The sequence below is a fragment of the Parapedobacter indicus genome, from assembly GCF_900113765.1.
Taxonomy (GTDB): Bacteria; Bacteroidota; Bacteroidia; order Sphingobacteriales; family Sphingobacteriaceae; genus Parapedobacter; species Parapedobacter indicus.
Window position 1 is genome coordinate 115,344 of record NZ_FOQO01000012.1, and the last position, 57,671, is coordinate 173,014.

At 46.7% G+C, this 57,671-nt stretch carries 49 protein-coding genes (2 of these 49 cut by a window edge); 40 read left to right on the top strand and 9 right to left on the bottom strand.

Annotated elements, in window-relative coordinates; genetic code table 11:
- The 3 genes in view from BMZ56_RS21570 to BMZ56_RS21580 are tightly spaced (at most 33 nt apart) and all read left to right on the top strand, a layout consistent with a single transcriptional unit that may run on beyond the window.
- Positions 1 to 1,044, top strand: partial view of a sodium/sugar symporter gene (locus tag BMZ56_RS21570; RefSeq protein WP_090630706.1) — the 3' portion only. It extends 624 nt beyond the left edge of the window; 1,044 of the gene's 1,668 nt are visible here — the last part of the coding sequence; its start codon lies off the left edge, out of view; its stop codon occupies positions 1,042 to 1,044.
- Between the two features lie 33 nt (positions 1,045 to 1,077).
- The gene (gene trmD, locus BMZ56_RS21575) at positions 1,078 to 1,755 is read left to right on the top strand and encodes a tRNA (guanosine(37)-N1)-methyltransferase TrmD (RefSeq protein WP_090630708.1); all 678 of its coding nucleotides are present in this window, start codon (positions 1,078 to 1,080) and stop codon (positions 1,753 to 1,755) included.
- Between the two features lie 16 nt (positions 1,756 to 1,771).
- Positions 1,772 to 4,234, top strand: coding sequence for a DUF5686 and carboxypeptidase regulatory-like domain-containing protein (locus tag BMZ56_RS21580; RefSeq protein ID WP_090630711.1), 2,463 nt, complete (start codon positions 1,772 to 1,774; stop codon positions 4,232 to 4,234).
- A 2-nt stretch (positions 4,235 to 4,236) separates the two neighbouring features.
- Here BMZ56_RS21580 and BMZ56_RS21585 read toward each other — a convergent pair whose 3' ends face one another.
- From BMZ56_RS21585 to BMZ56_RS21605, 5 genes are all read right to left on the bottom strand, one after another.
- Positions 4,237 to 4,659 carry a PIN domain-containing protein gene (locus BMZ56_RS21585; RefSeq protein WP_090630712.1) on the bottom strand — a complete coding sequence of 141 codons (423 nt, stop codon included), beginning with the start codon at positions 4,657 to 4,659 and terminating at the stop codon, positions 4,237 to 4,239.
- A 15-nt stretch (positions 4,660 to 4,674) separates the two neighbouring features.
- Positions 4,675 to 4,896, bottom strand: a complete 222-nt coding sequence (locus BMZ56_RS21590) for a hypothetical protein (RefSeq protein WP_090630715.1) — start codon at positions 4,894 to 4,896, stop codon at positions 4,675 to 4,677.
- A gap of 55 nt (positions 4,897 to 4,951) precedes the next feature.
- The gene (gene folE, locus BMZ56_RS21595; RefSeq protein WP_090630982.1) at positions 4,952 to 5,584 is read right to left on the bottom strand and encodes a GTP cyclohydrolase I FolE; all 633 of its coding nucleotides are present in this window, start codon (positions 5,582 to 5,584) and stop codon (positions 4,952 to 4,954) included.
- Between the two features lie 24 nt (positions 5,585 to 5,608).
- The gene (locus BMZ56_RS21600) at positions 5,609 to 6,022 is read right to left on the bottom strand and encodes a 6-pyruvoyl trahydropterin synthase family protein (RefSeq protein WP_090630718.1); all 414 of its coding nucleotides are present in this window, start codon (positions 6,020 to 6,022) and stop codon (positions 5,609 to 5,611) included.
- Positions 6,023 to 6,201: 179 nt separating this feature from the next.
- Positions 6,202 to 7,131 (bottom strand): Rpn family recombination-promoting nuclease/putative transposase, encoded by a 930-nt coding sequence (locus BMZ56_RS21605; RefSeq protein WP_090630720.1) that lies wholly within the window; start codon positions 7,129 to 7,131, stop codon positions 6,202 to 6,204.
- Positions 7,132 to 7,361: 230 nt separating this feature from the next.
- Between BMZ56_RS21605 and truA the strand changes: the two genes are divergently transcribed.
- Both truA and BMZ56_RS21615 read left to right on the top strand, forming a co-directional pair.
- On the top strand, positions 7,362 to 8,120 hold the full coding sequence (gene truA, locus BMZ56_RS21610) for a tRNA pseudouridine(38-40) synthase TruA (protein WP_090630724.1): 759 nt from the start codon (positions 7,362 to 7,364) through the stop codon (positions 8,118 to 8,120).
- Between the two features lie 49 nt (positions 8,121 to 8,169).
- A complete protein-coding gene (locus tag BMZ56_RS21615; protein ID WP_090630727.1) occupies positions 8,170 to 9,933 on the top strand; it encodes an ABC transporter ATP-binding protein in 1,764 nt (587 codons plus the stop codon).
- A 9-nt stretch (positions 9,934 to 9,942) separates the two neighbouring features.
- Here the strand turns inward: BMZ56_RS21615 and BMZ56_RS21620 are convergent, their stop codons facing one another.
- Positions 9,943 to 11,586 carry an AsmA family protein gene (locus BMZ56_RS21620; RefSeq protein WP_090630730.1) on the bottom strand — a complete coding sequence of 548 codons (1,644 nt, stop codon included), beginning with the start codon at positions 11,584 to 11,586 and terminating at the stop codon, positions 9,943 to 9,945.
- 341 nt (positions 11,587 to 11,927) lie between these two features.
- On the opposite strand from BMZ56_RS21620, the gene BMZ56_RS21625 reads away from it, so the two are divergent.
- The gene (locus BMZ56_RS21625; RefSeq protein ID WP_090630733.1) at positions 11,928 to 13,058 is read left to right on the top strand and encodes an ATP-binding protein; all 1,131 of its coding nucleotides are present in this window, start codon (positions 11,928 to 11,930) and stop codon (positions 13,056 to 13,058) included.
- A 22-nt stretch (positions 13,059 to 13,080) separates the two neighbouring features.
- Here BMZ56_RS21625 and BMZ56_RS21630 read toward each other — a convergent pair whose 3' ends face one another.
- Entirely contained in the window at positions 13,081 to 13,518 is a 438-nt protein-coding gene (locus BMZ56_RS21630) for an RrF2 family transcriptional regulator (RefSeq protein ID WP_090630735.1), read from the bottom strand.
- Between the two features lie 215 nt (positions 13,519 to 13,733).
- On the opposite strand from BMZ56_RS21630, the gene BMZ56_RS21635 reads away from it, so the two are divergent.
- The 19 genes from BMZ56_RS21635 (at position 13,734) to BMZ56_RS21730 (ending at position 35,806) form a co-directional block, all read left to right on the top strand.
- Positions 13,734 to 14,192: a helix-turn-helix domain-containing protein gene (locus BMZ56_RS21635; RefSeq protein ID WP_218146638.1), complete on the top strand. Its 459-nt coding sequence runs from the start codon at positions 13,734 to 13,736 to the stop codon at positions 14,190 to 14,192.
- Positions 14,193 to 14,317: 125 nt separating this feature from the next.
- Positions 14,318 to 16,795, top strand: a complete 2,478-nt coding sequence (locus BMZ56_RS21640; RefSeq protein ID WP_177195252.1) for an SLBB domain-containing protein — start codon at positions 14,318 to 14,320, stop codon at positions 16,793 to 16,795.
- A 5-nt stretch (positions 16,796 to 16,800) separates the two neighbouring features.
- Positions 16,801 to 17,910, top strand: a complete 1,110-nt coding sequence (locus BMZ56_RS21645) for a Wzz/FepE/Etk N-terminal domain-containing protein (protein ID WP_090630743.1) — start codon at positions 16,801 to 16,803, stop codon at positions 17,908 to 17,910.
- 136 nt (positions 17,911 to 18,046) lie between these two features.
- Positions 18,047 to 19,360 carry a nucleotide sugar dehydrogenase gene (locus BMZ56_RS21650; RefSeq protein ID WP_090630746.1) on the top strand — a complete coding sequence of 438 codons (1,314 nt, stop codon included), beginning with the start codon at positions 18,047 to 18,049 and terminating at the stop codon, positions 19,358 to 19,360.
- Positions 19,361 to 19,372: 12 nt separating this feature from the next.
- Positions 19,373 to 20,575 carry an L-2-hydroxyglutarate dehydrogenase gene (gene lhgD, locus BMZ56_RS21655; protein WP_090630748.1) on the top strand — a complete coding sequence of 401 codons (1,203 nt, stop codon included), beginning with the start codon at positions 19,373 to 19,375 and terminating at the stop codon, positions 20,573 to 20,575.
- Positions 20,576 to 20,580: 5 nt separating this feature from the next.
- Positions 20,581 to 21,720, top strand: coding sequence for a DegT/DnrJ/EryC1/StrS family aminotransferase (locus tag BMZ56_RS21660; protein WP_218146639.1), 1,140 nt, complete (start codon positions 20,581 to 20,583; stop codon positions 21,718 to 21,720).
- A complete protein-coding gene (locus tag BMZ56_RS21665) occupies positions 21,710 to 22,294 on the top strand; it encodes an acyltransferase (protein ID WP_090630750.1) in 585 nt (194 codons plus the stop codon). Before BMZ56_RS21660 ends, BMZ56_RS21665 begins: the two co-directional genes overlap by 11 nt.
- Positions 22,295 to 23,314 carry a Gfo/Idh/MocA family protein gene (locus tag BMZ56_RS21670; RefSeq protein WP_090630753.1) on the top strand — a complete coding sequence of 340 codons (1,020 nt, stop codon included), beginning with the start codon at positions 22,295 to 22,297 and terminating at the stop codon, positions 23,312 to 23,314. It abuts the gene before it with no gap.
- Between the two features lie 6 nt (positions 23,315 to 23,320).
- On the top strand, positions 23,321 to 24,421 hold the full coding sequence (locus BMZ56_RS21675; protein ID WP_090630756.1) for a DegT/DnrJ/EryC1/StrS family aminotransferase: 1,101 nt from the start codon (positions 23,321 to 23,323) through the stop codon (positions 24,419 to 24,421).
- Complete coding sequence (locus BMZ56_RS21680; RefSeq protein WP_090630758.1) at positions 24,418 to 25,371, top strand: NAD-dependent epimerase/dehydratase family protein; 954 nt, start codon at positions 24,418 to 24,420, stop codon at positions 25,369 to 25,371. Before BMZ56_RS21675 ends, BMZ56_RS21680 begins: the two co-directional genes overlap by 4 nt.
- A 37-nt stretch (positions 25,372 to 25,408) precedes the next feature.
- A complete protein-coding gene (locus tag BMZ56_RS21685) occupies positions 25,409 to 26,029 on the top strand; it encodes an LbetaH domain-containing protein (RefSeq protein ID WP_090630761.1) in 621 nt (206 codons plus the stop codon).
- A gap of 32 nt (positions 26,030 to 26,061) precedes the next feature.
- Complete coding sequence (locus BMZ56_RS21690; protein WP_090630764.1) at positions 26,062 to 27,144, top strand: glycosyltransferase; 1,083 nt, start codon at positions 26,062 to 26,064, stop codon at positions 27,142 to 27,144.
- Positions 27,125 to 28,585, top strand: a complete 1,461-nt coding sequence (locus tag BMZ56_RS21695; RefSeq protein WP_090630768.1) for a lipopolysaccharide biosynthesis protein — start codon at positions 27,125 to 27,127, stop codon at positions 28,583 to 28,585. The genes BMZ56_RS21690 and BMZ56_RS21695 overlap by 20 nt, the downstream gene beginning before the upstream one ends.
- 259 nt (positions 28,586 to 28,844) lie before the next feature.
- Complete coding sequence (locus BMZ56_RS21705) at positions 28,845 to 29,981, top strand: glycosyltransferase (RefSeq protein WP_177195253.1); 1,137 nt, start codon at positions 28,845 to 28,847, stop codon at positions 29,979 to 29,981.
- Positions 29,978 to 31,021 (top strand): non-hydrolyzing UDP-N-acetylglucosamine 2-epimerase, encoded by a 1,044-nt coding sequence (wecB, locus tag BMZ56_RS21710; RefSeq protein ID WP_090630776.1) that lies wholly within the window; start codon positions 29,978 to 29,980, stop codon positions 31,019 to 31,021. Before BMZ56_RS21705 ends, wecB begins: the two co-directional genes overlap by 4 nt.
- A 72-nt stretch (positions 31,022 to 31,093) precedes the next feature.
- Positions 31,094 to 32,371: a glycosyltransferase gene (locus tag BMZ56_RS21715; RefSeq protein WP_090630779.1), complete on the top strand. Its 1,278-nt coding sequence runs from the start codon at positions 31,094 to 31,096 to the stop codon at positions 32,369 to 32,371.
- Positions 32,372 to 32,796: 425 nt separating this feature from the next.
- Positions 32,797 to 33,621: an O-antigen ligase family protein gene (locus BMZ56_RS21720; RefSeq protein ID WP_143072988.1), complete on the top strand. Its 825-nt coding sequence runs from the start codon at positions 32,797 to 32,799 to the stop codon at positions 33,619 to 33,621.
- Positions 33,618 to 34,727, top strand: coding sequence for a glycosyltransferase family 4 protein (locus tag BMZ56_RS21725; protein WP_090630784.1), 1,110 nt, complete (start codon positions 33,618 to 33,620; stop codon positions 34,725 to 34,727). Before BMZ56_RS21720 ends, BMZ56_RS21725 begins: the two co-directional genes overlap by 4 nt.
- Positions 34,724 to 35,806 (top strand): DUF1972 domain-containing protein, encoded by a 1,083-nt coding sequence (locus BMZ56_RS21730; protein ID WP_090630787.1) that lies wholly within the window; start codon positions 34,724 to 34,726, stop codon positions 35,804 to 35,806. The genes BMZ56_RS21725 and BMZ56_RS21730 overlap by 4 nt, the downstream gene beginning before the upstream one ends.
- Positions 35,807 to 35,819: 13 nt before the next feature.
- Here BMZ56_RS21730 and BMZ56_RS21735 read toward each other — a convergent pair whose 3' ends face one another.
- Positions 35,820 to 37,445 (bottom strand): hypothetical protein, encoded by a 1,626-nt coding sequence (locus BMZ56_RS21735; RefSeq protein WP_090630789.1) that lies wholly within the window; start codon positions 37,443 to 37,445, stop codon positions 35,820 to 35,822.
- A 141-nt stretch (positions 37,446 to 37,586) separates the two neighbouring features.
- Here BMZ56_RS21735 and BMZ56_RS21740 point away from each other — a divergent pair, with 141 nt between their 5' ends.
- A complete protein-coding gene (locus BMZ56_RS21740) occupies positions 37,587 to 38,489 on the top strand; it encodes an NAD-dependent epimerase/dehydratase family protein (protein ID WP_090630793.1) in 903 nt (300 codons plus the stop codon).
- Here the strand turns inward: BMZ56_RS21740 and BMZ56_RS21745 are convergent.
- Entirely contained in the window at positions 38,466 to 39,437 is a 972-nt protein-coding gene (locus BMZ56_RS21745) for an MraY family glycosyltransferase (RefSeq protein ID WP_090630796.1), read from the bottom strand. The genes BMZ56_RS21740 and BMZ56_RS21745 overlap by 24 nt on opposite strands.
- Positions 39,438 to 39,519: 82 nt before the next feature.
- Here BMZ56_RS21745 and BMZ56_RS21750 point away from each other — a divergent pair, with 82 nt between their 5' ends.
- The 14 genes from BMZ56_RS21750 to BMZ56_RS21815 all read left to right on the top strand — a co-directional run.
- Entirely contained in the window at positions 39,520 to 39,969 is a 450-nt protein-coding gene (locus BMZ56_RS21750; RefSeq protein ID WP_090630799.1) for a WxcM-like domain-containing protein, read from the top strand.
- Positions 39,970 to 40,281: 312 nt separating this feature from the next.
- Complete coding sequence (locus BMZ56_RS21755) at positions 40,282 to 40,839, top strand: RNA polymerase sigma factor (protein ID WP_090630802.1); 558 nt, start codon at positions 40,282 to 40,284, stop codon at positions 40,837 to 40,839.
- 29 nt (positions 40,840 to 40,868) lie between these two features.
- Positions 40,869 to 41,879 carry a FecR family protein gene (locus tag BMZ56_RS21760; protein ID WP_090630804.1) on the top strand — a complete coding sequence of 337 codons (1,011 nt, stop codon included), beginning with the start codon at positions 40,869 to 40,871 and terminating at the stop codon, positions 41,877 to 41,879.
- A gap of 36 nt (positions 41,880 to 41,915) precedes the next feature.
- On the top strand, positions 41,916 to 43,088 hold the full coding sequence (locus BMZ56_RS21765; RefSeq protein WP_090630807.1) for a M24 family metallopeptidase: 1,173 nt from the start codon (positions 41,916 to 41,918) through the stop codon (positions 43,086 to 43,088).
- Positions 43,089 to 43,107: 19 nt separating this feature from the next.
- Complete coding sequence (locus BMZ56_RS21770; RefSeq protein ID WP_090630810.1) at positions 43,108 to 44,142, top strand: phosphotriesterase family protein; 1,035 nt, start codon at positions 43,108 to 43,110, stop codon at positions 44,140 to 44,142.
- Between the two features lie 15 nt (positions 44,143 to 44,157).
- Positions 44,158 to 45,171, top strand: coding sequence for an L-rhamnose/proton symporter RhaT (locus BMZ56_RS21775; protein ID WP_090630813.1), 1,014 nt, complete (start codon positions 44,158 to 44,160; stop codon positions 45,169 to 45,171).
- A 220-nt stretch (positions 45,172 to 45,391) separates the two neighbouring features.
- Positions 45,392 to 48,991 carry a SusC/RagA family TonB-linked outer membrane protein gene (locus BMZ56_RS21780; RefSeq protein ID WP_090630815.1) on the top strand — a complete coding sequence of 1,200 codons (3,600 nt, stop codon included), beginning with the start codon at positions 45,392 to 45,394 and terminating at the stop codon, positions 48,989 to 48,991.
- Between the two features lie 10 nt (positions 48,992 to 49,001).
- Positions 49,002 to 50,711 (top strand): RagB/SusD family nutrient uptake outer membrane protein, encoded by a 1,710-nt coding sequence (locus BMZ56_RS21785; RefSeq protein ID WP_090630817.1) that lies wholly within the window; start codon positions 49,002 to 49,004, stop codon positions 50,709 to 50,711.
- A gap of 43 nt (positions 50,712 to 50,754) precedes the next feature.
- Positions 50,755 to 52,884 carry a hypothetical protein gene (locus tag BMZ56_RS21790; RefSeq protein WP_090630819.1) on the top strand — a complete coding sequence of 710 codons (2,130 nt, stop codon included), beginning with the start codon at positions 50,755 to 50,757 and terminating at the stop codon, positions 52,882 to 52,884.
- A gap of 525 nt (positions 52,885 to 53,409) precedes the next feature.
- Entirely contained in the window at positions 53,410 to 55,734 is a 2,325-nt protein-coding gene (locus BMZ56_RS21795) for a TonB-dependent receptor (RefSeq protein ID WP_090630822.1), read from the top strand.
- Positions 55,735 to 55,745: 11 nt separating this feature from the next.
- A complete protein-coding gene (locus tag BMZ56_RS21800) occupies positions 55,746 to 56,966 on the top strand; it encodes a DUF4374 domain-containing protein (RefSeq protein WP_090630825.1) in 1,221 nt (406 codons plus the stop codon).
- A 76-nt stretch (positions 56,967 to 57,042) separates the two neighbouring features.
- On the top strand, positions 57,043 to 57,375 hold the full coding sequence (locus BMZ56_RS21805) for a hypothetical protein (protein ID WP_090630828.1): 333 nt from the start codon (positions 57,043 to 57,045) through the stop codon (positions 57,373 to 57,375).
- A gap of 2 nt (positions 57,376 to 57,377) precedes the next feature.
- Complete coding sequence (locus BMZ56_RS21810; protein ID WP_090630831.1) at positions 57,378 to 57,659, top strand: hypothetical protein; 282 nt, start codon at positions 57,378 to 57,380, stop codon at positions 57,657 to 57,659.
- A gap of 4 nt (positions 57,660 to 57,663) precedes the next feature.
- Positions 57,664 to 57,671, top strand: the beginning of a protein-coding gene (locus tag BMZ56_RS21815; protein ID WP_090630834.1) for a PepSY-associated TM helix domain-containing protein. The gene runs 1,666 nt beyond the window's last position; 8 of the gene's 1,674 nt are visible here — the first part of the coding sequence; its start codon is at positions 57,664 to 57,666; the stop codon falls past the right edge of the window.

A 57,671-nucleotide genomic window follows, 5' to 3' on the forward strand; every position in this document is an offset into this window, starting at 1 on the left:
CATTTCGGAACAACAGGCGTACTTAATGGATTGGGATTGTTGCACGAAAAGGCGCCCTCGCACTTCGACATGATTTTTGATAAGACGCAGGAACATTACATTAGTTTGCCGGGGCTCTCCATCCTCATTGGCGGCATGTGGATCGTCAACCTCAACTACTGGGGGTGCAATCAGTATATCACCCAACGAGCGCTGGGGGCTGACCTCAAAACCGCCCGGAACGGGATTCTCTTTGCGTCGTTCCTGAAAATGATGATGCCCGTTATCGTGGTACTGCCGGGTATCGCCGCTTATGTATTGTATCAGGAAGGGTTCTTTCAGGCCGAGATGCTGGAGGGCGATGTAGTACGTCCGGATAAAGCGTATCCGGTGCTGCTCAACCTACTTCCCGTGGGGCTGAAAGGATTGGCTTTTGCCGCATTGACGGCGGCGGTAGTGGCGTCGCTGGCTGGAAAGTCCAACAGTATTGCGACGATTTTTACGCTCGATATCTATAAGAAAATATTCAACAAAGAAGCCTCCGAGCGTCAGTTGGTCAATATCGGCAAAATCACCATTGTGGTTACGATGATCCTGGCTGTCTTCATAGCACCGCATCTAGGCATTGAGAAAGGTGGGTTCCAGTATATTCAGGAATATACCGGATTCGTATCTCCCGGTATCTTTGCCATGTTTATTCTCGGGTTCTTCTGGAAGAAATCCACATCCAATGCGGCACTGTTTGCAACGGTTGGTGGTTTTGCCCTGTCGGTCCTGCTGAAGTTTCTGCCCGAGTGGACGGATTTATCCGGATTATATTCCATCGGATTTGCCGTGCCCAATGCGGCAGGCATCTACGAAATTCCCTTCATCGATCGCATGGGTATTGTGTTTCTGTTCTGTATCTTGGGGATGTACATCATCAGTGTCATCGAAAACAAACGCGGTGTAGTGCCCAACGGGCTCGAAGTGGACCGCGGCATGTTTAAGGTGCACCCCGGGTTCCTAGCAGGTACGATCATCATCGTTGGGTTGCTCGTAGCGATCTATGCGATTTTCTGGTAGGAAGTAAATTTCGATGTTTCTATCTTTGCCCTCATGCGGTTTGATATCATCACAGTACTGCCGGGCCTGTTAGAAAGTCCTTTTGCGCATTCCATTTTGCAGCGCGCCCAAAAAAAAGGAGTATGCGAAATTGTGGTACACAACTTGCGCGACTACGCCAATAACAAGCATAAAAGCGTAGACGATTATCCCTATGGCGGCGGAAGTGGCATGGTGATGCAGATCGAGCCGTTTGCGGCGTGCATCGAGCAGCTGCAGGAAGCCCGGAAATACGATGAAGTCATTTTCATGACCCCCGACGGTACTACACTCAACCAAACAATTGCCAATAACCTTTCCACCAAGGGAAACCTCATGGTGCTCTGCGGACATTACAAAGGAATTGACCAGCGCATTCGCGATGTCTTTGTAACGAGAGAGCTTTCAATAGGCGATTACGTATTGTCGGGTGGCGAATTGCCCGCTGCGGTGTTGGTTGATGCAGTGGTCCGGCTGGTTCCCGGCGTGCTGTCTGACGAGACATCTGCGCTGTCCGATTCGTTTCAGGGAGGCTTGCTGGACGCTCCGGTGTATACACGGCCGGCCGACTGGCGGGGAAACAAAGTGCCTGATGTGCTGCTGAGCGGCAACGAGGGTGCCATTCATGCATGGCGCGATGAACAGGCCCTTGCCCGTACCAAAGAACGTCGGCCGGATCTTCTTGACGAGTAAATAAAATAAGGTGGGGATGCTCAGATCCGTTTTTACACTTGTTCTTTTTGTGGTTTCGCTGTCGGCCCATACGCAGTCTTACCAAGTGAGCGGACAGGTAACGGACGAACAGGGGAATCCGGTGCCCTTTGCGAGTATCTATAAGCAGCAAACCGGGGTGGGTACCGCTGCTAACAGCGAGGGCGTGTTCAAGCTCCGGCTGCCAGCGGGCAATCATGCCCTGCTCATCCGGGCGGTTGGATACCGGCAAGCCGCCCGACAGGTGGTGTTGGATCGAGACACCACCATCTCCGTCACCCTGCATGCCGAGGCGTATATGTTGGATGAAGTGGTGATCGGCCAGGGCGAGGATCCCGCTTATGCAATCATCCGTCAGGCCATCCGGTTGCGTAAACAACACCTGTATGAAGCCAGCCCCTACACCGCCCATGTGTACATCAAAGGGGTGCAGCGGTTGTTGCAGGCACCGGAGAAGTTTTTGGGCATCGATCTCAATGAAATCGGTCAGGAAATCGGGCTGGATTCCAACCGTACGGGCATCGTTTACCTCTCCGAATCCGAATCTCGCATCACGGTTAGCCCACCCGATGACTTTCGCGAAGAAATGATCAGTTCGAAGTTCTCGGGCAATAGCCGGGCTTTTAGCTTCAACCGCGCGGCAGACCTCAAACTTAACTTCTATGAAAACCATCAGCCCATCGTGGATGGGCTCAGTGCGCGACCCTTTGTATCACCGATAGCCGACAATGCATTAAGCTACTATCGCTACCGGCTCTTAGGTACAGCGGAGGAAAACGGATTGACCATCCACAAGATCGAGGTTACTCCCCGCCGTAAGGCCGAGCCGCTTTATCGGGGGAATCTGTACATCATCGAAGACCAGTGGCGGATCTATGGACTCAACCTGCAGCTTACCAAAGAGGCAGGTATCAATATTCTTGATACGCTGCATATCCGCCAAGAATACATTCCGCTCGAAGGGGGGCAATGGCAACCGTCGAGCATCCGCTTCGACTTTGCAGGCGGACTGCTCGGCTTCCGGGTGGGTGGTTATTTTGCGGCTGTATACAACGACTATGTGCTGAGCTCCGCGTTGGAAAAAGCGAAATTCAATGAAGTGCTGCGCATTGGAGAAGGTGTCAACAAGCGGGATTCCGTATATTGGGCCGAGCACCGTCCGCTGCCGCTTACCGAAGAAGAACGGATAGATTATATCCGAAAGGATAGCCTGCAGCGGCGACGCGAGTCGAAAGCGTACCTGGATTCGGTGGACCGACGATCCAACCGGTTCAAGCCTCAAGGTTTTCTATTAGGAGGCTATACCTACCGCAACCGTGCGCGGCGCTGGCGGATTTCGACGGACGGGCTGGCCACGTCCGTGCTTTTCAACACCGTGGAAGGCCTTGCACTCAATTACGGTGCTCGGTATGTCAAGCGGGTGGATACCCTTCTTGACCGTGAGGTTACCGTGTATGGAAATGCGCGTTATGGTTTTGCGAACAAGCGATTCAACGGGTACCTGGGCACGGCATTTCCATTGGGAAAAAGTCTTTTCAATGTATCCGGCGGTAGCAACGTACAAGACCTAAACAATCGAGGCGCGCTGCCGCCGCTTTTCAACACGATCAGCACCGCCTTCGTTGGACGCAATTACCTGAAGTTGTACGAGCGTACGTTTGCAACGGTGAATTGGAGGTATACCCTGCCCGCCAATGTGCAGTTGACGGCATCGGCCACCTGGGAAAACCGTCGCTGGCTACCCAATAGCACGCGCTATACGTTTTGGGAGCGAAATGAGCCTCACTTAACTTCGAACAACCCCTTTGCTCCCCACAACGATGTTCCCCTATTCGACGAAAACCAGTCGTTTAAACTAAGTGTCGGTGCGCTATATGATTTCGGTACCAAGTACGAAACCTATCCCCATCGCCGTGTATACCTTCCATCCAACTGGCCCACCTTGTCGGTAAATTATACAAAGGGAATCGCGGAGGTCTTCGGCGGAGATACGGACTATGATCTGGTGGCGGCGCGGCTGCACAAAACAGAAATCGGGTTGGGGATGTATGGCCGCGCCTCATTCGACATTCGCGGGGGTACATTTTTGAATAGCAAGCGATTGTATTATACCGATTACCGGCACTTCAAGGGAACACAGCTGTTCGTGTCTGATCAGCAGCTCAGCACCTTTCTGCTATTGGACTACTACCGATACAGTACCGCAGGAAGTTTTGTGGAGGCACACGGCGAATATAACCTATCTACCCTGCTCACTAGCAAAGTCCCGCTGCTCCGCCGGCTTAAGTTGCAGGAAATTATCGGTGTTCACTACCTGCATACATCTGAGATAGCACACTACGGAGAGGGCCATGTTGGACTTGAATGGCAGCGGCTGCGCGTGATGTATGCGCGCTCATTCGGCGCTGAGGCGGATCTGCGTGCGAAAGATGCCATCCGGATCGGATTGAGGTTATTTTAGCCTCAAAAATTACTCAAAAAGTCCTCGAATAGCATCACTTTCCTAAATCCCTTTTTACGTAATCCGGTCGTTAAAACCCTGTCTCTCGTGAGTAAGACAAGATCAAGTTCCAATGCCAAAGAAACATAACTGACATCTTTAATGTCAATATTGTGTGTAAGCTGGACGGCTTTTCGAAGAGCTTCCTTACTTACAATTAGATTAGGCAAAATAGTCAGATTACTGTACACAAAAATAGCGAAGTTGCGAAACTCGATATCATTCAAGCGGCTTTTCTCAAAGATTAGAGGTTTGTACTTTTCAATTTCCTCTAACGAGAATTCGCTGGTATAAAACTCATATAGGGATAACAGAGGCCTGTATGCTGCTTTCCCGCTTATGAGCATACTGATGATGATATTGGCATCAATGACAAAGCGGGTCATTGGGTTAGGTTTTAATTAAAGCTGATATTTGTGAGATTGTGATTTCCAAGCTTCCTCGCGAGCAATTTTCCATTGTTCGTCATTTTCCAAATCCACTTCCTTTAAATCCCTCAGCAATTCCTGAGATGACATTTTTAAAATCATCTGTACAAGGTGTTTGTTGATGTATTCTTCGATCCTGTGATATCCCAGAGCTCTTACGACCTGATCATCCAATTGTACTTTAAATTCTGTCATAGCAATAAGCGTTAGCACAAATTTACAAAAAGGATTTCAAAAATCTAGAAACCCGCTAATCCAGCGACGCGGTAATGAGTCTCAAAAATTCGTTGCGTGTACGTTCGTGGGCAAACTCTCCGGTAAAGGCCGATGTGGTCGTTACGGAATTCTGCTTTTGCACACCACGCATACACATGCAAAGGTGTTTGCATTCGATCACTACCGCTACCCCGACGGGGTTCAATGTGTTTTGTATACAATCGCGTATTTCATTGGTAAGCCGCTCTTGTACCTGCAATCGACGGGCGAAGATGTCAATCACACGCGGTATTTTGCTGAGCCCCACGATATGCCCGTTGGGAATGTAGGCCACGTGTGCTTTCCCAAAAAAGGGCAGCATGTGGTGCTCGCACATCGAGTATACTTCGATGTCTTTTACGACGACCATCTGGCTGTACTCTTCTTCAAACATCGCGCCGCGCAAAATGGCGGCGGCGTCTAGGTCGTAACCATGCGTCAGGTATTGCAGCGCTTTGGCTACCCGCTCGGGCGTTTTCAGCAATCCCTGACGGGAAGGGTCCTCTCCCAATAACTCAAGGATCTCCGTATAATGGCTGGCAATCCGAGCTATCTTTTCGGGGTTGTAACGGTCTATTTTTACATATCCGTCAATCTCTTCTTCATTGAGTGGAAAGTTAGTTTCCATAATCATATCTATTTATAGCCGGCGTCAGTCGCCGAAATATTCCACAGAGTTGTTTTCAGTTTCAACCAGCCTGACCGAGTGCAAGAACGCCTGGTGAGCTTCTACATGAGGTTTCAGTTGATGGAAGATTTCAATTGCCAATACTTCCGTGGAGGCCATCTTGCCTTGCATGAAATCCACATCCAGATTGACATTCCGGTGATCAAGTTTGTCAATCACATACGTGGTGATGATTTTTTTCAGTTCTTTCAAATCGATGACAAATCCCGTCTCCGGATTGACTTCTCCCTTTACGGTAACAAATAGTTCGTAATTGTGGCCATGCCAGTTGGGATTGGAACATTTACCGAAAACCGCCTCATTCTGTTCCAACGTCCACCCTTCGCGGTATAGTTTATGCGCCGCGTTAAATCGTTCGCGCCGTGTAAGGTATATCATAGTGCGCAAAGATACGTTAATTTGGTGATTTGCGAATCCGCGGAGTTGCAAATTTGCGCTTGCCGCGGGATGCACGACGGAACTGTAACGCTCGCTTCGCTCACGCCACTAGGTTCCTTTCGTGCATTCCTGCGGCATTGGGATTGTCGTTTTTATTGTTGGGTTTCGTTTATTAAATATTAAAGCCCTTCGACTACGTCTAGTGAGAGGTTGAATTTTTCGACGATCTGCTGGTTAGTCAGCACCCCCATCTCTTTGATGGACCGTGCTGTAGCGAGTTTCTCCGCTTCCGCCTGAGCTCGTTCCTTTTCAAGCAGCTTCGCCGTTTTGGCACGCTCTTGCTCCAGCGCTTTTTCCACGGCCCGTTCCTCAGCTAGGGACACCGCGTTGTCCCAGTCCCACTTAGCTTGTATGCTTGCATTGTATGCCATCAGTTCCTCCGTTGTTAAGTTGGCAATCTCCGCAATGTTGAATATCCGCCCGAACACCTTCTTCCTCATGAATGCCGGCAACTGGTCGGCTCCGTGCAGGTGCTTGAACAGCCAGAACCACTGGTCCATGTCCGTGCGGATTTCTTCATCCTTTTTAACAAAGTTAACCAACTCTGGGAATATATACTTCAATTTATGGTAAAAAACCTTTCCGGTATCCCGATCGGTCAGCTCTACACGGCGGATGTAGTGTTCCCGTTCGGCGGGATCCATGTGGAAATCGAGGATGCCGATGAAATAGACTTCCGGCAGCTCTGTGTCGCGGTAATCGTCGCCCTGTGCGTAGTGGTTGCTGATGATCCGTGAAGTACTGAATACCGTTCGGTCACGGAAATTGCGGTGAGCTACCCGCTGCATTTCGATCAGGAAGATTTCGCCGTTATCACCGATGCATTTCAGATCGAAGATGATACGCCGCTGTTCACTGTTGCCGCCCAGTTCTTCCGTGGGCAGGTACACAAGATGTCGGATGCGTTTTTCGCCGTCGAGTAGGTCATTGAGTAGTTCGATGAGGTTCCGTTTGTTGGATTCTCCCGAGAAGATCCGTTTGAAGGACCAATCGGTCAGAATGTCGATGTACCTCCCTCCCGGGAGCAGTTCAGGCAGTGGTCTTTCCATGGTATAGATTAGTTATGTTAAAGTCAAAGATAAGTATAAAGCCCTATAAAGGCTAATTTATTTAGCTAAATGTCTGACGATTCTTGATGAAGCGCCGAAAACCGAGGCCGTATAATAGGGGAAAATTATAGCTGCCGTTGCAAGGCACGAAAGGAACCTAGTGGCGTGAACGAAGTGAGCGTTGCAGTTCCGTCGTGCATAACATCAGCATATTCTTTACCTTTGTCTCCGTGAAAAACACCAACAGGTATTTCATTGAGATCGCGTTTGATGGCCGTGCCTATCACGGCTGGCAGATTCAGCCGAACGCGCAGACGGTACAGCAAGTGCTCGACCAAGCATTGAGTACGCTCCACCGGCAACCCATCCATACGGTAGGCTGCGGCCGTACAGACACCGGTGTACACGCCACCCAGTTGTATGCCCATTTTGATCTGGATCGTACGTTGGTTCCAGCAGATATTCCCAAACTCCTGTATCAAGTCAATGCATTGCTTCCCCTCGATATCGCTGCGAAAAGGCTCTTAGCCGTAGCGCCGGATGCCCATGCACGTTTTGATGCAACCAGGCGCTCCTACGAATACCATGTGCATTTCCAGAAAGACCCGTTTTTGCGGGGCCGGTCGTGGCTGCTACGCGATGTACCCGATGTAGCGGCCATGAATGCCGCGGCAGCGATCCTTTTGCAATACGAAGACTTTGCCTGCTTCAGCAAATCCCACACGCAGGTACACACCCATATTTGTCACATCACGCATGCCGAGTGGCTTTGGGCAAACGACAACCAGTTGGTATTTCATATCTCGGCAAACCGGTTCCTGCGCAACATGGTGCGGGCCATCGTGGGGACCTTGGTAGAAATCGGACGGGGTGAACATGCTCCCGAACACATGCATACGGTTATACAAAGTAAGGACCGTTCGGCGGCAGGCGCTTCCGTGCCACCGGATGGATTATACCTCACGGAAGTAGCCTATCCGTACCTTTGAGTTACAAGCATATACATGTCCACCAAATATCGTACTTTTGCAGCAACCCATGAGCGATCCCAACATCACCGGCAAGACGTATGATACGCACCTGCTCCGCAGGATGATGCGATATGTGAAGCCCTATCGGGGGATTTTTGCCATTTCCGTCGTCCTTACCATCGTCATGGCAGTTGTAGCGCCGGCCCTCCCCATGGTTATTGAATATACACTGGATCGGTTTATTCTTCAGAATGACATCGACGGGCTTCAGCTGATGCTGATGATCATGCTGGGGCTGCTGGTGGTCCAAACGGTGATCCGTTATTTCCATACGTTGATGACCAGCACGCTGGGACAGTCTGTAATACGTGATTTGCGCATCGATGTGTTCAACCACATTACCGGTTTGCGGCTGAAGTATTTTGACCGTACGCCGATCGGCCGACTGATTACCCGGACCATCTCCGACCTGGAAACCATTGCCAATATCTTTTCGGAGGGACTCATTCAGATCATTGGCGACATCCTCCAGCTGGTGGTTATCCTTGGGGTGATGTTTTATACCGACTGGAAGCTCACGCTGGTTGTATTGATCCCGATGCCACTGATGATCGGTGCCACCTACGTGTTTAAGGAGGCCATGAAATCCGCTTTTCAGGATGTGCGTAAATGGGTATCCAACCTCAATACCTTCCTGCAGGAACACATATCGGGCATCAGCATCATCCAGTACTTTGCCCGTGAAGAGCAGGAAATGCATACGTTCAAGGCGGCCAATGCCGAGCATCGCAATGCACACATCCGCGCCAATTGGTATTTTTCGATTTTCTTTCCGGTCATTGAAGTCATTATGGCTATTGCTTTGGGCCTGTTGGTTTGGTACGGATCCAAGCAGGTGCTGGCCGGAATGCTGTCGCCGGGTGTCATTGTAGCTTTCATCATGTACATCAACATGATCTTTCGCCCCATCCGGGAGCTGGTGGATAAGTTCAACACACTGCAAATGGGAATGGTGAGCGCCGAGCGGATATTTGCGGTGCTGGATACCGATGAGCAGACCCCCAATACAGGCACCCAGAAGCCCAGTGTAATCCGTGGCGACATTGTATTCGACAACGTATGGTTTGCTTACGATGAAGACAAATGGGTGCTGAAAGACATCAGCTTTCACGTAAAGCCCGGCGAAACGCTGGCGCTGGTGGGCGCCACCGGCGCGGGCAAGTCGTCTACTATCAATATCCTTAGCCGCTTTTACGAAGTAAACCAGGGGGCCATCCTGCTGGATGGGGTAGACATCCGACAATACGAACTCAATTACCTGCGCCGTACCATTGCCACCGTATTGCAGGATGTCTTCCTGTTTTCCGACACCGTAGCCAACAACATCGGCCTGAACGATCCGGCCATCACGCGTGAGCAGATCGTTCAGGCAGCCAAGCAGGTGGGCGCCCATGACTTTATCATGCGGTTGCCCGGTGGATATGACTATGAGGTACAGGAACGGGGCGCTACCCTTTCCTCCGGACAGGCACAATTGATTTCCTTCATCCGGGCGTTGGTTCACGACCCCAAAATATTGGTGCTAGACGAAGCCACGTCATCGGTGGATACGGAGACCGAAGGACTTATTCAGCGCGCCATCGATACGTTGATGAAGGACCGCACCTCCATCGTTATCGCCCACCGGCTGTCGACCATCCAGAAGGCCGATAAAATCATCGTGCTGGATAAAGGCGAAATGAAGGAGATGGGCTCCCACCAAGAGCTGCTGCGCATCGACGGCTATTACCGTCGACTGTATGAGCTACAATTTCATTCAGCCGGTATATAGCGATTGTACCTACGGGGCCGACAGCCCGATACACTCCTTTGTTCCCTCGCGGATACTGCGCCAGATCATTTTAAAAAAAGAAAAGTCGTTGGGCCGCTTGATGTATAGTTGACCGGTATGCCGTACGCCGTTGGCGTCCGGATTGCTGTCGTTCAAAAGAAATCGGTTGGCAAAGAAAGAAAACACCCGTTTCTCCGACATTTCTCCATCGTTATCTTCCTTAAGGAACGCTACCTTCAGCCGGTCGTAATCCAGTTCCAGCGTTCCGCCGGTACCGCGGTCGTCCGCTTTCATGTCAAAGCGCATTCCTTTGATCGCCGCACTTTCGACCTCCACGTTCAGCTGCGGCGTAAGCATCCGGTTAAAGGCGGTCCCATCCATCGCAGCCAGCTTAGCCGTATAGGTATGCGCGCCCAGGCTATCCAAGAGGTCAAAACGGAAATCAACCGTTAAGTCGCCGGTTCCCATCACGCGTGAGCGTGCATGCAACCGCATGTAGCGGTCACGCGCCAATGTTGTGGAGTCATTAGTCACGTTACGGAACGCGCCGTTGGTTTGGTCGAAGGTCACGGTGCCCGCTTTACCGGTTTTATCGCTCACCTCGGTAAATCGGACATCCACGGCACGGATCAGCACGGAGTCGATGGCCAGCGGTTGTTTTAACCGCAGCAGCTGCTGATGAGGTGATTTGCCGATTTTATTCTCGGGCGGGTTGGGCTGTGTTTTATCCTTGTAGATGGCGATATGCCCGCTGTCGACATACAATGCTGCAGCGGCCAGCAGCTCCTTTTTTACCCAGCTCGACCTGTCCATTCCGGCTAGGCGGATGCGTGCAATTTCGATATCCGCGATGTCTTCCGCCCGTTGCATCTGGCGGTAAAATTCCGCTTGGCTTACGGTAATCCGATAGCGCAGGCTGTCGATCGTTAGCTCCCGGGCGTCGGTTTGGAAATGCGCCGGCCCAGCTTGGAACAGATAGAGGCTATCCGGCCGGATGTATGTCAGCGTGCGTACCTCCACATCAACCGATTCCGCGCCGTATAGGCGGGTGGTATCTGCTAACGAAGTCGAATCGATGCGGATATCCCGTAGGGTTACGTTGACGTGTGGCACCAGCAAATGCGCCGCACTGCCTTCCTCCTTCATTTCCAGTCGGCCTTCCCGTAAGAGGATGCGGTTTACGTTTATGCGTGATACCAATTCGGTCAGCCTTTCCAACGGCGATTCCGAAGCCACATCCACGGTTGTGGTATCGTTTTGCGGATGACGCAGCAGCGTTACCGATGGAGTATCAAGGGCGATGGTACCGATATGCAATTTTTTGGATAGGAACCACCTGAGCACACCGATGCCGCTAATCCGAAGTCGGCCTATGCGCACGTGATAGGTCGTTTCTGCAGCGGGTCGTTGGGATTTAGCGGTTGTATCCGGCACAAGCCGTATACCGGTTGCCGTAGCGCTTCCCCCGAGCAGCGAAAGGCTTAGCTGTTCATACGTCAATTGGTATCGGCCGTCCGTTCCGCTATGGATACGTTCTTTCAGCTGGGCCTCCCATTGAGGCTTCAACCGGTAGTTTACGTACCAATTGACTAAGAATGTGAGGATAAGTAGGCCCGCGGCAATACCGATTGCCCATTTCCAAAAAGGTCTCATTAAGGAAGAAACGCAGGAGAGGCTTAAAATGTTTGTTGGTGATAATGGTCAACGGACATCACTTGATGAGTACCTGGTGAAACGTAACCTAAAACATGCCTAAATATACCGTTGTATTAACCAAGAAAGCCGAAAAATAACTTGATAAATTACCGAACCAAATCTTATCATCAATCCTTCAGAGCATTTCGTCAAAACCGCGCCTCAGCAACTTTGCGAAACCGCGCCTCAGCGAATCCGCGACTTAGCAACTCAACGACTGCGCTCTTAAGCAATTTTGTAAAATTAGCGAACGGAATCGCAAAATTTATATTATATTTGCGAATGGAATCGCAGAATTTATGATTAATAGAGATATTGCCCCATCTGTCAACAGCCGGCTTGCTGACGAAAAAGCGATTATTCTTTTGGGACCCCGGCAAGTTGGTAAAAGTACATTGTTAAAGCAGCTTGCCCCGGCGTTCAGGCAAAAGGTCGTTGAATGGAGCGGAGATGATGCAGATGTGCGCACGCTGTTGGCCAATCCGACCGCGACGCTGCTCAGGCAGTATATCGGCGCGGCCAAGACACTGGTCATCGACGAGGCCCAGCGCATCGAAAACATCGGTTTGTGCATTAAACTTATCGTGGACCAGATTCCGGGCGTCAAAGTCATTGCAACCGGGTCTTCTGCATTTGACTTGGCCAATCGGATCAATGAACCGCTCACCGGCCGTAAGTGGGAATACCGCCTATATCCCTTTTCATTCGGCGAAATGGTGAACCATCATGGTTTTATGGAAGAAAACCGGCTTTTGAACCATCGGCTGATTTACGGCTATTATCCCGAAATCGTGAATAATCCAGGCGAGGAGGAAGTAAGACTGAAGCAATTGTCCAGTAGTTACCTGTACAAAGACATTCTCACATGGGAACGCATACAAAAGCCAGACAAAATGGAACGGCTCGTTCAGGCGCTGGCTTTTCAGCTAGGCAATGAGGTGTCCTTTAATGAGTTGGGGCAACTGACCGGGCTGGACAATGAGACGACCGAAAAATATGTCGATCTGCTGGAAAAGTCGTTCATCGTCTTCCGGCTGGGATCGCTTAGCCGAAACCTGCGCAACGAGTTGAAAAAAAGCCGGAAATTTTATTTTTACGACAACGGGCTCCGCAATGCGGTTATCAATCAATTCAGTCCGGTTGCCTTGCGGCAGGACATCGGAGCGCTTTGGGAAAATTTTGTCGTGAGCGAACGGGTCAAATACCTGGCCTATCGGGAGATCAATTGCAACCGCTACTTCTGGCGGACACACGCACAGCAGGAAGTCGATTATATCGAGGAACGGAATGGGCAGATGCGGGCATATGAATTCAAATGGAACGCCCATACCAAAGCTCGTTTCCCCAAGACATTTCTGGATGCATACCCGGGTACGGAGGCCCATATCCTAACACCCGAAAACTTCCAGGCGTTTTTGCTTGAGCCCTGAACCGGGCAATCCTGAACGTTGCTCACACGTCCAATTCCAGCCGTTTCTCTTTATTAATGATGTCGGCTACGCTGGTATCGTTCAGAATTTGAAGCATGGCATTGCGGACATCGATAAATGTATCCCGGATGCCGCATACTTCTTCGGATTTGCATTCGTCGCAGCGGCGGTAGAAATTCAGGCTCACACAGGGCAGTAGCGCGATGGGACCGTCGATCAGACGCATCACCTGCGACAGGCGGATGTCTTCCGGCGCTTTGTTGAGGCTATATCCGCCTCCGGCGCCCTTTTTGCTGTACAGGATTCCCGCATTTCGCATTTCCAACAAGATCTGCTCGAGAAACTTCTTCGGGATGCGTTCCTCTTCCGCAATGCGCAGGATCTGCATCGGTTCCTTACCGTAATTCCGGCCTAAAACGATCAGTGCTTTGATAGCGTATTTGGTCTTTTTGGATAACATCCCTCGTTATTAGTGATTTGTACAAAAAACAAAGATACGGATTTTTTGATAAAGGCAAGGGAATCGCCTAATCGAAGCTATCCTGCGAAACCGCGACTTAGCGAATCCGATCTTGTGCAAATTTGTAACCAACAAAAAAAAGAGTACTTTTGTTGCTCGATTAGGAATTCATGCTCGATTCGCTCATTACTTCAAAAACCCGTTTGCGCCTGCTGGTGAAATTTTTCATTAATGCCGCCAACCGTGGTCATATGCGGGGATTGGCCGAGGAATTCAACGAGTCCACCAACGCCATCCGCAAGGAGCTCAATAATCTTTCCGAGGCTGGGTATCTGGAAAAGGAAGCCCAGCAGAACCGCGTCACGTACCGGGCGAATATAAGACATCCGCTGTTTGGTTCGTTGCAGGATATCGTACACAAATATCTCGGGCTAGACCGCATTGTAGAAACCGTATTAAGCCGCATGGGTGAAGTGGAGCAGGTGGTTATTACGGGCGATTATGCCGAGGGACGGGACAGCGGCGTGGTGGAGGTAACGGTTGTCGGACCGTCGCTCAATGCGGATTATCTGGCGCAACTGGCGCCTAAGATGGAAGGGGTCATTGGACGGAAAGTGGTGTTTACGTTGAGCTATAAGAAAATTGATAATGGCTTGGTGTTGTACGAGCGATGAAAATTTGGCTTAATTTTAGCAGTGCATCCGCTCAAAAAACGTTAAATTGCACGGGAAACCATTTTATGACTAAGGAGAATATGTACCTTTGCCAAATTCGAACATTATATAATAAGCGGAGAAACGTGAATAGATTGATCAAACGATGTATGTTGGTGCTGGCGGGGTTATGCTGGCTATTCATGGCAGAGGCACAAGCGCAAGTTCAAGTCCAGGATGTTTCCAAGATCCGAGTTGAACAGTTGTCGGACGACCAGGTGAAGCGCATCATCACCGAAGCGGAAAAACGCCATTTGACAGACGACCAGTTGATTCAGAGCTTAGCCCAGCGTGGAATGCCCGCCGCCGAGCAGCAAAAATTACGCAGCCGGATCGCGCTAGTACGGCAGCAAAATACCCCTGCCGGGAAGCGCGCCTCCAATCTCGCGGACCAGCAGGGGCGCCGTGTAACGGATACGACAACCGCTTTTTTGGACAGTCTAGTTCTCGTAAAGGACACAGCCGATACCAGTCGTATCTTTGGCGCCAAGCTATTTCGCAATACGGATATCCGTTTTCAGCCGAATCTGAATATCCCGACACCCAAAAATTACGTCATCGGCACAGGCGATGAGCTGATGCTGGTACTCACTGGTGATAACGAAGCCAGCTATACACTTCCTGTATCACCAGAAGGAACCGTCAATATCGATTATGTAGGCATTGTGTCGGTTGCGGGCCTCACCATCGAAGACGCAAGTGACAAAATCCGGAGCCAGCTACGGTCCACCTATCCGCAATTGAGTTCAGGCCGGACACGGCTATCACTTACGTTGGGCAATATCCGTAGTGTTAAAGTGACACTCACGGGGTACGTTACCCGTCCCGGTACATACACCCTGCCTTCACTGGCCAACGTGTTCCATGCACTGTATGCATCGGGCGGCCCTACCGACAAAGGTACGTTTCGTAATATCCAGCTCATCCGGAATAATAAGGTGATCCACACCATCGATGCCTATGATTTCCTGACCAAAGGTATCCAGCCCGGCAACGTGCGGTTGGAAGATGGCGATGTTATCCATATCCCGGTATTTGATCGCCATGTAACGGTCGATGGCCTAGTAAATAACCCCGGCATCTTCGAACCAATAGCCGATGAAACGCTGGAAGATCTGCTGCGGTTTGCGGGTGGTTTTGCGCCAGAAGCGTACCGGGCGAAAGTGAAGGTACTCCAGATTACCGACCGCCAGCGCAGCGTGGCTGACATCTATGCAGAAGACTTTACTACCTATACACCCCAAAACGGAGATCAATACATCGTTGAAGAAGTTCTGGATCGCTATGCCAATCGCGTAGCGATCGAGGGGGCGGTGTTCCGCCCAGGCCTGTACGCACTTACGGAAGGGCTCACCCTCCGTCAGCTCATCCAGCAAGCGGACGGCCTCAAAGAAGATGCCTTCATGTCACGTGCATACATCAACCGGCTAAATCCGGACAACACACAACAGCTCATCACCGTCGATCTCACTAAGCTGATGGCAGGCTCCGCACAGGAAGATCAGGTGCTTCAGCGCGAAGATAAAGTGCTGATTTCATCCATTTTTGACCTCCGCGAAGAATACACTGTGTCCATAAGTGGACAGGTGCGTAAACCCGGTCAGTTTGAGTATATTGAACAGATGACGCTTGGCAACCTTATTCAGCTGAGTGGCGGGTTGGCCGAAGCTGCTAACATCGAGTATATAGATGTAGCACGCCGTATCCGCCGTAACACCAACGAACGAGATTCAACCATTTCTGAGTTGGTACGTATCAATTTTGACACTCGAGAAGAGGTCGTACAATCGGATTTCGTGCTGCAACCGTTTGACATGGTGAGTGTACATACCAGCACCGGTTATCAGGTACAACGTATCGTACGCATTGAAGGCGAGGTTAATTATCCCGGCGAGTACGCATTGCTTAAGAAGGATGAAACCATTTCAGACCTCATTCGGCGTGCCGGTGGCGTTACCGAATTTGCCTACTTGCCGGGCGCCTCGCTGCAGCGTAATGCATCAGATGCCTTGGTAGCACAGGGACATAGCGCCTTGACAGGGGCTGCCCGTCAAGAATTAGCTGAGCGTGAAAAAGAGCAAGCTCAAATACAGAGTCAGGTATTGGAGAATACGCTGCAAAGCCAGGACAGTGTGGAAACAGATCTGTTTTTTAGCAACTATGTAGGCATTAAACTGGATGAGATACTAGAAGGCAATACTAAATATGATATTCCGTTGGAAGATAAAGATGTGATCATCGTACCACGACAACTTCGTACGGTGATGGTTCGGGGACAAGTGCTCAACCCTAATCGAATCGTATATCAGAAAGGTAAACCTCTAAAGTATTATATTCGCCAAGCGGGTGGTTTTACTGCAAAGGCGCATAAACGTAAAACCTTTGTGCAGCATGCTAACGGATCCGTTGAAGGGAGCAGTATGGGATACCCCGAGGTGCTTCCGGGCAGTGAAATTATCGTTCCAACCAGGCCAGAGCGTGAGAAGCTCGGCGTACAGGCTTGGGTGAGTATGGGCAGCGTGGCAACTTCGTTAGCAGCGGTTATTGTAAGTTTATTGAGGTAAGTAATATGACAACTGAACCGTTACAACCATTAGATGATGGTGAAATCTCCATAAAGGAAATAATTTTAGATATTCAAATCTGGTTGAATTATCTGCTATCTAAATGGCGGATTTTACTGATTGTCGGAGCCTTGGGAGGTGTAATCGGGCTAGCCTATGCATTTTTGAAGCAACCGTTGTATACCGCTACAACTACTTTTGTGTTGGAAGGAAACGATACTCGGACCAACTTAGGGGGGCTATCAGGCATGGCGGCTTTAGCGGGAATTGATCTTGGAGGAAATGCTGGGGGACTCTTTCAGGGTAATAACATCTTGGAGCTGTATAAGTCGCGGAACATGCTTGAAAAGACATTAATGTCAAGAACAAATCAAAGTTCCAACGAATTGCTCATCGAGCGTTACATCGCATATAGAAATCTCAAAGACGACTGGGAAAATCAACCCGAATTGCTAGCACTGGATTTTCATAAAGCTCCTGAAACGTTGGATTCTTTGACGCGCAGGTCGCGTGACGGTGTGATTACGTCGATTGTCAATGCAATTAGATCGGAGGTTTTAACCGTGGAGAAACCGGATAAGAGCTTATCCATCGTTCAGGTTGATGTTTCTTCGCCGGATGAGGTCTTTTCGAAGGCGTTCAATGAGAACTTGGTTAAGGAAGTAAATGAATTCTATGTTCAGACCAAGACAAAGAAATCAACCGACAATATTGCCATCCTTGAACAGAAAGTTGATTCGGTACATGCAGTGATGACGGGAGCAATTTATTCCGCGGCCAAAGTTTCTGATGCGACGCCCAATCTCAACCCGACACGGCAAGTGCAGCGCACGGCTCCAACTCAGGAAGCGCAATTTTCGGCAGAGACGAATAAGGCTATATTGAGTCAATTATTACAGAATCTGGAGTTAACTAAGATGAATTTATTGCAAGAGCAACCCCTTATTCAATTGGTCGATCAACCAGTCTATCCACTTAAGGTCGAGCGAGTGGGTAAAGTAAAGGGTATTATTGTTGGCGGTTTTTTATTCGTTTTTCTTACCGCGTTAATGCTTATCTTACGAAGATTTTACCGAAAAATTATGGGAATGGGAATAGAGGTCCGTGAGGCTTAGCAAAGACAAGTTTAATCTTGTTGTATAAATAATTTCTATGTGTCAAATAAATGAGTACTTTTGTTGCTCGTTAGCTTTTGAAATTGTAACCATCTAGCATTACCATATTTTTTAAAAAATTGAATAATTGGATTATATGAGTAACCATTCTTCAACAACAGTCATAGAAAATGCCCGCATTGCCGTTATCGGATTGGGCTATGTTGGCTTACCTTTAGCGATTGAGTTCGGCAGAAAGTACAACGTATTGGGGTTTGATATAAACGACGAGCGTGTAAAAGAGCTTCAGGCAGGCAAGGACCGAACACAAGAAGCCGACTTGAAAGGATTGAAGGCAGTGATGGCGTTAAAGAAAGAATCAGAGATCGGCTTATCCTTTTCCGCCGATCTAGAAGATCTTGCTTTTTACAACACCTACATTGTCACCGTACCTACTCCCATCGATCAGTTCAAGGCTCCAGATCTGACACCGCTTATCAAAGCGTCTGAAATGTTGGGTAAGGTGTTGAAAGTAGGCGATATCGTGATTTATGAATCGACGGTATATCCGGGCTGTACGGAAGAAGACTGTGTGCCGGTACTGGAGCGTGTTTCCGGACTGACCTTTAATAAAGATTTCTTCGCCGGCTATTCGCCCGAGCGCATCAATCCCGGTGATAAGATTAACACGCTTACCAAAATTAAGAAAGTGACCAGCGGCTCCACTCCGGAGATTGCTGATCGGGTAGATGACTTATACCGATCGATTATTGAAGCGGGAACACATAAAGCCCCAAGTCTCAAGGTAGCAGAGGCTTCGAAGGCCATCGAGAATGCACAACGTGACGTTAATATTTCTTTTGTAAACGAACTCTCTTTAATCTTTGACCGTATCGGAATCGATACTAATGACGTGATTGAAGCTGCTGGAACCAAATGGAATTTCTTAAAGTATCAGCCGGGGCTGGTTGGTGGGCATTGTATTGGTGTTGATCCTTACTACTTGGCGCACAAAGCGCAAGCTTTAGGTTACCATCCGCAGGTAATTCTTTCCGGCCGCCGTGTCAATGATCATATGGGTGCGTTTGTGGCAGATAAGGTGGTGAAGTTGATGATTCAAAAGGACCACAAAATCAAAGATTCCCGGGCATTAATTATGGGAATCACTTTTAAAGAGAACTGCCCCGATATCCGGAACACCCGAGTAGTAGACATTTATCATGAATTGGTTCAGTTTGGTCTTACTGTGGATATTTACGACCCTTGGGCAGATGCCGAAGAAGTAAAACATGAATATGGTTTAAATATTCTCAACGCAGTAGATAGTAATGTTGTTTACGATGCCATTGTAGTAGCCGTAGCACACAACGAATTCCTTAAGTTTGATTATCAAAAGGTCAAACGTAATAACGGAGTGATTTTCGATACCAAAGCCTGCTTGAACCGGGATTTGGTGGATGGCAGGTTGTAGGATGACGTCACTATGATAGCAAAACAATACGATGTCGTCGTGATCGGTGCTGGATTAGTTGGTTTAGCAACCGCCTATCGGTTTTTACAGCTTCATCCTACTGCCCGCGTACTCATCATCGAAAAAGAGGCTGCCGTTGCACAACATCAATCAGGGCATAACAGTGGTGTCATCCACAGTGGTATTTATTACAAACCCGGTAGTCTAAAGGCAATTAACTGTATTAATGGCTATGCGGACCTTATTCGATTTGCGAAAGAATATGGTATCGCCTATGAACTGTGTGGGAAGTTGATTGTCGCAACTTCACCGGAGGAAGGTTCTGCGTTGAACAATATTTTCAACCGTGGTATACAAAACGGCTTACAGCAACTGCGTCTACTTACGCAAGCCGAATTGAAGGAATTCGAACCGCACGCAGCAGGTATAGCGGCCATCCACGTGCCACAAACGGGTATCATTGATTACCCAGCAATGGCTAGAAGGCTCCAAGAGCTGATCGAGCAGGCTGGCGGTGAATTTGTTTTTAGCGAGAAGGTTATGAGCGTTTCAGCAATCGCTAATACAGTTACTATCGAAACGGAGAAACAAAGCTATACGACAAAGCAAGCCGTCACCTGCGCAGGCCTCCAATCCGATCGCGTGGCGTCTTATACAGACGCTACAAATGACTTGCGTATCATTCCCTTCCGTGGTGAGTACTACAAATTGAAGCCCGAAAAGGAATACCTTGTTAAAAATCTCATTTATCCCGTACCGGATCCCAAGTTTCCATTTCTTGGTGTTCATTTCACCCGGATGATCAGCGGTGGCGTAGAAGCGGGACCAAATGCGGTATTAGCGTTTAAACGTGAAGGATATCGTTTTTCAAGCTTAGATATAGGAGATACGCTTGATACCTTGGCGTGGCCAGGCTTCTGGAAAATTGTCGGTAAATACGGAAGAACAGGCATGGGAGAAATTTATCGGTCATTATCTAAATCCGCATTCACGAAAGCACTGCAAAAGCTGCTCCCCGAAATTCAGGAATCCGACTTAGTTCCCGGAGGAGCAGGCGTACGTGCGCAGGCGTGTGATCGACAAGGTAACCTCATCGATGATTTTAATATCCTGCGTAAAGAAAATATTATCCATGTTCGGAACGCACCATCGCCTGCAGCGACATCGTGCCTTTCCATTGGACAATATATCACTAACCAACTTATTGCTAATTAAGTCCTATGAACGAGAAGATACAAATGGTCGATTTAAAAAACCAATACCTTCGTATTAAGGAAGAGATTGACCAGTCCTTATTATCCGCCGTTGCGGAAACCGCTTATATCAATGGACCTCAAGTAAAAGCATTCATTGAATCTCTTAAATCATTCAATCGAGTTCAACATGCGGTAACTTGCGGAAATGGGACCGATGCACTACAGATTGCCATGATGGGCTTGGGGTTCAAGCCTGGAGACGAGGTCATCGTACCTGCATTTACGTATATCGCTACGGTAGAAGTGATTGCTTTATTGGGATTAATACCCAAGTTCATTGATGTGAGACCAGACACATTTGAACTCGATTACGAGCAATTGGAATCAAAGATTACCGATAAAACGGTAGGTATCGTACCAGTTCATCTTTTCGGCCAATGCTCCAATATGGAAGCCATCAACGCGATTGCAGCTAAATACGGAGTATCCGTTATCGAAGATACCGCACAGGCAATGGGAGCTGAATACATCTACGCTGACGGCCATAAACAATTTGCGGGTACTGTCGGCACCATTGGTACCACCTCCTTTTTCCCATCAAAAAACCTCGGCTGTTTTGGCGATGGCGGTGCATTGCTTACTAACGACGAGACACTGGCGCAGCGCGTTCACATGATCGCCAACCATGGCCAACGCCAAAAATACCATCATGAGTCTATCGGCGTAAATTCTAGGTTGGATACCGTGCAAGCTGCAATATTGAATGTGAAGATCAACCACCTTCATGAATATGCACGTGCACGCCAAGCAGTTGCCGCGAAGTATGATTCGAGTCTTGATGACATTAAAGGTATATCAATACCGGTCAGGGCGAATTATTCGACCCATGTATTTAACCAATACACTTGTAAAATAGCTAATAACAGGCGGGATGCATTCAAAGCATTCTTGCAAGAAAGAGGTGTGCCATCGATGGTTTATTACCCAATTCCGGTACACCTACAGCAGGCATATGGCCAATACGGGTACAACGAGGGCGACTTTCCGGTGTCCGAACAGCTTTGTCGCGATGTCATATCCCTTCCCATACACACTGAAATGAAAGAAGAGATTCAGGACTATATCATTGAACAAGTAAAAGCATTTTTTACGGATGAACACTGAGAGTAGCTATTTCATACACCCAACAGCGGTTGTCGACGAAGGCGCGAATATTGGTCAAGACACCAAGATCTGGCATTTTTCGCACGTTATGCCAAATTGTAAAATTGGTGAGCGCTGCAATATCGGTCAAAATGTGGTGGTTTCACCCGGTGTAATATTAGGGACCAACGTAAAAGTGCAAAATAATGTATCTATTTACGAAGGTGTCACCTGCGACGATGATGTATTTCTTGGACCATCCATGGTGTTTACCAACGTAACGAATCCACGTAGTGCAGTAAATCGGCGAGGGCAATATGCGAAAACCCATGTGGGAAAGGGCGCTTCCATAGGTGCCAACGCAACGATAGTCTGCGGTCACGATATTGGCGCTTATGCCTTTATCGGAGCTGGAGCTGTAGTTACCAAAACTGTTGCTTCTTATGCATTGGTGGTAGGCAATCCTGCCAGACAAATCGGTTGGGTTAGTGAGTATGGTCACCGATTACATTTCGATGAAAACAACTATGCAGCGTGTCCCGAATCGGGGCAGGAATATGAATTAAAAGAGAATCACGTACAACGAATCAAATAAATGACAGCACTTAACCGAAAAGTCAAATTTGCCGTTATCGGATGCGGCCATATTGGAAAACGCCACGCAGAAATGGTCACCCGGAACGAAGAGAGTGAATTAGTGGCACTGATCGACGTTAAAGACAAGACGCAATTGGGAGTTGACGCGTACTCCGTCCCTTTCTTTAATTCACTGGAAGATTTTTTGGCTTCCGATATTGAAACCGATGTGGTTAATATTGCATCACCCAATGGTTTCCATGCCGAGCAAGCCATGAAATGTCTGGAAGCGCGCAAACACATCGTGGTAGAAAAGCCCATGGCGCTTAATAAGCAGGATGCTGAAAAGGTAATCTTTAAAGCGTTGCAAGTGCATCGGCAGGTTTTTGCAGTCATGCAAAACCGTTATTCGCCACCATCGGTATGGATCAAAGAGCTAATTGAAAGCGGTAAACTTGGAAAGATTTTTATGGTCCAGCTCAATTGCTACTGGAACAGGGATGATCGCTATTATAAACCCGACAGCTGGCATGGTAAGAAGGACTTGGATGGCGGCACGCTTTTTACTCAGTTTTCTCACTTTATCGATATCATGTATTGGCTTTTTGGGGATATTACTAATATCCAAGGCAAATTTAATGATTTCAATCACCAAGAGCTAACTGATTTTGAAGACAGTGGATTTGTTAGTTTCGATTTTGTAAATGGCGGTATGGGGGCGTTGAATTACTCGACGTCCATCTGGAATCAAAACCTGGAAAGTTCGATGACCATTATTGCCGAAAATGGATCCGTAAAAATTGGCGGGCAGTATATGGACAAAGTGGAAGTATGTAATGTGAAAGACTACCAAATGCCCGAATTGGCTCCGACAAACCCGGGTAATGACTACGGAGCTTATAAGGGATCTGCAGCCAACCATCATTATGTTATCGAGAATGTGGTTGACGTACTTAACGGTAGGGCGGCTATCACTACTAATGCCTTGGAAGGGTTAAAGGTGGTAGATATTATTGAGCGGATTTATTCACTGAAATAGAAGATAATGGATTTTATTCCACTGGCCAACCCGGATATACGTGAGTCTGACATCAATTTAGTTAACGACGTTCTTCGTTCTGGAATGTTAGTTCAGGGAAAATATGTTGAAAAACTGGAACAGCGGTTTGCTGAAATTGTGGAGGTGTCAAATGGTATTGCAGTTTCAAACGGAACAGCCACTATGCATTTGGCGCTTCGCGTACTTGGTATCGGTCCCGGAGATGAAGTCATCGTACCCGCATTCTCTTATGTTGCAACGGCAAATGTTGTTGAATTAGTAGGTGCTACTCCGGTATTTGTCGATATCGACATCAATACCTTCAATATTGACACTGAAAAAATTGAAGCAAAGATTACCAAATCTACGAAAGCCATTATCCCGGTACATGAATTCGGATTGTCATGTGATATTGAAGCTGTGGTAGAAATTGCTCGCCAATATAATTTGTTTGTCATAGAAGATGCGGCATGTGCCTTTGGGGCTACGCAGAATGGAAAGTCCGTTGGGTCTTTTGGTGATTTTGGATCATTTTCACTCCACCCTAGAAAATCAATCACTTCAGGCGAAGGAGGGATTATCACAACAGACAACCGCGGTTATGCAAAAAATATAGGGCAACTTCGAAATCACGGCATCGAATATGTAAATGGTCAAATGGAGTTTGTAGCGCCTGGCTTTAATTATCGAATGACTGATTTTCAAGCTGCATTGGCCTATGGGCAGTCCTTGAGAATCGAAGAGATCATACAATTGAAAAATACCCTCGCCGAAGTATATTTAAATGAGATTTCTAATAGCGATATCAAGCTTCCAAATATTCCACATGACCGAAATCACACATGGCAGACGTTTCATATAGTTCTTGGTGACAAATATGAACAACAGGCTGTAATAAGAAAGCTGAAGGATAACAATATTGGAGTAAATTACGGAGCGCAATGTATTCCCGCTACCCATTATTATCAACAGAAGTATGGACTGAACTATACTTCACTATTTCCGAGCGCATATCGGGCTTATAAATCTGGAATAGCGTTGCCCTGTTATGAAAAGTTAAATATTGAACAAGTTAAGTATATCGCAAACGTCATTAATTTATTATGATACAAGGAAAAACTATTTTTATTACGGGGGGAGCGGGTTTTATTGCGAACACGCTCATAAAGAATTATATAGGTGAAAATCAAATCATTGCATATGATAATTTTCATCGAGATACGCTCAGTACAAGTGACGTCGCTAATCACAAAAACCTACGCGTAGTAAAAGGAGACGTACTTGACCTTGAAGACCTTACAAGTGCCATGAAAGACGTTGACATCGTTATTCATGCTGCTGGTATTGCGGGTATTGATACTGTTATTAAAGATCCTGTAAGGACAATGAGGGTTAATATGATGGGAACCGCGAATGCGTTAGAAGCAGCTAAGATCAATAAGATAGCAGACCGATTTATTGACTTTTCGACGTCGGAAATTTTTGGTAGCCATGCATTCAAAAGTTCTGAAACGGATACCGCTGTCTCGGGAAGTGTGGGAGAAGCACGTTGGGTATACGCGGTAAGCAAGCTTGCGGGAGAACATTTAGCACACTCATATTACAAACAATATAATTTGCCTGTTGTGACTGTTCGGCCATTTAATGTTTATGGCCCTGGTCAGACCGGTGAGGGAGCGTTGCAAATTTTCATAAAAAGGGCTCTCAAAAATGAGGATATCTTTATCTATGGAGATGGAACCGCTATTAGGGCTTGGTGCTATGTGGACGATTTCGTTGATTGTTTAATGCGTTGCGTTGAAAATCCGAAAGCAATTGGAGAAAGTTTTAATTTAGGTAACGCTCGAACAGTGATTACCACGTTAGGACTTGCTCAGGCGGTATGTAGGGTCCTAAAATCCTCCTCACGAATCATTTTTAAAGATGCATTGAGCGCGGATATTGAGATGCGTATACCGAGTGTTAGCAAAGCGAAAGATATTCTTGGCTTTGAGGCCAAAGTTGATTTGGACGAAGGGATCGAACGTACCGCAGAGTATTTTAAGAAAATTAGCTAATATTAGCTTTTCCCATTTTTCAAGTTGCACGATAACTATGTATGATTTGTTGATCTTTCCGTTTGGTGGTACGGCTATTGAAGCATTGGATTGTTTAGGACAAGATTATCGTTGTATGGGTTTTGTTAGTGACGATAAAGACAAAATAGGTAAAAGCTATGCAGGGGTTGAAGTTTTTGACAGAGAGGCTTTAGCGAGATTTCCAAATTGTAAGATTCTTGCCGTGCCGGGCAGTCCGTCTTCATATTTAAAAAGGGAAAATATCATCTATTCGCTGAACATAGACAGAGAGAGATTTGCGCGTGTTATCCATCCATCTGCTGTTATTTCGGAGCTTGCAAATTTAGGATATAACACTTTAATAGGTCCGGGGGTAGTGATTACTAGCAATGCACGTATTGGGAACCATGTTTGTATCCTTCCAAATAGTGTCGTTCACCACGACAGTTGGGTCGGTGACTATACAATTATTGGGTCTAACGTTACAATAGCAGGACATGTGGTTATTGGATCGCATTGTTATCTTGGCTCTGGATCCAACGTTATTAACAACTGCTCGGTGGCTGATCAGACGTTGATTGGAATGGGTTCGACGGTGATAAAGTCTTTATTAACCGCAGGTAAGTATGTCGGGAGCCCGGTTAGAAAAATTAATTGAAATTTCATTAATTGGCTGTAATTGAATAGAATATGAACATTTTATTGCTGCCGAGGAATATTGCGTCGATACCGGCGATCACATGCGGCGAATTGAACAAGCATATCGATATCCAAGCGAAGAATGTTATCCAAAGGCGGAATATATATACTTCGACAGATGCCCATGCTGTTTTCTTGCCTTGGAACGTTTCAAGAAAAAATCCCTTTAATTGGTTATATACTCGGGTTAAAAGTTACTATACATTAAAGAAATTAATCAAATGGGCCGACGTAGTTCACTATTGTTGGGGGCCTTATTTCCCTTCGGGAAAAGACATTAAGATAGCACACAAAATGAAAAAGGCCATTTTTGTCGAATGGCTTGGCAGTGACATAAGAAATCCGAATTTTCTTTCTTCAATTAATCCCTATTATGGATCGGCTTTCAATAATCCGTATGAATACCGAAAATCGGAAGAGGCTTCAAAGGCTGTACAGAAAATGTTTGCGCGTTACAATGCTATTCCATTCCAAGCCCCAGAAATGAGTTTATATATTGATAGGAAGTTGTTTCCTAGAAGTTACACGTTATTTCAAAGGGTAGATTTGGAGGATTTCGAACCTGTTTACCCTTCATTAGCGCAAACACGACCTCTTATAGTGCACGCACCTTCCTCGTATGCGACTAAGGGGACGAATTTTATTATTGAAGTAATAGACGAACTGAAAAAGGCCTTTTCTTTTGAGTTTAAATTGATTCACAATGTGAAAAGAGAAGAGGCTTTAAAACTAGTCGCTCAAGCTGATGTCTTTTTGGATCAAATAATTTTGGGGGGGTATGGCATGGCAGCGACTGAGGCAATGGCTATGGGAAAACCGGTGCTAGCTTACATAATGCCAGAAGTTTATAAGATGGGATTGTCTTCTGATTGCCCAATTGTCAGCACCAATCCAGATAACTTGAAAAGCAACTTAATCAAATTGATTACGGAAGCGCAGACGCGGCATCAGTTGGGAATAAGAGGGCGTCAATTCGTGGAGGAATATCATGCTTCATCTAAGATAGGTCCGTATTTGATTGAAATCTATCGAACAGAGCTCAAAAAACTAGGCAATGCCCATTTCTCGGATTAAATCTCTTGCGAAAGACAGTATAATATACGGGTTATCAAGTGTAATTGCAAGGTTGATAACCGTTTTCTTGGTCCCGATATATACGCGAATTTTTTCTCCGGAAGACTACGGCACGTTGAATATTATCAACACTACATTTATGCTGATTGGGGTGTTGGCGGTATTTGCTTTAGACTCGGCCACAGCACGATGGTTTTATGATACTTCCGATGAATCCGAAAAGAAAGCCACTTTTTCATCGTGGTTTTGGTTTCAATTTACAGTTTCTGTGCTATTTGCTCTATTACTTATAGCAATGACGCCTTTTTTTGCCAAATACCTTTTAAAGTTACCGCTGGAAACTTCATGGAATCTATGGATTCTTCCGAGTGTGACCCTTGTCGCGAACATTCTTCCTACCATGATTGTCAGTTGGCATCGATTACACAGAAAGCCGATAGCTACCGTCATATTCTCCCTAAGTCAGTCTTTGTTTACTATTCTACTCACGTTGGTTTTTGTTTTGGTCTTGAAATGGCGATTAGTCGGGGTTTATGGTGCGTTGCTCGTATCGGCAACTATTTTTAGTTTCATAGCGCTATATCAAATGAAGTCGTGGATTAATCCCACACTCTTTAGAATGAAAAAATTGAAGGAAATGCTCAATTTTTCGCTGCCCTTGATCCCTTCTGCAATCGCATTCTGGCTTTTGAACGCATCCAATAGTTATTTTTTACTATATTTTAAAGATAAATCGGAAGTAGGTTTATTTTCGATTGGAGTCGCGCTGGCATCAGGTGTCAAAATATTTACAGGTGCTTTTCAACAGGCCTGGGGGCCATTTGCTTTTTCTATAATTAATGAGCCTGACGCCAAATCAACTTATGCTAACGTTTTTTATGTATTTGGAATGTTAGGCGGAATGTTAATCCTTAGCGTTTTTCTCTTCTCTCCTGAACTTCTTAAAGTTCTTACGTCTCCTCGTTATTATTCCGCGGCTTGGACTGCTTCTATACTAAGCGTGAATGTAATACTGATTGCATTTACATATATTGCGTCAATAGGGACGAATATTATGAAGGATAATAAACCCTATGCCGTCGGGGTTACATTTGCTGCTGTGTTGACCATTATCTATAATATTTTGCTTACCCCTAGATTTGGAAAAGAAGGATCAGCTCTAGCAACTCTTTTAGGTCAGTTGATTTTGCCAATGTATGTGTTTTATAAAGCCCAAAAAATGTTTTATATTCCTTATAATTTTAAAAAGGTAATTTCAATTATTTTGACGGCAGCCTTTCTGGGGACATTAGTGCGGCTGGTGCCATTTTCAAATTACCCGATAGAATTTTGCGTAAAGGTTCTTACTTTAATTTCATTTATAATTACTCTGTTCGGCTTATCACGTCAAAAACTCATTAGTTTTTTAAAGCAGCGGTATTCAAAGCGAATGAAAACATAACCGTTTGTTCTCAACTTCTCGTCATTCAATGAAGGAAAAAATTTTTAATTTGAAAGGATATTATGTGTCAGAGCCGGTTGAAGCTATAAAGCCATTGAGCGTAGACCAAATCAATCGTGATAAATTGAATGCTAATATCGTATCAAGGTACTTTTCCTCTGAACAAAACAATATTTTACAACAACAAAAAGAACATAGTTTATTGAATACATCGGTTTAACTGAACGAGATAATTTCATTTCCTACAAATTTTACACTGGTGAAAAAAAAGCTACTTATATTAACGACTCGATCACTTCATCGAGCACCAAGAATTATAAGAGAAATTGAAGCGCTGCAACCTGAATTTGATATTACGGCGGTAGGCTTGTCTGCGCCTAAGATCGAAAAGGTGAATTTTATAAACATCACAAAAATACACCTACATGTGATTGATCGCGCTATTAGAAAACTCTACAGATTATTTAATAATGGTCAATTACCCAAATTTCGACTACCCTTTTTTGATAGGTTTGTGGAATGGATTATTAAACACCATGCCCCAGATGTCGTAATTGTGCATGAACCAGAATTTTTGCTATATGTAACTTCATTGAAAGAAAAATACGGATTTCGATTAGCGTTTAATGCCCACGAGTATTATCCTCTACAGTTTGAGCATAAGTCTGTTTGGATGAGAACGTATGGGCTTATGTATGCAGATATTTATCGGAAATATCTAGACAAGGTAGATTTGATGATCAATGTTTGCGAAAGTATTGCAAAAAGATGTAAATCTGAGTTTGAAAAAGACTCTATAGTTATCCCGAATGCAGCCTTTTACAGGCCGGACATCCAACCACGAAAAGTTGGTGAGTTTCCAATTCGTTTGATTCACCATGGCGCAGCAATACGCTCAAGGTCTCTAGAAACCATGATTAATGCAGTCGCAAAGCTTGGCGATAGTTATCAATTAGATCTCATGTTAGTAGAAAATGAAAAAGGGTATTACGACGAATTGAATGATTTAGTCTCGAAAACAACAAATGTCAAAATGATAGCACCTGTTGATTTTGATAACATAGTGCCTTTCATCAATAAATACGACATCGGATTGTATAGTTTGAAGCCTTCTAGCTATAATCAAGAGGTTGCTCTTCCAAACAAGTTATTTGAGTATATCCAAGCTCGACTATGTTTAGTTGTAAGTCCGTCTGTCGAAATGTCTAATATCGTTGTCAGTAATGATTTGGGGATAGTTAGTAGGGACTATGACGAGGGCTCAATCGCTGCAGCTATTGGCTCGTTGACAATTGAAAGGGTGAATCACTGTAAAGAAAAAGCAAATATAGCGGCAAGAAAACTATCTGCAGAACAGTACGAAGGTCTCTTTCTAAATAGTATTAATAGCATATGAAAAAAATAATCTCGGTTATAGGTGCCCGTCCTCAATTTATTAAACATGCACCGATGCAACTTGAGTTGCAAAAGCACTTTAACTCTATAACGTTACATACAGGCCAGCATTATGATAAGAATATGAGTGCGGTTTTTTTCGATGAATTGAACATGCTGCCTCCTGATTACCTCTTTGATATCGGAGGCAGTAAGCGGCAGGGGGAGCAAACTGGTATCATGATGACTGCAATAGAAGACGTTTGTGCGCAAGAGAAGCCAGATGCTTTGTTAACCTATGGAGATACAAATAGTACGCTCGCAACAGCCTTAATTGCTGCTAAAATGCATATTCCACTCATTCACATTGAAGCGGGCTTACGTAGTTTTAATCGCCAAATGCCCGAAGAGATCAATAGGATTATTGCAGATGAATTTTCCCATTTGTTATTTTGCCCAACTCGGCAAGCTGTAGCAAATTTAGCTAAAGAAGGGATAGAACATGAACGTATTTTCATTTGCGGGGATGTTATGGTAGATACACTTTCATTAGTGCGAGACAAAATTAGTCGAAAAATTAGCACTCCATACTATTTTGCTACGTTACATAGACCATATAATACCGATGACCATAGGCGGCTAAAATCTCTCTTAGATAATTTTCAAAGTCTTGATCACGAAGTCGTCTTCGCAGTTCACCCACGGACGGTCTTCATGTTAAGAAACTCTGCTATCGATCTGGAAAGTTACAATAATATTGAATTCATAGATCCGATTGGATATATCGATTCTGTTTCATATCAAGCATTTGCGGAAGCTGTTATCACGGACAGTGGCGGTATGCAAAAAGAAGCATATATATTACGAAAGAAATGTGTAACCTTAAGAAGTGAAACTGAATGGATAGAAACACTTCAACATGGATGGAATCAACTTGTATATGACAATTTAGCAGAGTTAAGGATTGCGCTCCATCGCGAACCGGGAAAGTATATTGAAAACCTATATGGCAATGGCCGCGCCGCGCAAGAAATAGTAAATATCATTAAAGATAATATATGAGAAGCCGACAGGCTTAAAGCTGATTTTCATAGATTCAGTCATTAAATTATAGATCTTGTTATTAAGCTTGCTTTGAAAAAAATTTTAATAATATCAGCGTATTTTGCTCCTTGCTCCTTAACGCCGTCACAACGCGTAACCTATTGGGCTGAAAATTTTCATAAACATGGAATTTATCCGGTAATAATTACTAGGGCATGGAATAAGAATGTAAGCGATTACATTGATACTAAAAAGCCAGTTGGAACGAAAATAGTTCGGGAAACGCATTCGAATTATGAAGTGATATACGTCCCTTTTAAGCCAGGACTGGCGGATTCCGCTTTTCTTAAATTTAGCGGAGGGATATTCGCTCCCATATTTCATTTGGCCAAAATTATCGACCTACTAACAATCGGATTCACTTTTAGGTTCTCGTCCTATAAACATATACTACGGGAAGCTATTAATTTGGTGAAAGATGTTTCTTTTCAGAAAGCGATTATTTCTGGGGAACCTTTTCACCTTTTTAAAATTGGCTACATTCTAAAAAAGAAATTCAATTTAGATTGGATTGCCGATTATAGGGACGATTGGACTACCAACGAACTTCAAACGTCTAGACCTGGAAGACTTTTAAGGTCACTACTATTAAGAATAGAGCGAGCGCATGAAATCAAATGGGTGACATCCGCCACCTTGATAACATCAGTATCTCAACTATATACGGAAAGAATTTCAAATCTTCTAGGTATTCGTGGTGAGACTATTGCCAATGGTTTTGACGAAGGTCTTCTTACCTTTCCCGATAGTGAATTGAATGATGAGTTCACGATTACGTACAGTGGTACGCTTTATCCGAATCAGGATATAAGTATAGTCATTAATGCGATAAGGCGGTTGAAAAAGGACGGGATCAAGGTTCGTCTAGTATTTCTTGGGGCTGGGTATGAGCCCAGTCAGAAAATTAGAGTCAAAAATCTGTTAGGGGAGCTGTATCAAGAAAGCGGCTTTGTGACCGACAAGTACCCAAGGGAACAGGCTTTATCCGTTTTGAAACGGTCGCACGTTTTTTTAGCGGTGGCATACGGGGAGCTGAAGGGTATCCCTTCGAGTAAATTATATGAATATATCGGGTTATCAAAGCCCATTTTACTTTGCCCCTCCGATAACGATGTGATGGAGAGTACCATATTGTATAGTGGAATTGGATATATTGCGAACGATGAAATTAAGTGTGCCGAAGTAATCAGGAAACTAATATCACATTACGAAAATGGGGAGATAGAGAATACTATCAATGTCAATTTCAAGCGCAATCTTTCTTTTGGCCGTGCCAATCAACTCAAATTATTGGCTAACTTCGTTTAATAGTGGGCTACGTCACATCCATATTTAAAAAAAGATGGCCGGTTTACATGATTTTTGTTTACGGCTTATTCTATATAGCCCCGTTCATCGATGCGTTAACTGGATACCTAGTCTTATCGGACATCACTTCGGAATCATCCATAGGCTCCCCATCCCAATTACTGCGAGGATGTCTTTTTTTGATGTCAATTTCATTTATTCGAAGGTCTGAGGCTAACGTTTTTTACTTTCTTCTTATCTATTTAGTATCGGTCGAAATTCTCAGTTTCTTTTTATATCTGAACTTTAGAGGGCTGATTATTTCACTGGTTACAGTCTACAAGCTCATTTATCCTGTTTGCATATATCTTGCTTTAAAGAATCTTTTATCTAAACAGATATATTTATTCATAGATATAAAAACGTTCTTCTTCAATTCGGCATTTTTGTATAGTATCGGAATCGTAATACCTTTTATTTTCAATATCGGTTTCCCTACATACGAAGCGGGCGGTTTTGGAACGAAAGGGTTTTTTGCTTCGGGAAATGGGTTAGGAATGTTTTTGGGTGTAATCTTGCTGTTTGCATATCAACAACGAATTTATACTCTATCACGTAAGGACTTGTTGAAGTTTTGCTGCATTTTATTAGCGGTATTCTTTGTCGCCACAAAAGCAACAGCAATATTCTTACTCATATTTTTGGGGTTGCTATTTTTAAGGTTGGCCAGCTGGTTGAGAATGTTGCTTATATCAATGTTATTGATTTACGTTTACATAAGTTACAATGAAATTGTTGGAGCGTTAAAAATTATGTTTGATGTAATAGCTTATCGATATGAGACAAGCCCTGACTTTCTGACTTTTATTTTAAGCGGACGAAATGTAATGATTCATCAAGCTTTTGAAGAATACTCAATAGAAGGTCTTTATGCATTGCGTCCTTTAATTGGAAGTGGAGCTTTCTTATCGTTTCGAGATCCTTCTAATAATCCGCAGCTGTTCGATATGCTAGAATCGGACCTAATAGATGTTTTTTTTATGTTCGGTTTCATTGGTGTTGCAATTTACTGTTATATTTTTTTCAAACCTGCTGTATTTTTTTTTCGTAAAAAACTATGGATTCCGTTACTCTTGTTTTCAACAGTACTTTTTCATTCCATACTAGCGGGGCACGTTATTTTTAATGGAATGTCAATCTTAGGAGTAATATTAATGTATCTATATATGTCTTTTGGAACGTTTAAAAGAACTCGTCAAAATCTGTCATGAAAAGCCGTAACCATAGAATTAAGATTATTTGCTATCATCTTTTAAATGATTACACGGGAAGCACAAACATCCTCTCTGCCAATTTGGCTTTCCTTGCGTCGAAAGGTGTTAACATTGACGTTTACTCATCATTCAATAATGACGGTTTTTTAAGTGAAGTGAACGGCATAAATAAGATAAATGTATATTATAAGTTTACGAAAAGCAAATTTTATCGCTTGGTATTGTTTGTTATTGCACAAATCCGCTATTTTTTTTCTCTTTTTAAATATTCTTTTTCAAAAGATGTTACAGTATATGTTAACACTATTTTGCCGTTTGGAGCGACAATTGGTGCTTTTTTTTTGAGAAAGCGGATTGTTTATCACATCCATGAATATCCCATAAATCGTTCCGTAATAAATCGCTTGGGAATGTTCATCGCGACCAACTTGGCAACCAAGTTGATTTTTGTTTCTAATTATGTACAAGAGTCCTTCGGACTGACCAACGAAAAAAGGAGCTGTGTTATTAGAAACTATATATCCGAGCGCTTACTTGTTACCTCAGCTGATCATACTCCGCAGTTTAATCAACAGATGAATATCCTTATGATTTGTTCCCTGCGTGTTTATAAAGGGGTAGACGTTTTTGTTGAGTTGGCTCGAAAGCTACCAAACCATCGCTTTACTTTGATAGTTTCTGCTGACAACGACGAAATAGAAAGCTATTTCAGTCATCAGGAGCTTCCATCCAACCTTTTAATTTTACCGACTCAAAAAGACCTCCAAAAGTTTTACTCTACGGCGAACCTTTGTTTGAACCTTTCGATTCCAGATCAATGCATTGAAACATTTGGTCTAACTGTCTTAGAGGCAACAGCTTACGGGTTGCCGGCGATTGTTCCACCTGTCGGAGGTGTAACAGAGATAATCGAAGACGGCAAGAATGGATTCTTAGTTGATCCCCGCGACATAACTACGTTAACCCGAACTATTAATGAAATCGCCACGAACGAAACTTTGTACTATAAGCTTTCGACCAATGGCAAGGCAATGGCCAAGAGGTTTAATAGACAGAAGTCGTTTGAAAAACTTGAAGAAGTAATTAACGCAATAGGCAAATGAAAAGGAAAACGATAGCTATTATTGGTACCAATGGACTACCTGGTCGATATGGAGGATGGGACCAATTGATGAATAATTTAACTACGAAGTTAAGAGGAAAGTATCATTTTATAGTTTATACCAGTTCTTTTAATGCTGTTGAGGGGATAAAAGAGGTAAACGGTGCAAAATTAGTTATTATAAAACTTAAAGCCAATGGTTGGCAAAGTGTTCCGTATGACGGTATATCTCTACTTCATGCTGCTTTTAAGTATGACATTCTGCTAGTACTAGGAACGTCTGGCTGTGTAATATTACCTTTGATTCGTTTATTTAGTAAAAAGATCATTTTAAATCCAGATGGCGCAGAGTGGAAAAGGGGAAAATGGAATCCCGTCGTACAGCGGTTCTTAAAATTATCAGAGCGCATCGGAATAAAATTCGCTCATTCTGTGATAGCTGATAATAAAGTGTTCCAAGATCATATTTTAAAGGAATACAATAAGGCCTCTTTTCTTATCGAATATGGTGGAGATAATGCCGTTTCCGTTGAACTCACAGAAAACACATGTAGAAAGTATGAGATTCAGAAAGGAAATTATGCGTTCAAAGTGTGTAGAATTGAGCCGGAAAACAATATAGATTTGATTTTGGAGGCATTTTCGTGCTGTAAATCTAAAATCTTGCTGATAGGTAATTGGAATTTTAGTGATTACGGAAGAAAATTGAGAAAAAAGTATAGTGGATTTGAAAATATGCTGCTGTTGGATCCAATCTATGAACAGGTTACATTGGATGAACTGCGAAGCAATTGTGGCATTTACGTTCACGGACATAGCGTGGGCGGAACGAATCCCTCCTTAGTTGAAGCGATGACTTTGGGATTGTGTTGTCTTGTTTACGATGTAGACTACAATAGGGAAACGACAGAAAATAAGGCTATTTATTTTAGAAATAGTGAAGAGCTTAAAAAACTTGTCAACGATTTTGAAAATGGCGTCTTAGATAATCAATACGTTGGGCAAAAGATGACTGAAATTGCTAAAAAACGATATAAATGGAGTGTAATTGTTGATAAGTATAATCAACTCTTTAAATAACACGGATTGAAGCCTAATTTACCTGAAGTGCTCCTTTGAGCTTTGATGGCATCTTAAGCATCCTATTTCGGGTGCCAGATGCCTTATCTTTGAATTCCATAATACGTCTATTCTTTCTAGAATGGCTTATTATTTCGGCTTCACTTAAGTCTACATTGACCCAAGTATAAATATTTTTGCCTGAACGATTAGTCCAGTAGATCAATGGTGAATCTCCTTCCTCATCAAATATTTCCACAGTGCCTGAAATGATCAATCCGTATTCTGGGCTGTCTTTGCTTACGCCACCCCATCCATTGCTTTTGATCAAGTATTTGTTGACACCGATATTGCAATTTTCAAATTTTAATTTTCCGTATATCGCTTCGGTATTAATAGCTAAAATGTCGGATCCATTGACGTTACAGTTGTTAAAAGTAATGTCTGATTTTACATTTGTCCGAAGGTTAGCAACTACCGAGGAGATTCGATACTCCTCTCTTATATTGTTTTGATGCCATATTCTAGAATTGTTAATTTGAATATCACATGAATTAAAAACTACGGTAATGTTCCCGCGAGATTCATTCCCCGTGATAAAGGCAGTTAAACCGATATTTGACGCCTTGACGGTGTTGAGCACTAAAGTGGTTTCGTGTGCAGTTGAACATGAAGCGAAGCCGACGGTCGAGCAGTTTGAGCAAGCTGCATTATTTACGACTAAATGCGCAGACCCTGCTCTAAATGCATTCCCCAAATCTTTATTTAACCCGTTAGCAAACATGTCGCTATAATTCCCGCCGTTAACAACCGCTTGCATACCTTTGTCTTCGACTACAATACCTGCCTTTCCGCAATATTTAGAGGATCCCCCCTTAACCTCTGTTCGATGTGCGGTACAATTATTAAATTCCAAATAATAGTCTATTTGGTTTTTCAGATTTTCTCCACACCAGCCGTCTGCGCAAAAAGCGGCATACCCTAAAGAAGCAGGATTTGAAAAACAATCGTTAAAATAGATTTTGTTGCTTGATGCAGAATAGAATGATGCTACGGAACCACATAAAAAGGCCTTACAATCGTTTATTTTGACATTTTCACACTTGATAATTGCAAGTGCATGGCCGCCGTTTTGCTGAAGAAAAGGAGCACGGTTATTATGCGGCAAACGCACAGAGGCGTCTGCATTGCCCCAGTTCTCGCCTTTTCCGTAGAAAGAAAAATTCTCTATAGTAATGTTCTGGCACCGATCTAGCGAAAGTGCCGTAGGAAAATTTACTTTAGTCTTACCTGCCGACGGGTTTTTCACTCTAATAGTGCCGTTCTTCAATAGGACGTTGCGTTTATTAAATAGACGAGGGACATTTTCAATTTGTATGGCGTCTTTATCTTTCTCACCTTTGATATTTTCAAATATAGTAATATCTAACCCTTCAAAATCTATGATATTACCGTTTTTAACCTTATTGAGAAGCTTAACCAAGACTTCGGTTTCATCGGTTCCGTCTCCTTTAAGTCCTTGTGACTTAGCTCTTAGTGTTTTGTTTAGTCGCGTATATATGGAGTTTGATTTGGTGATAGAAAACGGAACTACGGTCAAGAATCCTATACCTCCTTTTAAAAAAAGTCGCCTCGAAAGCTTTTTGATGAGATCAGCCATAATTAATGTTTAACAATATGTGCTATATAAATTGAATTTTTGTTTTTTTGTCTAACGAAAACGATCTAATGCATAAATGCTATATTCGCAATATGCGTTTTATTGCGTATTGGACTTACTCCGCGCAAATTTTTTCTGTAAATGGCTGTAACCACTGTTATCATATCTGGCTCTAACGGTTTTGTAGGGCAAAATCTTGGTTCCTATCTAAACTCCGATAGATTCAAAGTATATCCATTGTCCTTAAGAGATGAATGGGAACAACAAATACCGGACCAATATGATGTAACTATCCATCTTGCCGGGAAGGCCCATGATATTAAAAACTCAAGTAACCCAAAAGAGTATTTTCACGTTAATACCGATTTAACTAAGCAGTTGTTTGGTCAATTCTTGCGTAGCAATGCCCGGGATTTTATTTATTTCAGCAGTGTAAAGGCTGTAGCCGACACCGTAGAGGGCGTGCTGGATGAATTTGTTTCGCCCGATCCCCAAACGCCTTATGGTCAATCTAAGTGGCAAGCAGAGCAATATCTGAATAGCCAACCACTTCCAGCGGGAAAGAGAGTATTCATTCTTCGCCCATGCATGATTCACGGGCCGGGTAATAAAGGCAACCTTAACCTGCTTTACAAGATGGTAAAAACAGGGCTACCCTACCCTTTGGCTGCGTTTCAAAACCGGCGATCCTTCCTTTCCATTGATAATCTGCAATTTGTGGTTAAGTCGCTCATTACAAATCCGGATATTCCTAGTGGCACATATAACCTAGCTGACGACGAAGCCCTATCGACCAATGAACTCATTCGTATTATTGGCGAGGCAAGGGGAAGGCGTACACGGCTTTGGCGGCTGTCTCCGGGCCTAATCAATGGGGTGGCTAAACTGGGTGATAAATTTAAACTTCCTCTTAACACGGAACGGTTAAAGAAGCTAACTGAAAATTATGTGGTGGGCAATACTAAAATTAAAAATGAATTGAAGATCGCGCACATGCCGATTTCAGCGAGAGAAGGATTGCTAAAGACCCTCCGAAGTTTTTAACATTCCTATTAAAATATACCGCCTTATCCCAATATACACCAACACCAAAACCATTAGAACACACACACCCACTTTGATTTGTGTCTCAATAGGATATAAAGTTGACGCAATTACTAACGCACCTGTACCAACTTGTAACAACCCGTAACACGTAGAAATCGTCAACCGATTTCCCTCTGCTTCATTCGCCAAATACTGATACAAATGCGTGCGATGTGCCTTGAAGATATTTTCCCGCCGAAATAATCTATAAATAATTGTTAGTACACTATCAACTCCATACACCGCAAAGAATAGAATATAAATCAAATTACTGGTAGCCAAAATCAAACTCAGCGTTGCAAAAATCAAGATAAAACTCATTCCCACGCTTCCGACATCCCCGGCGAAGCACTTGGCGCGCTGTCGGAAGTTGAAAAAAGCAAATACGCCATTCGCAATTGCAGTGCAATACAACAGCCGGTCATCCACGAAACTGATATCCCGGTTGGCCAGCCAAAGCTGCAATAGCACGGCAAAGCTGTACATCGCAGTAATGCCGTTGATGCCGTCCATAAAATTGTAAGCGTTGATGGTGCCGATAACTAAGATTAACGCAATGGGAACCACCCACCAAGGATACTCGAATAGTTGAACCTCGATAAAAAGTAGTACCACCGACAATAGATGTATGCTGATGCGAATGCGGTTGGATAGCGTAAGGATATCATCAAGAAAACTGATGAGCGTGATGAGGGTAAGGCCCGCAAAAAAGTAGGGATAAGCAGCTCCGCTCCAGATAAACCAGGCCAGCGCACCCAAATAGAATACGACCCCGCCACCACGGATCGTAACCCGTGTGTGGCTGCTTCGCTCATTGGGCCGATCGATGATGTTATAGCGGTCGGCAATGCGGAAATACACCAACATGGCCGCAAAAAGTAGAACAGCTATCAATGCGAGAAACATGCGGCAAATATAGATTTTTCTGGAGGCCAATTTCAACAGAATTAATAAATTGCACCCGACTAATGTTGAAAACAGAAATTGTATGGAAGAGATCGTAATAACACAGGGCGGTGTCGCTAGTGACCATCGCGGAAGTATTCGGTTTGTCAATGATTTTGACATGACAGCGGTGAAGCGATTTTATATTATCGAAAATAAAGACACCGAGACGATCCGTGGGTGGCGGGCACATCGGATTGAACAACGTTGGTTTTATGTATTAGAAGGTGCTTTTTTCATGAAAACAGTTAAGATCGATGACTGGAGCCAGGCTTCCAAGGAATTGCCGGTGGAACACACGATTCTGCGGAGTGAGGAACAGCGAATTATACATGTACCCGTAGGATTCGGAACGGCTTTTCAAGCGCTGGAACCCGGAAGCAGGCTATTGGTGTTTGCTGATCACGGCATCGAGCATGCGCAGCATGACGATTATACCTACCCCGTAGATTATTTTATCCGAACACATACCCCAATAGGTAGTAAAGTATAATAAACACGACGATGGTTCCGAGACATCCGAACCCAAGCTTTTTGGCGCCCCAACCGGCAATCAATGCCCTGAATAATTTGTTCATACTCCTCTTCGTTTAGTTCGAAACGTTTAACAGGTTTACAACAAAATAAGCCGAGCAATGTTTTCGACTCATCACGGTTAACGAACGTATCCGTCGATCAAGGAAACATTGGCCGTAGCTAGTCTAGGAACACATTGTTGCGAGGCGATGAAGCATAGTTAAAATAATTTTAGGTGTTTTCCCTACTTGTGCAACCCTATGCCAAATGACTAACTGACAAAGCCGATATGCATCGTTGTGAAGTGACAGATGAAATGTTGTTGAATGCGCTCAAGAATCACGATTCTTATGCATTCGAGGCCATTTATCATCGCTATTGGCGACGATTATTTGTTTTTGTGTATCAGCAGATGGGTTCCAAAGACGAGGCCGAGGAGGTTCTTCAGGACCTCATGTTGAGCCTGTGGCAGAACCGGTCGGATTCGAATATCCGCAACCTGAGATCCTATCTCTTTATCGCCGCCCGAAACCTGGTAAACATGCATTACCGGAAGGAAATCAACCTGCGTAAGTACCGGGAATTTCAGCTTATGCAGGAAGTGATGGAAAGCATTCCGCCGGAGAACGCCGTATACGAGAAGGAGCTGTTGGATGCGATTGAAAAAGTGCTGGAGAAATTGCCCGAGAAAACGGCCTGTATTTTCCGAATGAATAAGCTGGACCACGTTTCGGTGAATAAGATTGCAACGCATATGGGATTGTCTGATAAAGCCGTAGAATATCACCTTAGTAAGTCAATGAAAGTGATGCGGAAACAACTGCAGCGCTATCTGTTAGCGAATTAATTGAAGACCGAATAAACAATGTTACACGTATGACAACGGGGGAGTTTGAAAAGCTGGTAGAACGGTATCGGTTGGGTGAATGTACACCGGATGAAATAGCCTTTGTGGCAAAATGGATGGAAAAAAATGCGGGCGCCGCCGAGGATGATAGTACGGTTTTCAAAAATGAGGAAGAAGCGATCCGCAGGGAGGAAGAAGGCTGGAACAGGATTCAGCAGCTAGCGGGTTTTAAGCGTAAAACGGCAACACGGCGCATGCGCAATCGGTACTGGTGGGCTGCTGCCGCCTGTGTTGCATGGGTGGTAGGCGGGCTGCTTTTTTTAAATAGGGCATCGGATTCTCAACCGGAGTTGGCGGGTTTGGAAACCTTCAATACATCGGCAAACCGGCAGCGGATCACCCTGCCCGATAGCAGCACCGTGGTACTCGGAGAGGGGTCAAGCATCATCATCAGCGAGGACTATGGCATGAAAAACCGGGTGGTTCGTTTGAAGGGCGAAGCGTTTTTTGAGATAGTGCCCAATCCGCAGGCTCCCTTTCTGGTATATAGCGCCGACCTGATCACGGAAGTGCTCGGTACGAGTTTTTCGATCAAACCGGAAGCAAAGGGGAAGACCATCGAGGTTTCGGTAACGACCGGTAAAGTGTCGGTCTATGCTGGCGAGAAAGACCGGAACAAACGGAGGCGGGGGGTCATCCTGACAACCAATCAGAAAGCGGTGTACGATGCCGAATCAAAAACGATCCGGCAGGATTTGGTAGACCACCCCAAAATCGTGGAAACCGACGCTCCGGAAGCGGTGTTCAACTTCGACCAGACGCGTGTTAAAACCGTGTTGGCTACGCTTCGGCATTCATACAAAATGGAAATTGTGGTGACGAATCCGGTGCTGAACGATTGCCTGTTTACCGGAAACCTGAACGGTTTTGACCTGTTTCAACAGCTGAACTACATCTGCGACGTCATAAACGCGCAGTACGAGGTGAGGGGCACCACGATCTTCCTCACCGGGGAAGGGTGCCGAGCACCCAAGGAGTAACGCGCGGATCGTATTGGCTAATTTAACTACCTCAACATGAATAGTGTGAAGATTGAAAAAGAAGAATTTCAACAGCGTATCGAGAAAATCCAGCACAGCCTTGAAAGGCACGGCTTGGATGCGATGATTGTGTATGGCGACGAATACCGGAAAGAGAACCTCCGTTATGTTGCTAACTTCTGGCCGATATTTGAACGAGGTGCCTGCTTCATACCCCGGAAAGGGGCACCCATCCTAGCAGGAGCACCGGAGGGCGAGAAGTACGCCCGGGAAATGACTTGGCTGGAAGACGTACGCAACATAAAAGAATTTGCATGCGTATCGGTTCCGGAAGAAATTGAATATCCGTTAGCGCAGTTTTCTTCCTTGTCCGACATCATCCGGGAGGTTTCCGGTGGGGGCACAAAGGTGGGTCTGGTGGGATATTGGGACATTCCGGGGCCGATATATAACCGGATGAAGGATGCAGTGGGCGGGGGGGAATTATCGGATGCTTCAGCCATTCTCGCGGAACTGCGCCTGATAAAGTCGGAGGCCGAAATCGCTTGCTTGCGGGAAGCCGGAAGGCAAGCATGCTTGGGGTATGAAAAGCTGATTGAAACCTGCATTCCCGGAACGACAGAGGTGCAGGCTGCTGGGGCCGCCGAAGGTGTGGCGCGTTCCGAAGGGGCCGAAGACATTAATTTCACGGTATTCGGAAGCGGCAAGCGGTGCGATACCGTGATCGGCCGGGCTACCCATAAAGTGATAAGAGACGGTGATATGATTATGGCCGCGATGGCGGTTCAATACGAGGGGTATGTCGCCACGGTTGAGTATCCGTTTGTGGCCGGAAAGGAATCGGATACGCAACGTGACTTCCTCCGTGTGTTGTTCGAGGCAGCAGAAGTGCAGTACGGCTACCTGCGGAATGGCTGCCCGGCGGGCGAAATGGTTAAGGCGGTAAGTGAGGTGTTTAAAAAATACGATATGCAGCAGTACGATGTATATCCGCCGTTGCACGGAATCGGCCTGGCCGAAGCAGAATCGCCCTACCCGGATAAAGATGCCGACTACCTCCTGAAAAGTGGAATGTGCGTAAACTCGGACATCAGTCTGTTTGGGCACCCGCACGGGTCGAACCGCATTGAGGAAGGGTTTGTAATACGGGACAACGGCCCGGAGTCGCTGACACCGGCAATCCGCGAACGTATCAGAAAGGGTGTGTGAAACTTCAAAACACGTAAATATGGCAGTACAAACTGTTACCAAAGTACTAGAAGCAGCAGATTTGGGGCTGACGTTGCCGCATGAGCACATGTTCATCGACCTCCGGAACCAGTTCACACCCTTCGATGATGCGGAGAAGGACGCGATCAGCCGACAAAAGGTCCACATCAACAACCTGGGCCGGTTGCGGCTCAATCCGTATGCCATCCAGGATAACCTTGTGCTGGATGATATGGAAGCCGCCGTCAGTGAAACGTTGTTATTCAAAGAGGCCGGTGGCGATACCATCGTAGACTGTACGTCAATCGGGATAAAAAGGCAACCGGAGAAATTAAGAGAGCTTTCACTCCGTACGGGCGTTAACATTATTGCCGGGTCCGGGTACTACACGCAGGATACCCACCCGCGCGAAATGGCAAACTGGACGGCCGGTTATATTGCCGAACGTATTGTGCGCGACTTTCGGGAGGGCATTGATAACACGGATGTCAAGGCCGGTATTATTGGCGAAATCGGGACCAGCAAGGAAATCCTGCCGTGGGAAAGGACAAATCTGGAAGCGTCAGCCCTCGCATTCCAGGAGCTCGGGGCACCGGTGTATGTGCATACCTACCCTTGGGGGCAGGCAGGAATCGAAGCCGTAGACGTGTTGGTACGCGGAGGGGTGGCTCCGGAGAAAATCGTGCTCTGTCATATCGACGTGGAGCCCGACCTGGCGTACATCACCGCGCTGCTGAACCGTGGCGTTTTCATCGAGTTCGATAACTTCGGGAAAGAGTTTGTGATAGACCCTACTGAGCGGGGATTTGCCGGTGGGATATTTATCAGGGACCTGGATCGGGTACGGTTAATTCATGACCTCGTGCGGGCAGGTTATGCGAGTCAGATCCTGGTAACGAATGATATCTGTCTGAAATCCATGTTATGCTGCTACGGGGGGTGGGGCTACGCGCACATTCTAAAAAACATGGTCCCGCTGATGAAAAGCGAAAACCTGTCGGAATCGGTAATTCACGAAATCGTCAGAGACAATCCTGTGAAACTTTTTTCCTGAAGAGGGCACATAACGATGAAGTGGATACTGCTGGTCATTTTTGCCGGATTTTCGAACGGTTCTTTTGCGCTTCCGATTAAGTTTACCACCAAATGGAACTGGGAGAATACATGGGGTATGTTCATTTTTTGGGGGTTCGTCGTGCTGCCGGTTTTACTGGGTTTTTTTACCGTTCCGGATCTGGCCGCTATATGCAAGGATGTCGGCACACAAAAACTGTTGCGGATTTTTGGGTTCGGCTTTCTATGGGGAATTGGTTCGATATGCTTTGGCTTGGGTATCAAGCACGTGGGAATCGGATTGGCGTTCTCCATCAACATCGGGATCACCATTGCGATCGGTTCGCTTATGCCGTTGTTTCTAACCGAACTGTCTTCGGCAGAAACGAAAAGTATCGCGGCCGTCGCCGCCGGGGTCGTTACGATCGTTGTGGGGGTGGTGATAAGCGGCTATGCGGCACTCTTACGGGAGCGGGATCAGCAGCGCAACGATGCCTACGGCAGTACCGGGAGGCCTACCGCCGGTGTCTTCAGAATCGGGTTGCTGTTGTGCATCTGCGCGGGCGTGATGAGTCCGATGCTCCAGTTTGCCTTTATCCATGGAGATGCCATTATCCAAGCGGCCAACGCAAGGGGCGTAAGTGAGACGATCGCCTCAAACGCGGTGTGGGCGGTGGCGCTGGCCGGTGGTTTTCTGGCGAACAGCTGTTACGTGATCAAGCTCCTTATCCAGCATGATTCGTGGCGTCTCTACCGCATGAAGGAATCGGGGCGCTATCATGGGCTGGCCCTGTTGATGGGACTCTTTTGGGTGATAACCATCGCCTGCTATGGCATGGCCGTTTCCAATTTAGGAGTGCTGGGCTTGTCGGTGGGATGGGCTATTTTCAACTCGGTGGGTATCATAACGGCAAATTTACTCGGACTGTTTACAAAAGAATGGCGTGGCGTAAGCAGGAAGACATATACGGTGTTTGGCATGGGGCTGGCAACGCTTGTACTGGGCACATGCCTAGTGGCCGCACTGTGATCAAATACATCGGCGGTAATCGGCTTTTGGAAAAATTGTACTAAAAATGTAGCTATATGAAGTAGATAGACAAATGTTTGCAAAAACCGGTAATGCGTCAACATTACCGGTCTGCTGTGCACGCTCAACGAAGTACGTTGAGCCTCATTTACCGAGTGTTGCGGACTCGGTAATGCGGTGCCGTTTTAAGAGTTCTCAATCCCTAAAACTTTACTAAATTATGAACAAAAAAGGACTTATCCCATTGTGGGGATGGAAAATTATGAAAGTGACAGTACACCAGTTTTTGTTGTTTGCGATTTTATATGGCGTGTCATACGCCCATGAAACGCGAGGACAAAGCGTGCTCGAAAAGAAAGTGTCCCTGGATGTGGAGCGTATGGAATTCAAGTCGGTACTTTCGATGATTGAGGAGCAGGCCGACGTGCGGTTTATTTACAGTCCCAGTGTGATCGATATCTGGCAGAAAGTCGATGTGAAAGCTACCAATAAAGTGCTCAACCTCGTATTGACCGAGCTGTTTAAGCCGCATTCCATTGTGTTTGCCGTTTCGGAGGATAAGATGATATCGTTGAAGCGGGCGGCACCCAAGGTAGGCGAGGACGCATCTGCGGAAGTTCCCGGGGAGCTCCAGAACCGGGAAGTACGGGGCCGCGTAACCGATGAGACGGGAAACGGGCTTCAGGGGGTAAGCGTCGTAGTGAAAGGCACCCAACGAGGCGGGGTGACCCATGCCGACGGTAGTTTCGTGATAACGGTGCCCGCCGACAATCCGGTCCTGGTGTTTTCGTTTGTGGGATATCGTACGGCGGAAGTCTCGGTAGGCAGGGAAACGTCGATTGAGGTGTCCATGGAGCTGGATGCGCAAGCGTTGGAAGAATTGGTGGTGGTGGGCTATGGCACGCAGAAAAAGGTGAACCTGACAGGTGCCGTGGATGTCATTTCCGGCGAAAAGCTGGCTAACCGGCAGGCACCTACCGTTTCGCAGCTGTTGCAGGGCGCTTCGCCCGGCATGAACTTTAACATCGGTAACCAGGATGGCTTCCAGCCGGGTGCAACCATGGATATCTCCATCCGGGGTAGAGGATCGTTAAACGGTGGCGCGCCTTATGTGCTGATCGACGGAATTCCGGGCGATCTAAATAACCTGAATCCGGCAGATATTGCGTCTATTTCCATCCTGAAAGATGCGGCCGCTTCCGCGATTTATGGAGCGCGGGCGCCGTACGGCGTGATCCTGGTGGTCACCAAGAGTGGCCAGAAAGAGGAGAAAATCAGCGTCACCTATTCCGGCAATGTGTTTATTAATACGCCGCCGCCCTTGCCCAAAAGTCTCAACTCGTACACGTGGAGCAGAATACAGAACGAAGCCGGGTCCAACAGCGGTGGCCGGCCGATCAGCAACGCCACCATCGATCGGATTATCGCATACCAGAACGAAGACTGGGACTACCTCCGTGAATCCATGCCCAACTGGCCAGCAAATGCGACGATATTCGGCGCGTTCCCGCTGGAAGACACCTGGGACCAGGCTAACCAGAATTATGCAAATAACGATTGGTGGGACTTGTACTACGGCCACAGCGTCAACCAGAAGCACGATATCAGCTTCAACGGGGGATCGAAATCGGCGTCTTATTATTTTTCGGCCGGATACATCGGGCAAAAAGGCGTGCTCAACTTCGGAAACGATGCGTTTAAGCGGCTCAATATCCTCGGAAAGGTTAATTTTAAAATTGCCGATTGGTGGGACTTTTCATGGGATGCCCGGTTAGCCAACAAGCTCCGCGAAAGGCCTAACATGACCAGCGAAGGCGACTATTCCTTCATGTTCCGCCATATTTCTCGATCCTATCCGTTTACGCCCATGTATGACGGATTTGGAAATTATACCTTTGAATCGCACATTCCATCAATTACCACTGGGTCGGACAAAGCAAATGACCTAGATAGCTGGAATACCTTCCGGACCGAATTGCGGCCCGTGAAAGGCTGGAAGATATACGGCGATTTCAGCTACAATTTCCAGAAAATGTCGGAAGTAGGTGTGGAGCCCTACATCATGATTTCCAACCTCGATGGGTCATTCAGCCCGAACGGGGTGAGTGTGCCGAACAGCATCGAGCGGATTCAGGCAGACACACGCTATTGGACTTCCAATGTGTATACTTCGTATGACCTGCAACTGAATTCCCATCACTTCATGCTGATGGCAGGTATGCAGTTAGAGAAGGGGAATTTTCAGCAATTGCGGGGCTATAAAACCGATTTGATGGTGGAGGGCGTGCCTTCTTTCCAGACGGCTACCGGGCCGGCGCTGCTGTCGGAAGCACTGGCTCATAACGCTACCCAGGGCTACTTTTCGCGGTTTACCTACAATTATAAAGACCGCTACCTGTTGGAGTCGAACGCCCGCATAGACGGAACGTATGTTTTTAAGCACGGAAACCGGTGGGGCTTTTTCCCCTCCTTCTCCTTGGGATGGAACGTCGACCGGGAGCCTTTCTGGCGTTCCTCCGACGGATTCAGTGCCCTGAAGGTGCGGGCCTCATGGGGCCAGCTGGGTAACCAAAACGTGAGCCCTTACGGCGATCTTCCCCTCATACCGGTGCACACGACGCAGCTGAACTGGATCTTTGGATACGGAAACGGGCGGCCCACCGGTTACACGAGCGCGCCGGGAATCGTAAACAGAAACCTGACCTGGGAAACCGCCACCACCTCAAATCTGGGACTCAATATGGCTTTCCTGCGGAACCGACTGCTGGTGGATATCGATGTGTTTGAACGCAATACCGCCAATATGATTGGCCCGTCAGAAGCTAAACCGGGGGTGTTGGGGGCCAGCGCGCCGCGCTATAACAACTCAGCACTGCGTACCCGCGGATGGGAACTGTCGGTCAACTGGAACGGGGCTATACAGGATGAATTTACGTATTCACTAGGGGTTAACGTATCGGACTACAAGTCGGTGGTTACCCGTTTTTTCAACCCGACCAAAACACTTTCGACCTGGAGCGAAGGACGGACAGTCGGCGAAATATGGGGGTTCACCGTGCATGATCTGTATCGGTCGCAGGAGCAGGTTGATGCGCACTTGCAAGAGGTGAACCTGTCCTATTTTGGCGGTACCTGGCGGCCGGGCGATGTGAAGTATGAAGATACCAACGGCGACGGGGTTGTAGGACCGGGGAAATATACGGTAGACGACCATGGAGACATGTCGATTATCGGAAACAGCGAGCCACGTTTCCTGTACGCTTTCAATGGAACGGCAAAATATAAAGGGTTTGATTTCTCCATGTTCTGGAGAGGGGTTGGCAAGAAAGACATTTATTTCAGCAATTTCGCCAATATGTTCTGGGGCTTCAACAGCGGATGGTGGGAATCATCGCTTACCGAACGGCATCTTGATTATTTCCGGGATGCGCCCGGCGACAAGTATACAGGTCTGTACGAAGGGCAAGCCAACATCAATACGGGCGCATACTGGCCACGCCCCTACCTGAACGGTACCGAAGAGGCCAAGAACAAGGCGCATGCGAATACCCGTTACTTGCAGTCGGCCCGTTTTCTCCGCCTTCAGAATGTACAACTGGGGTATACATTTTCAAATAAGCTTTTGTCACGTGTTAAATTGCAGAATGTCAGAGCCTATCTATCTGCAGAGAATCTAATCACCTTTACCAGCATGCCACGCGGGATCGATCCGATATCGCCGTTGGGCTGGGGACCTTGGGAAGGTACCAATGGAACCACAGGCAGGCTTACATACGGCGCAGACCGTTCGTTTTCGGTTGGTTTAGTTATGACTTATTAATAGAAGTGTTATGAAAAGATATGTTGTGTATTTATTGTTTTTGATGTCCGTGCTCGGGTGGTCGTGTGAGCGTCTGATCGACCTTAAGCCGTTGGATCAGATCAGTGTGGACGATTACTGGAAAACTCCGGCCGACTTACAGAACTATGTGAAGCAATTTTATCAGAACTTTTCGCCTCAGACCCAGATGGTTGCCGAGCTGGCCGTGAATTCGGACGACATGGTGCATGGAAGTCCCAGTGCTATTCTGAACGGTCAGCGTACGGCCCGCACGGGTAGCTGGCAGGGCGAATGGGCGGCCATACGGCATATAAACATTTTCTTTGATAATTACGAGAAATGCGAAGCCGAATTCAGTGAGATCCGGCATACGGTGGGTGAAGCCCATTTCTTCAGGGCCTGGTACTATTTCGGACTGCTCAAGGAATACGGTGATATCCCCTGGTACACCTCAGAGATAGGTCTGGATGATGACCAGGCGTTGATGCGACCGCGCGATCCGCGGACGCAGGTAGCGGATAATATTCTGGCTGAGCTCGATAAAGCTATTGAATTTCTTGACACCCGGAGAAGTGTGGGAAATACGCGGATTTCAAAGGAGGCGGCCCTCGCGCTGAAAACCCGGGTTGCACTGTTTGAGGGAAGCTGGCAAAAGTACCATGCGAATACACCCTTTGGAACCGCCGGTGCCGATCCGCAGCGCTACTTCCAGGCGTGTGTGTCGGCCGCAGAAGAATTGATGGGTGGAAATTACACCCGGGGTATTTATACAACGGGCAACCCCGACGACGATTACTACCGGCTATTCGGCCTTGATAACATGAACGATGTGGATGAGGTGCTCTTGTACCGGGCTTTCAATCGCAACGAGGGAGCGGGCAACGCGGTACAGGGCTACATTACCTACGACATGAATCAGAAGGGGATTACCTGGGACCTCGTGTCTTCTTACCTGGGAAGGGATGGAAAGCCGTATGATTATCTTGAAGTGGGGCAGATTGAAAAGGGGAATGATTTTTTACTGACGATAGCTGCTGAATGCGATAGACGGCTCAAATCCACGATATGGATCCCCGGCGACCTGATGGCTGCCGAGCTGGAGAAATATTTTGACCGGCCGACCATCGATGCAGGGGCGTTACAGCTCAATCCGACAGGCTTTTCGGTCAAAAAAACCGCAAATCCTTATTCGCCGGCCGCCGGCAGGCCGTGGTCCGTTCAGGCCGAAACGGGATTTATCATTTTGCGCTACGCGGAGGTACTGCTGAACTACGCAGAGGCCTATTACGAGCTTAATCAGGAGGTAGCCTACGAGGCCCTTAACCGCCTGCGGGAAAGAGCCGGAATGCCCGCTTTCGAGGTGCACAGCCAGCAGCTGAACGAAAGCCCAGCAAACTACGGGTATGAGATCCCGGACGCGCTGTACGAGATCCGACGTGAGCGCCGGGTCGAAATGGCGCTGGAGGGGTATCGGGATGAAGATTACCGGCGGTGGGCCGCGCATGCGCTGTTCCGTGGCCAGCGTCCCAAAGGCTACCCCGTTAGCCGTGAGGAGTTCCCGGCTTACAGCCGCCCGGTGGATAGCAATGGATTGATCGATTATTATGCGGATGAGCTTCCCGAGGGGTATCAATTCCAGCCAGGACGGGATTATCTGTCGTCCATTCCGCTGGATGAATTAACCCTTAACCCGAATCTGGTTCCTAATCCGGGCTGGTAGGAACGGGGAGCGGACAACGTTACACGATTGCAAACGTATTGAAATGAAAAATTCAAGAAGAGATTTTATAAAACTGGCCTCGACCGGCGTTTTATCGCCCTACCTGGTCGACGATTTCGCAAAACTCCTAGCTATTGAAAGCGCTCCCCGATCGGGAACGAGACGCCAAGGACCGGCAGACAATTACCAGCGGTGGCTCTGGATCGAGCTGATAGGCTTTGATCATGTGGCAGCGGATTTTGGGGTGGGTAATTTTATTAAAAATACCGGCTTTGTACCCGAGGCAGTCTCGTTTTTATTTGCCTCGGCCGATTTCGTGCATAGCCATTCGGGCGTTGACAACGAGTGGGTTTTCCCCGACGAATTCTGTTCCTATGCTGCGAGACCGGCAAGCCCGGAGCGGAAGCGGCAACCCTGGACAAACCGCCAGTTGAAAGGTCTCATTGATCAGCTCCATAAACATGGCGTGTCGGTATATTGCAGTTTCTTTGACTTTTTCGTTGATACGGAAGGGCCGGGGCGGTGGGCGTATCAGTATCGGGAAATCCGTGAAACAAGTGTAAACGGCACGGTCTATCCGTACATTCACCCCCTCAAGCGGTTTAACGACGGGACGTTTTACGAGGACCTCTTTGTGAAACAGTTAAAGACGGTATTGGCCGATTATGGTTTTGATGGCCTCCATGGGGCAGATGGCTATACCAGCGGCAGGCGCCCGCTGAACGATGTGGACTATACCGATGATATGATGGATCAGTTTGTGGCGCACAGCGATGTCAAATTGCCGGCGGAGTTTGGGAGCAAAATAGGGGATGATAAGGGCCTGTTGGCAGAAAGAGGCAAATGGGTGTGGGAGCATCGGCGCGAGGAATGGATTCGATTTCATGTTGATCGATGGTCGATCTTCTGGCAGAAGGTGATCGATGGCGTACACGGACAGCAGAAGAAAGTTGTATTCAACTCGGCTTGGACCCGGGATCCTTTTGAAGCCATTTACCGGTATGGCATCGATTATCGTCGCATCACAGACCTCGGTGTCGACGGGTTCATTGTGGAAGCAGTGGCCTCGGCGGTAGCCATGGAGCCTGAGCTGAGTGATGAGTATACCAAGTTTTACTACAATGCGTTGGCCATGATTTTGCTCATCAAAGCGCATTGCCCAGAAGCGGTTCTGAGGCCGTTTACACAGATACACGACACCACAGAGCAGTACGATGCCCTGCGTCACATCCCGACCTTTGTGGAGCGGGAGATCTGCCAGGTGGCCAACCTCTACGTAGTTGATCGGGAAGGCAAGATGGGCAGGTGTTCTTCCGGCCCGATGTGCTGCCTCTCGGACAGTGTCGCAGCTCACGAATGGACGTGGTTGCGAAAGCGATGGGACCTGGGGTTCATGGACCAGCCCGAGGCGGTGGTGGGAGCTACCCTGGTGTGGTCGACCAGCGCGCTGGATAATCAACTGAGCGAATACATTGCACATAAAAGCTGGACGGTGCACAAGTGGCTGTATGAGTTGCTTTTAGCGGGCGCGCCGGTGGCCGCGGCGGTTCCCATTGAAGACCTGGACCGGGTGGACGGCCCTATTCTGGTGCTCAATCCCGGCCTGCTGCCGGGAGACGAACTTGAAAAGGTAACCGCTTACAAAAAGGGGGCAGCGTTTTTTATTGGTTCGACGGTTTCTTCGGTTTCACATGCGTCGGCGCTTACGTTCAGCGATCCGGTGAACCGGACAGTATCCTGCTCGGTGCTGAATACGTCGGTCGATCAGCAGGTGGCTGTCGATGACGTAAACGAGGTCATTCAATCGGCAACAACCTATGGATCGGATCCCGATTCGTGGACAAAAAGCCTGGCATTTGTGCCGGTTTCCCTTGGGTTTGTTAACACCTGTGCCAGAGTGATCCGTTCGGAGGCGAAAGGACCGTTGGTGGTTTCGGACCACAGTGACAATATCAAGATTACCACCCTGGTTCTTTCAAACGGGCGTTGGCGGCTTCTTATCGGAAGTGATAGCTTTTATTATCAGACGCCAGCCATACAGATGCCCCGGACAATTGCGGCCATAGACGTCAGGTCTACCTTCCCGGGTGTGCCGGTGCGTTTCTCGGAAGATACGTTCCGCGTACGGATCCCGGGGCGGGGCATGGTGGTGCTGGATCTGGAAATGTCGTAAGCACGAAGCTTTAAACCGTGGATAATCGGAAAAGGCCAGCACTTTTCAATTTTTTTTGCAGGTAATAGCAAATAAACGTATATTCGCAGTAGGTTTAGGTTGATAGCCCCTAACCCCATTGGGGCGGACCCGTTACCTATAAGGTAACGGGTTTTTTTTGTCCCTACCTTTCTGCTGTCCTGTTGTCCATTGGAACTCGCCGAACGGGATGATATTTTTAAGGATTTTCGAGGTAGCTCAACGTTTTTAAAATAATCCATTGGATTATCGACGGATTTGTTACTTTTGTCGATGGTTATTTATATGTAATCTAAATAACCATAAGGGCAGAGGTTAATACGCTCAAGGTAACAGACAGATTTTTTGAAAAATGATAGGACATAACTAACGAAAAAACCGCGCCGGAGACGGTAATCTCCGTAGCGCGGTCTATGCGTTTACATTCAGCGGTAACTGACTGTAAATACACGCGGCCATCAACTTTAGCAGGTACAACGGCCGGCTTTCAACAGAATAGTAAAAGCAATGCAATATATTAAATTTTACGTAACCGTACTATTTTTTTGCGGTGCCTTTTGGGGCCGCGCACAGGAATCCGCCTACAACCTCACAGGGACCATCAGCGGTGCCGATCGTGAACCGCTTTACGGGGCGACCATTAAAGTAGGCAACCAAACCACCCTCTCCGATTCAGAAGGGCATTATCGTTTTTCCAACATCCGGCATCGGCAGGTCCGTATTGAGGCCTCTGCCGTGGGATTTGAACCGTACGCCCAGACCCTTACCTTGATACAAGGGGCCAATACCCTGCAGATCACACTGCTGCCCAAAACCAATGAACTGGAAACGGTGGAGGTGGTGGGCCTTACCAAGGCGCAGGAGGTAAACCGGCAGGCCTACAACGTGACAGCAGTAGATGCCACTAAACTGTACAACACCACGATGGACATCTCCGGTGCGCTTGACCGCGTGGCCGGCATCCGCGTACGGGAGTCGGGCGGCGTGGGATCTAACTTCAACCTGTCACTCAACGGATTCACGGGCAATCACATCCGCTATTTCATCGATGGGATTCCCATGGATAACTTCGGCAGCTCGTTCCAGATCAACAATATTCCCATCAATACAGCGGAGCGTATTGAAGTGTATAAAGGCGTGGTGCCCATGTGGCTGGGATCGGATGCACTGGGCGGTGCCATCAACATCGTAACGGGCGACCGGTACCGGAACTTCGTGGATGTCTCTTATTCCTATGGATCGTTCAATACACATCGTTCCGTTATCAATACCGCCTACACAACCAAGGAAGGATTTACCGTGCGGCTGAATGCCTACCAGAATTACTCCGACAATAATTATAAGGTCACGGTAGAGGCGGCAGATATCAATACGGGTGCCTACGCACCCAATACCACCGTGCACCGTTTTCACGATACCTATCACAACGAGGCAGTCATTGCCAGCGTGGGCGTGGTAGATAAGCGGTTTGCCGATCAGTTGCTCGCAGGCATCACCCTGGGCCAGAATTACAAGGAAATCCAGACCGGTGCCCGCATGGTATCGGTATTCGGCGGCTGGCATAGGCGGGGTACTACGGTTATGCCCACCATCAAATACAAGAAGGAAAACTTGATTGAGGGGTTGGACGTAATCATCAACGCCAATTACAACTTCGGTTCTGAACGGAACATCGATACCGTCAGCGCACGGTTTGACTGGTTCGGCAATTCAAAACCCACGGGCACCAACAGCGGAGAGCGTTCCCGTTCGCTATACAAATACCGCAATAATGAGGGGCTTGCTACCGCCACGGCTAACTACCGCCTTGCAGAAAGGCATTCCTTTACGCTCAACAATAACTTCTCCACGTTCCGGAGGGAAGGCAGCGATCCGCTCAACCCCACCAGTGCGGAATACGAACGGACCAAACGCACCTATAAAAATGTGATGGGTCTCGGATATAGCTACGACATCAAAGACCTGTGGAGCAGTACGCTGTTTCTGAAATACATCCACCAAAGCAACCAGAACGGGCCGGATGAGCGCAGCCTGATGGATAAGCTGGGCTATGGATTGGCGTCGGCTTACTACCTCACGCCGCAGGTACAGCTCAAAGTTTCCTACGAGCTGACCAACCGCATGCCTTCGGCGTATGAAATATTCGGCGACGTGGAAAACCAGGAGGCCAACTTCCAACTCCAGCCCGAGCGGAGCAACAATGTCAACCTCGGGGCGGCCTATGACTTCGCACTACGTGCGGATCACCGCTTTTCATTGAATGCAAACGTGATCTATAGGCGTGCTTTTGATTACATCTATAGCAGACTCAATAATAACCAGTCAAAATACGTAGCCGATAATCGGGATGGGGTCGAAACCTATGGCGGCGACGTAGAGCTGCGGTATTCCTTCAAGAACTGGCTGATGGCAGGAGCTACCGCAACGTACCAGCACATTATGAACACGCAGAAATACGAAGAGGGATTTAACGGGATCAGCATCGTATACGGCGATCAGATGCCCAACATCCCCTACCTCTTTGGCAATGCGGACGTGGCCGTGGTACTGCGCGACATCGGCCGTGCCGGAAATACACTGCACATCGGCTACAACCTGCTCTATGTACATGCCTTCTATCTGTATTGGCCCAGCCGCGGCGGCAACAAATTTGATATCCCGCAGCAGATCAGCCACGACGTAAACGTAGTCTATTCACTGCAGGACGGACGCTATAACCTAGCGTTGGAAGCCAAGAATATCACCGATACCCGGATGTACGATAATTTCAGCCTGCAAAAGCCCAGTCGTGGCTTTTACCTCAATCTCCGCTATTTCATTAACAAAAAATAAAAATCAAAACAATGAATATCCAATCAAACACGCTTCTCTTAGGTATGGCAGCAGCCACGTTGCTAGCTTCCTGCAGCAAAGACGACCGCAAGCCGGATAACCCCGGCAACTTCATCATTGCCGTAACCCCGGCGGCCACCACGGGCGTTGCCGACTACCTGTTGACCGCCAGCAGCCTGGATACCGGCTCCATCTCAACAGCTGGTCAGGGCGAAGAACAGGATGGAACCTATCGGTATTACGTGACACACAACGATAAGTTTTTCAGCATGCTTTACGGACAGGGAAATCCCGGGGCGGTGACTACCTACAACATCGTGGACGGCAGGCTCAACAAACTGTCCAACTTCCAGACGGAAACCGTACAGGCGTTTGCACCGGTGAACGACGACCTGCTGCTGATGAAAATATCACGCAATATCACCAATCCGTTTGCAAGCTGGTATCGCATCAACACCAACACCCTGCAGATTGAAAGCGAAGGCAAGGTCAGCACGTCTGCCCCTTCGGGCAATGGAGAACTGGCGCACTTCAGTTGGATCAAACAGGTGGGTAACAAAGTGTTTGCCCCTTATTTCTCCATCAAGGCCTGCTGCAATGCATCTTTTGAAACCGCTTACCCTGACAGCGCGTGGATTGCAGTTTATTCGTATCCGGATATGCAACTGGAAAAGGTGATCAAAGACAACCGGACCAGCTTCATCGGCCGTTATTTCGTGGATGGCCTGGGTACAGTGGAAAACGGCGATACGTATGCATTCTCCGCATCGGTAGCGGTTACCGATGGCAAGATATCGTCTACCAAGCCATCCGCCGTGGTCAAAATTCCCGCCGGAACCACTGAGTTTGACCAGTCTTACTTTTTCGACGTAGAACAGGCTTCCGGTGGTTACAATATTACCGATTGGTTATACGTAGGACAAAATAAATTCGTGGTACTGGTTACCTCAAAAGCAGAAAAAGGTCAATATTCATCAGGCTTGAGGCTCGGGGTGATCCATGTGGTAGACAAGTCGTTTAAACTGGTTACGGGTATGCCGGATGTGGCTGATATCAATTCGCTGACCAACATGAGCAATTACAGTGCGAGGGACGGTCGCTACGGATATGTAGGCGTAAACCTGAAATCCGGAATTGGCTATATCTATAAGATTGATGCAAATAACGCCAGTGCCACACAGGGACTTCGCGTAGATGGAGGCACCATTACCGCCATTCATCACCTCGATTAAACCGTCCTAAACGCGGATAAAAGCCTCCCGAAGACCGTAAAGGTATCCGGGAAGCTTTTCTTAAACAGGTACGCTGATGTATAGCACAATTTTTATAGGGATCTTTTTGGGAACCCTGCTGTTTTTTGTCGCTTCAGACAAAGTAAAGGCGGAAAGTAAACCCCGATGGTTACAAAAAATGGCCCGAAAACCCGTGTTCGCAAGAATCCTCGGTACCTTGATCTTTGTGGCCTGTTGGGCGGTAGTTGCCTGCTTGCAGGGGTTGGGATCGGGCACGTTTGCCATGGTGGGATACCTGATGGCCAGCTATAGTTTGCTGGTATTGCTTAGGCCGCTCCATACTGTTAACACCACGAGTCTGGCGGCCGTGGCCGTGGCAGCACTGCTATTGGAAACCCTCATCTTTTAATCATGCCCGCGAATAAAAAATACCTCAGCTCTCCGTGGCAGCGCTTCCTTAAAATCACCGCGGGTTTCGTGGGGGGCTACTTCGTGATGCTCTCGCTGCACCTGCTGCTCACACACGTGTTTGATCAGAAAAAAGTGGTGGTTACCGCGTTCATCACAGGTTACATCCTGTGGGCGGTGTTGCTCTTGGTCGCCTTTCTCTGCAAAAGTGGGTGGAAGATATCGGGCATTTACCTGGCACTCATTGTGATATTCTATGGCGCATACTACTTGCTAAACAACTGACCGTATGAACAT

What these genes read in the sequence shown, in the direction of transcription:
- trmD (WP_090630708.1), top strand. Translation starts at nt 1,078, where the DNA reads ATGCGGTTTGATATCATCACAGTACTGCCGGGCCTGTTAGAAAGTCCT.
- BMZ56_RS21580 (WP_090630711.1), top strand. Translation starts at nt 1,772, where the DNA reads ATGCTCAGATCCGTTTTTACACTTGTTCTTTTTGTGGTTTCGCTGTCG.
- BMZ56_RS21585 (WP_090630712.1), bottom strand. Translation starts at nt 4,659, where the DNA reads ATGACCCGCTTTGTCATTGATGCCAATATCATCATCAGTATGCTCATA.
- BMZ56_RS21590 (WP_090630715.1), bottom strand. Translation starts at nt 4,896, where the DNA reads ATGACAGAATTTAAAGTACAATTGGATGATCAGGTCGTAAGAGCTCTG.
- folE (WP_090630982.1), bottom strand. Translation starts at nt 5,584, where the DNA reads ATGGAAACTAACTTTCCACTCAATGAAGAAGAGATTGACGGATATGTA.
- BMZ56_RS21600 (WP_090630718.1), bottom strand. Translation starts at nt 6,022, where the DNA reads ATGATATACCTTACACGGCGCGAACGATTTAACGCGGCGCATAAACTA.
- BMZ56_RS21605 (WP_090630720.1), bottom strand. Translation starts at nt 7,131, where the DNA reads ATGGAAAGACCACTGCCTGAACTGCTCCCGGGAGGGAGGTACATCGAC.
- BMZ56_RS21615 (WP_090630727.1), top strand. Translation starts at nt 8,170, where the DNA reads ATGAGCGATCCCAACATCACCGGCAAGACGTATGATACGCACCTGCTC.
- BMZ56_RS21620 (WP_090630730.1), bottom strand. Translation starts at nt 11,586, where the DNA reads ATGAGACCTTTTTGGAAATGGGCAATCGGTATTGCCGCGGGCCTACTT.
- BMZ56_RS21625 (WP_090630733.1), top strand. Translation starts at nt 11,928, where the DNA reads ATGATTAATAGAGATATTGCCCCATCTGTCAACAGCCGGCTTGCTGAC.
- BMZ56_RS21630 (WP_090630735.1), bottom strand. Translation starts at nt 13,518, where the DNA reads ATGTTATCCAAAAAGACCAAATACGCTATCAAAGCACTGATCGTTTTA.
- BMZ56_RS21645 (WP_090630743.1), top strand. Translation starts at nt 16,801, where the DNA reads ATGACAACTGAACCGTTACAACCATTAGATGATGGTGAAATCTCCATA.
- BMZ56_RS21650 (WP_090630746.1), top strand. Translation starts at nt 18,047, where the DNA reads ATGAGTAACCATTCTTCAACAACAGTCATAGAAAATGCCCGCATTGCC.
- lhgD (WP_090630748.1), top strand. Translation starts at nt 19,373, where the DNA reads ATGATAGCAAAACAATACGATGTCGTCGTGATCGGTGCTGGATTAGTT.
- BMZ56_RS21660 (WP_218146639.1), top strand. Translation starts at nt 20,581, where the DNA reads ATGAACGAGAAGATACAAATGGTCGATTTAAAAAACCAATACCTTCGT.
- BMZ56_RS21665 (WP_090630750.1), top strand. Translation starts at nt 21,710, where the DNA reads ATGAACACTGAGAGTAGCTATTTCATACACCCAACAGCGGTTGTCGAC.
- BMZ56_RS21670 (WP_090630753.1), top strand. Translation starts at nt 22,295, where the DNA reads ATGACAGCACTTAACCGAAAAGTCAAATTTGCCGTTATCGGATGCGGC.
- BMZ56_RS21675 (WP_090630756.1), top strand. Translation starts at nt 23,321, where the DNA reads ATGGATTTTATTCCACTGGCCAACCCGGATATACGTGAGTCTGACATC.
- BMZ56_RS21680 (WP_090630758.1), top strand. Translation starts at nt 24,418, where the DNA reads ATGATACAAGGAAAAACTATTTTTATTACGGGGGGAGCGGGTTTTATT.
- BMZ56_RS21685 (WP_090630761.1), top strand. Translation starts at nt 25,409, where the DNA reads ATGTATGATTTGTTGATCTTTCCGTTTGGTGGTACGGCTATTGAAGCA.
- BMZ56_RS21690 (WP_090630764.1), top strand. Translation starts at nt 26,062, where the DNA reads ATGAACATTTTATTGCTGCCGAGGAATATTGCGTCGATACCGGCGATC.
- BMZ56_RS21695 (WP_090630768.1), top strand. Translation starts at nt 27,125, where the DNA reads ATGCCCATTTCTCGGATTAAATCTCTTGCGAAAGACAGTATAATATAC.
- wecB (WP_090630776.1), top strand. Translation starts at nt 29,978, where the DNA reads ATGAAAAAAATAATCTCGGTTATAGGTGCCCGTCCTCAATTTATTAAA.
- BMZ56_RS21725 (WP_090630784.1), top strand. Translation starts at nt 33,618, where the DNA reads ATGAAAAGCCGTAACCATAGAATTAAGATTATTTGCTATCATCTTTTA.
- BMZ56_RS21730 (WP_090630787.1), top strand. Translation starts at nt 34,724, where the DNA reads ATGAAAAGGAAAACGATAGCTATTATTGGTACCAATGGACTACCTGGT.
- BMZ56_RS21735 (WP_090630789.1), bottom strand. Translation starts at nt 37,445, where the DNA reads ATGGCTGATCTCATCAAAAAGCTTTCGAGGCGACTTTTTTTAAAAGGA.
- BMZ56_RS21740 (WP_090630793.1), top strand. Translation starts at nt 37,587, where the DNA reads ATGGCTGTAACCACTGTTATCATATCTGGCTCTAACGGTTTTGTAGGG.
- BMZ56_RS21745 (WP_090630796.1), bottom strand. Translation starts at nt 39,437, where the DNA reads ATGTTTCTCGCATTGATAGCTGTTCTACTTTTTGCGGCCATGTTGGTG.
- BMZ56_RS21750 (WP_090630799.1), top strand. Translation starts at nt 39,520, where the DNA reads ATGGAAGAGATCGTAATAACACAGGGCGGTGTCGCTAGTGACCATCGC.
- BMZ56_RS21755 (WP_090630802.1), top strand. Translation starts at nt 40,282, where the DNA reads ATGCATCGTTGTGAAGTGACAGATGAAATGTTGTTGAATGCGCTCAAG.
- BMZ56_RS21760 (WP_090630804.1), top strand. Translation starts at nt 40,869, where the DNA reads ATGACAACGGGGGAGTTTGAAAAGCTGGTAGAACGGTATCGGTTGGGT.
- BMZ56_RS21765 (WP_090630807.1), top strand. Translation starts at nt 41,916, where the DNA reads ATGAATAGTGTGAAGATTGAAAAAGAAGAATTTCAACAGCGTATCGAG.
- BMZ56_RS21770 (WP_090630810.1), top strand. Translation starts at nt 43,108, where the DNA reads ATGGCAGTACAAACTGTTACCAAAGTACTAGAAGCAGCAGATTTGGGG.
- BMZ56_RS21775 (WP_090630813.1), top strand. Translation starts at nt 44,158, where the DNA reads ATGAAGTGGATACTGCTGGTCATTTTTGCCGGATTTTCGAACGGTTCT.
- BMZ56_RS21780 (WP_090630815.1), top strand. Translation starts at nt 45,392, where the DNA reads ATGAACAAAAAAGGACTTATCCCATTGTGGGGATGGAAAATTATGAAA.
- BMZ56_RS21785 (WP_090630817.1), top strand. Translation starts at nt 49,002, where the DNA reads ATGAAAAGATATGTTGTGTATTTATTGTTTTTGATGTCCGTGCTCGGG.
- BMZ56_RS21790 (WP_090630819.1), top strand. Translation starts at nt 50,755, where the DNA reads ATGAAAAATTCAAGAAGAGATTTTATAAAACTGGCCTCGACCGGCGTT.
- BMZ56_RS21795 (WP_090630822.1), top strand. Translation starts at nt 53,410, where the DNA reads ATGCAATATATTAAATTTTACGTAACCGTACTATTTTTTTGCGGTGCC.
- BMZ56_RS21800 (WP_090630825.1), top strand. Translation starts at nt 55,746, where the DNA reads ATGAATATCCAATCAAACACGCTTCTCTTAGGTATGGCAGCAGCCACG.
- BMZ56_RS21805 (WP_090630828.1), top strand. Translation starts at nt 57,043, where the DNA reads ATGTATAGCACAATTTTTATAGGGATCTTTTTGGGAACCCTGCTGTTT.
- BMZ56_RS21810 (WP_090630831.1), top strand. Translation starts at nt 57,378, where the DNA reads ATGCCCGCGAATAAAAAATACCTCAGCTCTCCGTGGCAGCGCTTCCTT.